The following is a 41,230-nucleotide window of genomic DNA, read 5'->3' on the forward strand; positions in this document are numbered from 1 at the left end:
CGTTGCTGCTGCTACTGCCATAAATACGCAAGTAGCGACAATCGAACGCTTAGATAAACGCCCAATGCCACAAATACCATGTCCGCTGGTACACCCATTACCTAAACGGGTACCAACGCCAACTAATAGGCCCGCAATTGCGAGCATCGCACTACTTGTTTCGAACTGAACCGGAGCTTCACCACCCAGCATTAACGCTGCCAGAACACCACCTGAAATCATTCCCAGAGCAAACAATAGTCGCCATGCGAAGTCCTTCGTTTTTGGTGTCATCAAGCCCGTTAAAATACCGCTGATACCTGCTACTTTTCCGTTCATTAGCAACATCAATGTCGCTGAAATACCTAATAAAATGCCTCCGGCTAAAGAATCCCATGGAATGGAAAACGCCATAACTACCTCTATACATTAAAGTTTTAAATTAAAAATTATTATCCACAAAATGTCATTTGTAGACTTTGAATCAGTTGAGTTACACGGTTGTCTGCGAGCGAATAAAACACTTGTTGTGACTCTTTACGAGCCTTGATTAAACCATGTTTACGTAGCACGGTTAAGTGTTGGGAAAAAGCAGACTGACTCAATGATGAGCCTTGTTGTAATACACCCACGCCAACTTCACCTTTAGTCAGTTGACATAAAACCATTAGACGCTCAGGATGCGCCATTATTCTTAGAATTTCAGACACTTCCGCTGCATTTTGCTTCATTGTTTTAATGTTGACAGCTTCCATTGTCTTACCCTCATTTAAATCGATGAATTAGATTTTACTAATAAATTAATATTAGTCAACGCTTATTTAGCTTCTTTAAAATTAGCTGAATTAACATTAGACATTTCTAATTAAAGGTTCTATAGTGAGCTCATTAATCCAGCGGAGGGTAATATTATGACTATTGAAAACGGTGTAAGAGTATTAGCGGGCAGTATGATACTGATCTCAGTAATTTTAACTGCATTCGTTCACCCTAACTTTGTTTGGTTGACGGTATTTGTTGGTGCCAACCTGATTCAAAGTGCCTTCACAGGGATATGTCCAGCAGTTTATTTTCTGAAAAAATTAGGCTTACGTTAGTTGCTCGTCACAAGGCTGACAAATTGCTTTGTTAGCCTTTCGAGCCAGAACAAAAACTTGGAGTAAATTATGACTAAGATCGTGATCATTGGTGGTGTTGCAGGTGGCGCTTCTGCCGCGGCTCGTGCTCGTCGCTTAAGCGAAGATGCACAAATTATAATGTTTGAACGTGGGCCGTTCGTTTCTTTCGCCAACTGCGGATTGCCATATCACATCGGTGGAGACATCAAAGAACGCGGTAATCTTCTGCTTCAAACCCCGGAGAGTTTCCTAGCGCGTTTCAACGTAGATGTGCGAGTAATGAATGAAGTGCTCCGCATCAACCGCGACGAGAAAACCATTACGGTTCGTAATCTGTTAGACCAAAGCGAATACACTGAAAGCTACGATTTCCTACTTCTAAGCCCAGGTGCAGGCCCAGTTGTTCCACCGATCCCAGGTTTAGATAACCCATTGACGCATTCACTGCGCAATATTCCAGATATGGATAAAATTATACAAACCATTAATACCAACCAAGTTGATCACGCAACAGTTGTGGGTGGTGGTTTTATCGGTTTGGAAATGATGGAAGCGTTCCACCAACTTGGTATTAAAACGACTTTGCTAGAAATGGCAGACCAAGTGATGACGCCAGTAGACCGTGAAATGGCTGGTTTTGCTCACGCAGAAATTCGTGCAAAAGGCATCGATTTACGCCTATCTACTGCACTGAAATCGGTAGAATTTAAGCCAACAACATCATTAGCAAGCATGGATTCTGGTCAAGCAGAGCACCAACATATCAATGGTGAACTTGAGTTGACGCTAAGCGATGGCGATACACTCACCACTGATATTCTGATCATGGCGATTGGTGTACGTCCTGAAACCAAATTAGCTTCAGAAGCGGGTCTGCAAATTGGTGAGCTTGGTGGTATTTATACTAACGAATACATGCAAACCAGCGATCCATCTATTTACGCGGTCGGTGATGCAATCGAAGAGAAAGACTTCGTCACTGGTCAACAAACCATGGTTCCTCTAGCAGGACCTGCAAACCGTCAAGGCCGTATGGCAGCAGATAACATGCTTGGTCGCAGCGAAACTTACCAAGGTACTCAAGGTACTGCGATTTGTAAGATCTTTGACCTAGCGGTGGCTTCAACCGGTAAAAACGAGAAGCAACTAAAACGTGACGGCGTTGAGTACGAAAAAGTGTACGTACACACTGCAAGCCATGCGAGCTACTACCCTGGTGCTGAAGTGGTTTCGTTCAAAATGTTGTTCGATCCAAAATCAGGTAAAATCTTCGGTGCGCAAGCAGTGGGTAAAGATGGTATCGACAAACGTATCGACGTGATGGCTGTTGCTCAACGTGCTGGTATGACAGTAGAACAGCTACAACACTTAGAGTTGACTTACGCGCCACCATACGGCAGTGCGAAAGACGTGATTAACCAAGCGGCATTCGTAGCGAACAACCTAATCAAAGGCGATTCAACCGCAATTCACTTTGATGAGATTGATAACCTAACCGAAGACCAACTGTTATTAGACGTTCGTAACCCAGGTGAACTACAAAACGGTTACCTACCAGGTGCTGTTAACATTCCTGTTGACCAACTTCGTCAACGTATGGATGAGCTACCAAAAGACAAAGAGATTGTGATCTACTGTCAGGTAGGTCTGCGCGGAAACGTGGCATACCGTCAGCTAGTGAATAACGGCTATAAAGCACGTAACCTACTTGGTGGTTACCGTACTTACCTGTTTGCTAAAGCGTAATAGAACATTAGCTTCTATAAACTAGATATAGGCCAGCACTTCGGTGCTGGCCTTTTTGTATAAAAAGCAAGAGTCAGCGTCGAACACAGGCTCGTTTATGGACAATTCAGTGTTACATGCACTGCTAAATTAGCATTTAACGGAATAATTGACCTATCGCTAATAGAATGCGAAAACGCTCTATAAGTGTTTGCTGTAAACGATGGTTTAACGGCTATGCTACAGACGAAGTAAATGAATTTGTTGTTTTTACAGCCAAATAGTTAACTTCGCCTATTGACAGTAAGAAGGCTCACATGTGTTATGCATTTAAGCTCAGTTCTATTTGACCTGAAGCGATTTCATTTACAGCTCTTCTAATACCCAAGAACTGACCTTTTATTTCGACAGGATTATTAGGCCATTGAAATATAATCATACCTTTTTGGAAAATTGCTGGATTCGTATTTTCATAGTTAAGGTAGAAATAATCATCTCGAAAGAAGCCTCCTTTAAACTTCAATTCAGTATCAGAATACTTTCCTGAACCTAATATATTCCTGCCACTAACGTTAAGATCCATTGTTATTTTTACATCTTCAACACTACCATCAGGCTGAGGCATTAGAAATGAGCCAGTCCATGTTCTGGTTAGGGCGCGCTTCCTAGAGTTAGAAATTGGTAGTAGAGATTTAGCTTTCATTATCACATCATAAAATATACGCCCAGCGGCACCTGTAACCGCCCCTAACGCAACACCCAAAAACACATCAACCGTTAATATATCCATAATAATTCAATTTCCTTTTGATAATTAATAAACGCATAACGCTGCGTTAAGGGCTGAACAACGCCACCACCTAACCTAAATCTTTGTACCGTAAACACTAAAACTCAATCAAACCGAAAATGCCAAGCGTTGAGAATCCCTCTTAAACGCCTTGTTATACGAAACTTGCTACATGTTTAAATATTTCTCTAATTTACTACTTAGAGATTTGACTGCTTCAACTGACCAGTTAACTACCTCTAGAGACTCTTGTGCCGCTTTGCCGAATATTTCAGGGTTGGACTCGATCTCTTCACGATGCCCTTTGAACGCTTTTACCTTAAATGACTTTTCGTGCAGTTCATTGAGCAATTCGTAAATTGATGCGTCTTCTGAAAACAAGAACTTGGCAGCTTCCTTTTTCTCGATGAAGTCCTTGTGAGTTTCAGAGGTAACACCATCGCCTATTAATTCTTGGTAAAACTTTAACGTAGTCGTATATACCTCGAATCTCTTATTGTAGAGATCAAGTTTGAGTTTCTGACGGTTAGTTACCAACTGTTGATAAGCAATGTAAGCTAAAAACAGCGCCATTAAGACTGCAAATATGTAGTCCTTAAAAATTCCTAAGATATCCAATTGTTAACTCTTAACTAAGTAAATGATGATTTCGTATAACAGTGTCTTTTCAGCACACATTGTCTTTATAATAATTCATAAAATACAGACGCCATAGCAGCAACATACTGTTCTATAAGTCTTATTCTTCCCTGCACTCACAAATTGCAGAACATGTCTGTCTAGTCGAGAGTGCTCAACTAGACTCATAATCTGCCATTAAGAAAAGTAGGTCAAGAACTGGCTTAAGAAAGTGGTCAGGAATTATTTACGAAATGATAATGGGGCAGAAGCAAGTCAGCGAGCCACCCTTTAATTTAAGAATGTTCCACTCACCTCATTTTCTAATTGGGTTAAATACATCCGCATGAACGCTGTTCGTCTTTTCGCTTCTTCTCGAGCAGATAGAGTCTTCATCGAATCTTCTAGCTTGAGTAGCTTCTTATAGAAATGATCAATGGTGAATCGTTCATCATCTGGCATTCGATTTGAGCAAAAAGAGTCTTCACTAGAATATAAGGGGCGATTTAATTTAGAGCTCACTTGCAAGCACCGTGATACACCAATCGCACCGAGTGCATCCAATCTATCAGCGTCTTGAACTATTTTAGCTTCAAGAGTTCTTGCTTCAATTTTCGCACTGTAGCTGTGAGCTTCAATAGCATGAGCAATATCATCAATGTACATCGAAGGATACGAAATACTTTTCAGAAAGCTTACAGCTTTTTCCGCCGCTATCACTGAACTTTGGCTCCGTTCAGGATGATTTTTCTCAAATGAAAAGCAATCATGTAAATACGCCGCAGGAATAACGACTTCCTCAATAGCTCGTTCTTTATAGCATAAGGATTTCGCTGTCTTTACTACACGCAATACATGATCAATATCATGAGCGAGATCTTGGTTCATTTCTAAACGAATAAAACTGAATAATCTTTCTTCCATTTGCTTATTCAACATTAATCATTTCGTCCTTGGATATGTTCAAAATTTGGCTTAGGGTATATAACGTTTTAACACAACATCCGTGTTTACCGGAACACAAAGCCAATAGCCACGAAAAGATTTTGAAATCAGCAGCTGATTTATTCTGCCGATACGGTTTCGATACCGTTAGTTTATCGGATGTGATGAAAGCAGCGAACATGAATAGATGAACATATTCTAAGAACAGCTTTCACTCTTTGCCTTTTTCATTAGTTCAAGTAAGGCAAGTTCGAACCGAGATTTAACATAGTTCATTTACTCTAAAGCGTTTCGGGGTATTTCTGTGTTGGACTGCAAATGCTATCCGTAATAATTCCATTCTGATGAAAACATACCTATACGACCTCTATACTGATAGTCAGCCCCACGTAAGCAAACGTTTGCTCAAGTGATACATGTAGCGTATTATCTCCATAATTAATAAGGAGATTTTTTATGTTTCGTATTTTTGCCCTTTTGCTAACACTCTTTTCTTTTAGCTGCTTTGCATCTGTAGAGCGTATTGCAATTGTTGGTGCAATGGATGTAGAAATTGAAGGTATTCTGCCCAAACTAACAAATGTTAAGCACGAAACCATTGGAAACCATATTTTTTATATTGGTGAACTGAATAAGAAACCAGTAATAGTTACAAAATCTGGTGTAGGAAAAGTAAATGCAGCTCTAACTACAACATTACTTGCGACTAAATTTAATATCACTTCAATTATATTTACTGGAATAGCAGGTGCTTGCTCTCCAGGTTTAGAACCTATGGATGTAGTCATTTCAACGGCATTGATTCAACATGATGTAGACTTAACTGCTTTCGGTAACCCTATAGGCTTACTCGATGGTTATAAAAATCGAGAATTTTTACCTTCTGAGTCACTTGTTAATCAAGCATTGGAAGCCGCTCATTCTGTTTTAGGTGAAGATAAAGTAACGACAGGAACGATTGTTTCTGGTGACCAATTTATAGCAGATAAGAAAAAAGTAGCATTTTTGTATCAAGAATTCCAAGCTAAAGCTGTTGAGATGGAAGGGGCTGCTCTGGCACAAGTCGCTGATAAGTTTAATATCCCTTACGTTGTTATTCGTACTATTTCAGATAAAGCTGATGGCTCTGCATCACTTACTTATGATGAGATGAAAAATACAACTGCTCATAACTCAGTATCAATTCTATTGGAAATGTTCAAATAAGCTTTAGATTAACGGGTTGAAACCGATGCCATCATAACAATTTGATGGCATCATCCAGAGTTAGCAGTACGCCACTCCCCTTCGATTGAGAACTTTTCATAATCTTTAATTAGATAGTTACGCCCATCGATCCTTTGTTACCCACAATTAGTAAAAATGCTGAAAATGCAATGACACATTCTGTCTCTGATTAATTACGTTAAACCACAACTGGACAGAACCTTCTTATAGTTTTTTGCTTAAACTAGCAAAGCGCGAATAACTTCAAGTATGGAAAGTATGAGTATTGTAATTGCATGCCAGATCAGGGCAAATAGCATAAACCATGTGATTAGCGAGGCCCAAAAAAACTTATTTAAACCCAATTGTTCATTCTTACTGACTCTTCTTACTGTGTTAGGGGGCTGAAGACCAATGGAACGAAAACGTACGCTAAGAACGATCTGGCAATTTTGCACGGTGAGTGTAGTGAGCTGGCATGGAAGTTTTCAAAATGTGAAACTCTAATTACTGAAACATTTATTTCCACATCAAGAGCCAGAATAAAATGCTCTCACTCCTTTGAGCCCAAGCACTAGAATTCCCAAAAATTAAAAAATTTGAATGTATTAACCACCACATTCACCCCTTCAACTTTCAGCGCCAGACAAAGTTGAAGCAGTTATCCTAACTCACCCTTTGACCAGCTTTTTTATCAAACCACAGCAAATACTCTTCAGGAAGGTCGATAAGAAAACACCCATAAGATTTGCCAAAAGGCATTTTCATTCTGGCAAGTTTAAGTAAGTTCTCGTTTTCTAACATGGGTGATTATGTTCAATTGTGAGTTTGTGCATTACCCACTTTTGGGGAGCACAATGAATAGATATGAAATTGTAGTAACTTAATACTGTTGTTGTTCCACCATCAGGACATCAGGAACTCCTTTTACGACTTCGTAACTGCTTATTCAGAGAGTCTTCCATTAAATTTTTATAGTCTTTATCCCATATGGGATATGACAAATCTTTTTTTTATCGAGAAGATAATTTAATTGGAATAGGAGTGCTAAAGGGAATTAAACCAGCTCCTTTTAAATTAGATAAAAAAGGGATTTATATGAATACTACTCTGACAAAGCAAGCAGACAAGACTAATAACCATATTTCACACAGTAGTGGCACAAACATCGTAAACCGATGTTTTTCCAATATTGGTCCTGAATCTGAAGTTTCTGTTGCGTTACAGAACCTCCGTTGGTCGATGTTGGATAAAAATGTTAACAGCTTAACGCTTCGTAGTATGGAGACACTATTCACAACTCGTCTGGTTGCTCGCAGCGGCGTTGTCTCTGAATTGCCAAAGTCACAAAGTCCCATGGTTGTTTCATACCAATTTAAGGGGGAGACCTATACAACGGAAGACTTTCTGGACAGAACATATACAAATGCTCTGCTCGTGATGAAAAATGGTGTGATTGTTTATGAGAACTACCTTAACAATATGACGCCTGATACCTGTCATATGGGCTGGTCAATGACAAAATCGATTGTCTCTACATTAATTGGTATGGCCTATGAAGAAGGTCGTATTCACTCTTTGGATGATCCAATTGTGAATTATATTCCCGAGTTGAAAAATGGTGCGTATAACGATGTAAGTATTCGCCATATTTTATCTATGACTTCTGGTGTTGCATATGAAGAGCGCTATGATTTTGATAATCCCGGTCTTGCTGCGACGAATCACATTAAAGCAATAATCAAAAATGTTAGCCGTTTTGCTGATGCAGCTGTAGATATTAAGAAAAAATATGAGCCCGGTAAAGTATCTGAATATAAAACCATCGATACTGCGGTACTTGGGTGGTTATTAGAGAAAGTCTTAGATGGTTCAAACGTATCCTCATATATGGCTCAAAAATTATGGGAGCCTCTGGGTGCAGAACAAAATGGCTTTTTTATCATGGATGGAACCCCTGAAGTTGGTCGAGAGTTTACTGGCGCTGGCTTTAATGCCATTCTTCGAGATTGGGCTAGGTTTGGACAAATGATACTAAATAAAGGGGAATTTAACGGCCATAAGTTCATAAGCAGCGACTATCTGGAAAAGGCAACTCAATCTTTTTTACCAGAGCATCCTGAAACCGGTGGATATGGTTATCAGTGGTGGACATTTAGCGGAACCAACAGTTTTGCTGCTGTGGGTATACTGGGACAATTCGTTTTCATCGATCCCGATACTAATACAGTTATTGTGAAACTTAGCTATTGTCCCACTGAAGAAATGGATGATATAGAAAAGGAAACGGAATTATTTCTTAAGGCTGTTTCTAAATGGACAGTCGATGAAGGTTCACTCTGATAGAGTCTGTAGGTACGAATAGGTGCCCCCTTTATTGTTATGTAAGGCAAACTTAGTTCCATTTTATCAATCAGATTGGTAATAGATTTGAGGGGATAGAGGACACAAGCTGGTTAGTTAATTCTGGTTGTCTGTTAATCCCCATTTTTTGAAATATGCTTTTCAGCTGTGTTCGTACAGTACCTACAGTGATGCCTTTATGATGAGCGTAGTCATTAAGAGATTGTCCTTTTGCTATAGCAATTGCCAAATGAGCCTCAGCCTGAGTTAAACCAAAGAGGGTTTGTATCTCAGCATATGATAACTCATGGCACGTCGGAGGGCTGAAAAATACAATGACACAATCTTCGTTTGCCCCAAATTGTCGAATTAAATGGTTATTTAATGTCATTCGCATCACACCTATTTGAATCGGTTTAATACCATACGAATTTAATATCCCTAGCTGACGACTTGCTGACGGTTTCATAGATAATGCATCATTGACACACCGATAGAATACCTGCTGATCAGTTCTGTTTTTAAACTCTAATTTGTCATTATTAAGTGAAATCAGATTCCTTGCTGATAGTTCGAGTTGTAACGTCGAATTCGCCCAGATTAAGCGTTGTTTGGTGCTAAGTATCAATACTCCCATACTCAATTGATTAGCAATGCCACGCAGTTGTTCATTTTTGTATGTCAGATGACAAATATTTTCGAAAAGTTTAATAGATTGAGTAAGATGTGGAGCGAGCATATAAAGAAAGTTTTCGGTATCCTTTGACAACAAATGATCGCTAAATCCTCTGGTGTGAATGATCAATGCTGAGGAGAGATCTTGCGCAAGTTTTACTTCCAGCGTAATGGCATAGCCTAAACCAGCGTGTTTTAGACGCTCTTTAAATTTCAGAAAATGTGGGGAGTCCGCTGAAAAAACCTCTTCATCACGATATACCTGTATGTCTGAGCGAGTATTGATGTCTAGCCGTGGATTATCTGAATTATTCACCCATTTGTCATGGATTGAAGCTCTTTGCTCCGAGAATGTATCTCTCCAACTCCACTTTAGTTCAGTTCTACCGTCTTCAGTATTTTTAAATACTTGTAGAGCAACGCTTTCCGCTTCAAGACGGGTACGAATTTCGTCCAATGATTTTACCCAACCCTGATATGATTCTGTAGAGCGATATAATCTGGAAAATAATTCATTGTCACGTTTGGCTTGCAAAATTTTAATCTCCGTAAAATTAAAAATAAATGGAGTTATGAAATGAAACTATTTTTCAATAGATTCTAATAGGTTTTAATAAAGTTTTGAAAAAATCAAGAGTTAATTATTTTTTATTTTAACATGCAGCTTTATTGCACTAATTTTGGTTGTCAATTTGGTGCGTTTGTTTTTATTTGGTGCATAATGGAATCTGTGACAATTAAAATAAAGTTTTTTGGTATTTTTGTTTGACTCTTGAGTCGCTCCATAGTTTAGAAATAAAACTGAAAATTAATATTGGAGTAGATTATGGATAATAACTCATCATTTAAAAGAGTCCTCTCTTTACGAGATTTGATTCTTTTTGGTCTTTCTTTTATGGCCCCGGCCACTGTCTTTGCCACATATGGAATTGCGGCGATCACGAGTGGAGGGATGGTGGCTGCAGGCTATGTTATTACTAGTATTCTAGTGTTTTTCTCAGCGTACTCGTATGCTCGAATGGCAAAGCAGTTCCCATCTTCTGGTTCAGCATTTATTTACGTTAAAGAAGTTCTGGGAAGTAAAGCTGGTTTTATCGTTGGTTGGTCAATTTTGCTTGATTATTTATTAAGTCCAATGATTAGCTCCTTAATATTTGGCCTCTTTATGAATGCATACTTTCCAGAGGTTTCGAATACTGTGTTTATTATTGGTTTTCTTCTGGTTGTTGCAACTATTAATATTCTGGGTGTAAAGATGGCTGCCAACTATGGAACAGTAATTGTTGCACTTCAAATCGCTTTTATTATTACGTTTGTTGCTTTTGCTACGGATACTATAAGCGCAGAGCAAGGTACACAAGCTCTCTTTTCAGCACTACCGTTCTATGACGAATCTGTATCTATCCCAAACTTAGTTCTTGGCGCGGTACCTATTTTGTTTTTCTCTTTCTTGGGGTTCGATGCGATTACAACGTTAGCAGAGGAAACCCGATCCCCTGAGCAGGCAATACCGAAAGCGATTTATAGCATTGTTAGTTTTGGTACTATGGTGTTCGCTGTATGCGCTTACTTTATGCAATTACTGATTCCCGACTCTACCGTTTTCCAAAACCCAGACACAGCCTCTATGGAAGTCATGGCACGAGCAGGTTCCTCTTTTCTAGTTTCTGCGTTTATGATTTTAACGGTTCTTGGTACAACAGCATCTGCAACGGCATCTTGTAGTAGTGCTGCCCGAATTCTCTACTCAATGGGCAAAGATGGTGTATTACCCCAAAAGGGATTCGGTTATCTGTCTAAGCGTTTTAGAACCCCAGTATTTAATATCGTTTTAATTTGCTTATTAGGTTTGTCTTCCATCTTTATGACGCTGACATTTGCGACTCATTTGATCAGTTTTGGCGTGGTGTTCAGCTTTCTATTTGTTAACTTTTCTGTCTTCGTATTTTTCTTTATTCAGAAAAAACAAGGAGGCTGGTTTAAAAATGTTGTTTTGCCTATTGCCGGCTGCCTGATTAATGCTTTCCTTTTGTTTGCTCTAGGTATGGATGCAACTTTATTAGGAATAGCCTGGTTAACAATAGGAGGAACTTATCTCCTTGTATCTCCGAAGAATAAATCTTTTGACATGGTCGATAATATTTAATTGTAGTAAGGAACGAGAATGTCTAATCACAATAAGATCTTTGTTGAAAGTGAATTTGCACCTTTGAAGCGAGTTATTTTGGCTCGTTCAGAATTTGGTTTCCCATCTCAGGCTTTATCTGCAGAAGAACTGGATTTTTTACCTGAAGATGCCCGTAACTTGTTTAAAAACGTAAAGGGTGGAGACCATAGTGAATTATTTCCAGAGCGTCACGAAAAATGGTTGGCTGAAAGAGAGAATTTTAAATCGCTTCTTATACGATACGGTGTTGAAGTTTTAGAACCGAGGGCACTAACCGCCACAGAGAAAAAAAGCACTGGTGATAAAGGCTATAGCAATTTTTTTGTTCGTGATCCCATCTTTACTGTCGGAGACTTTGTAATCGAAGGCTCTATGCGCTTTATGCATCGCCGTCAGGAAGTTTTGCCTGTTCGCCCGATTGTAAACCAACATGTTATGGCTGCGGATTGCCAGTATTTAGCTGTGCCACAACCGGAACTATTTGACAAGGACGACACGACTTTTGGCAACGGTCCTTATTTAGAAGGCGGTGATGTTATCGTTTTAGGCAAGCATGTTTTAGTAGGATCATCCGGCCTAGCTTCTAATAAAAACGGGATGCGTTGGCTGAAAAAGCTTCTTTCTCCTTACGGCTATACAGTTGAATATGTCCCACTGAAACCGGATATTCTTCACCTTGATTGCGCTCTTAGTCTTGCAAGACCTGGATTGATGATTGTGTGTGAATCGGCATTTTTAAATGGTCTTCCTGACATTTTGAAGGGATGGGATCGTATTTCTTTAGCACAATCTGAATGTGCGTATTTAGCTGCGAATGGCTTACCTATTAATGAAGATGTTTATGTGATCGATCCGGTATTTGAGACTATTGGCAATAGGCTATCTACTTATGGTGTGCATGTAGAAACTGTCGATTTTTCAATTACTCGCTGCTTTGGTGGTTCATTTCGATGTAGTACCCAACCTTTGCTACGCAGTAACAGTTACGAATAAATGAAGGGGATTTAGAAATGGATGTTTTTAAGTTAGAAGAAGCCAGCATTGAATACATAAATCAAGCTTTATCAGATGGAGTTATTACCAGTGTTGAACTGACAACGATGTATCTGAATCGAATCTACTTTTATGATCAAAATACCCTGTGTCTTAATTCGATACCCTTGCTATGTTCTGATGCATTGACAGAAGCGCAGCGTATGGATGATTTACGAGCTAAAGGCATAGTGCTGGGACCGCTGCATGGTATTCCGTTTACTGTTAAAGACAGTTATATGGTGAAAGGAATGACGGTTTCTAATGGCTCACCTGCATTTGCTCACTTAACAGCAGATAGAGACTCCTTTATGGTTGATGTTATTCGTCAATCTGGCGGGATTCTTTTGGGGAAAACGAATATGCCCCCAATGGCGGCTGGTGGGATGCAAAGAGGGCTTTATGGGAGAGCAGAAAGCCCTTACAACGCTGAATATCTTCCGGCCGCCTGGTTTTCTGGCTCCTCCAACGGTTCCGGTACATCTACAGCTGCAAATTTTGCGGTGTTTGGTATGGCAGAAGAAACGGTCTCTTCTGGTCGCTCTCCAGCATCTAATAATGGATTGGTAGCATATACACCTTCTCGAGGATTGTTGTCTATTCGAGGCAACTGGCCTCTATTCCCAACTCGTGATGTCGTGGTACCTCATACGCGCACTGTCAGTGACCTATTGACAGTGCTCGACGTCATTATGAAAGAAGATGAAGACACACAATGTGATTTCTGGCGAGATCAAAAAGTGGTGGAACTACCTAATCCATCAGACTTCAGAGCGGAAGATTTCAACGCTTTAAAAAGTACAGATTCTTTGCAGGGAAAGCGTATTGGAGTACCAAAAATCTATATTGGTCAGGATAAAAGAGAGCAAAGCAAAATTAACATTCGTCCTTCCATTCTGGCGTTATGGGAACGTACACGTCATGCGTTAACCAGTCTGGGAGCCGAGGTTGTGGACTTAGAGTTTCCTTTGATGGATCTTTATGAAACCGACCCTATTTTTCTGAAATCATTTGTTGGAATTGGCTGGTTGCCAGAAGGATGGATGGAACAAGAGTGGGATTACTTTAACCCCTATGCCCTAGAAGCCTTTTTGCAATACGTGAATGACCCGAATTATAAGAGTTGGGAATGCATAGACCCTGATACTGTTTTTCCAAATCCGCTTGGCTCTGTAGATGATAGACGTGGTAACAATAATGCACGTTACAGAGAAAATATTGATGTGATTAAACAAGGGTGCAAGGCTCTGGATTCGCTGCCAAATTATAACCAAGCATTACTAGGTCTGGAGGAAGCTCGTAAAGTTGGGTTTGAAAATTGGTTAAGTGGGCAAAATATCGACTTTTTAGCCTTTCCAGCCAATTGTGACATCGGCCAGTCTAATGCCGATATCAATGATGAAGCTTATGATACTGCTTGGAAAAATGGCAATTTCTTCTCCAATACGAACCATATGTTACGTCATTTGGGGATACCAAGTGTATCAGTATGTATGGGGATGATGGAAGATACTCAAATGCCAGTAAACACAACTTTTATCGGGCCAGCATATACCGATCTTTCGTTAATCTCTTATGCTTATGCTTATGAACAGGCAACTAATTACCGTATACCTGGAACCCGGACGCCGCCGCTTGAAGGTGAACAGGTTGTAAGAAAGGAAAGTTATTTGAAGCCAACAGAGCGTAAGGTCGAGAATATTGTTTTTGAAGCTTCAACGGAAATTCGGGGAGTGAACTTGGAAGTTGAAGTTGTCACAGAGCCAAACTGTGATATTCATGCAACGGTTAACGGTATAAAGATTAATACAGAGTATTTTGACAAATTAAAATGGCATGGACAAATACCATTGGCATGTGTATATCGACACTCTCCAGTAATACCTAGAACGTTAAAGGTTATTATTTTAGTAAAAAATAATGATGGTTCCACAAAAGTAAAACACATTGAAATAGATGTTTGATTAATATCTGCAATAGTTAACTAAAATATTTCAATTACAGACTCAATCCTAAACATTAATTTATAATTTATTCTTGGAGTATGTTTTACATCAAATATATTATATATAAGTAAATATAGAAATTTATTAATATCTACTGCTTCATTTCTTATATTAAGGTATCCCAGTTTATCAAGTGCTGGATATCTATTTGAAAAATATGAATTATCGGGTGAGATTAATCTTGGTATTGGGGCTTCTACTGTTACATCTAAAAATGTTTATTTTGGTTTAGGCATAGATGGCAAAGAAGATATAACGTGGCAGAGCTTTTTGTTAAGCCATCTCTCAACCTTCAATATACATTGACACCTGAAACACAACTTTTAATGGGAAGCTCATTTGGCGATGGTGACGCTGGTGGCTTCACTGGGGGAGATGCTGAGCATACTGATCTTGAGGGAGTTTAATGTTGGGGTAAAATACAACGATTGGACTCTTAAATTCGGTAATATGGACTATTTGATAAGCAGCGGCTTTATTGTTATGGATAGTAACAGTGATGTTGGTTCAGATGCTGAATTCTTCTTAGAACCTCGGACTGCCTTTCAGAAATCAGTAATATTCAGTTGGGAAAAACAAACAATGGCTACCCAGATTTTTTCTCTTAATACAGACGATGATTCAATGAATAATCGTCTTACCGGGGCAAACTATGATTATTACACTGAAAGTAATACCAATATTGGTTTGTCGGCATTTGAGGTGTTCGATATAGAAGGACTTACAGTTAATCAGCTACACGCAAAAGTATGCAGGTATAAAACGACCGTTTTTATAATGCATATTTTGACTTTTTACCAGCACTATCATTTAGCGGTGAATACGCGATTCAAACAGGAAGTGGCTATGGTGTAGAGTATGATGCAAATGCATGGTATACAGAGGGAAAGTATAAGTTTGACTTGCCCTTAAACCGAGTTTTATCATATCGCTACGGTCATTTTTCTGGTGATGATAGTGCTGATTCAACTCAGAGTTCGTGGGGATCACTTACTAAAAGACTTATAAACTGGGGAGTTTGGCTAATTGGTGATGTAACGGGTAACTATTTGATGAACAATAGTAACGAAAATATACATCATATTTCAGCCAAAGTATCCCTGACTCCAAACGTGACTCTTGGCTCACTTTACTACCGTTTTTATCCTGATAAAGCCAATAATCAAGGGCACTCGTTGCAGAGTAAATCATTTGGTGATGAGTTGGATTGGACTCCGAGACCCCAGTGGTACGTTTCACTGTCATACAATCAGTTGAATCCAGATAGCGCAGCAAAAGAGCCTTTGCTAACGAAGACAGCTCTTTTAGCAGCGTTGAACTATATATGCTTTACAAATACTAATATTTAATTACAAGGCATGACCTCCTTAGTTAGAGGAAAACCGGTTAAGGAGGTCGTCATTGATAAAGTACTAGAGTGTACATATGAAAGATAATCAACTTCTGACGATAAGCCAACTATCTAAATTGCGTCATATTTCGATCGATACATTAAGGTATTATGATAAAATTGACTTATTTAAACCCACTTGTGTCAATGATAAAACGGGATATCGATACTACTCCATTACTCAATATGAAGTGTTAGGTACTATCATTGAACTAAGAGATATCGGGCTTTCTGTTGAGAATATTAAAGCGTATATGGATGACAGAAATGCTAAGAAATCGATATCACTGTTAAAAGAACATTCTTTGAAACTGGAAGAAGAAATCGCGAGCTTAAAGAAAAAGCATGACATATTAAATGAGAGAATTTTAAATATTGAACAGTTTCACACTCAGTACAGAGAAAATCATGTTGTTATAAAGTCATTTGATAAGCGGTTGTATTTCCAATCAGAAAAACCTATTAATATGGGTAACGAAGTCGAACTCTCTTACAGTATTCTGTCGTTGGAGCAGCAAGTGAACGAGAAAATCCCTTTAATTGCTAATCAACGAATCGGTCATATGACAACATTTTGCCATGGTGGCAAATTGAATCGTGATGATGTTTTACCGACTGACTTGGCAACAGTATTTCTTCTGGCGGACGAAGCATCAGATGAAACCTGTCAAGAGATACCACAAGGGACTTATGTGTGTACAACTTATGCGGGGCTGAATAGATATGCAAGCTTGAATGCACTGAATAGTCTACTGTCTTTTTGTAAAATCAATAGGTTAGAAACTATTGATAATAGATCTTGGAACATTATTCAAATAGACACTTCCATCACCAATTTGGCAGATGAAGCTATATATGAAATTCAAGTTCAAATTCAAGATTAAAAGATTCCTTTTTTTCTTTTGTCAGACGATTAATTACCTATCAACCTCATACGAGCTAAAATCTGAATTGAACTTGTGCCATCTTTTGATGGCACAGTGGAATGGGGATCAATTTTTATAAAGAAGCGAGTGATGATGGCTTCGCTTTTTGCCTCTTACTTTGCTGCTTTTGAATTTCTGCGGCCAGGCTCTTTAATGCCTTGATATCAATCGGCTTTGGTTAAGATGAGTAAAGTGACTGATTCAGTTAACTCACCGTAAGGTTGATTTGCGCTTATTCTCATCGTTCATTGTTACAGTGGGTAGCCAAGACTTTGAATAACCATCAGTATAGTAGCCACTTCTAGTATGACCAAAAGTACGTCAAATTACTGCTCATTAGAATAATAAACCAGCTATGCGTAACTTCGAATGGAGCAAAAATGTCTTAGAGGCTGTCAACTAACATGAAAGTTTCAGATTAGTTAAACCTCGTGAAAAGTCCCTACCAGAACGTTACCTATTGTTTGTCCGTAGCAGTCAGGGACTACAACCAACCAGCAAAGTGTATGCAATTAAACCGATTATCGCTCAGTTATTGGATACCTTTCTTTCCACGTTAAACCTTCAATCTAGTTAGCTCAATTATGCTAACCCGTCGATTATGACCGGTTTATCTGATGATTTTGAATTGTTTATCGGTTCGACACGAATTAATAATACATCGAACATCAGAGCCCAAATTTCTTTCCATAACTTTCAATACTTTAATGATCATTTCACCCAACTCATCTTTAGGGGTAAAAACCAAGTCAACTCCCTGTTCAGTAAGCGCTTTTTTATCTGATTCAGGAATAATACCGCCAAGTAACCAAAGTGTATTTTCAGGAATAAAATTCGCTAGTTCATCGACGAAAGAAAAGTGAGAGTTAGACAATATTGATAAACCGAAAACATCATATTGTCTTGTCATTAGCTTGTCTTTTATCTCCTCCGTCGTCGTGAACACAGGTAAGTAATCAACATCAAACCCGATATCAATAAACAGTGAAGCAACCAATTTGGCGCCACGGTCATGTCCATCCATACCCGCTTTACTTATCAAAATACGCGGCTGCCTTCCTAACTGATGCGTCAAACCAACGACTCGTTCACGAACTTGATCTGTATTGAAAGATGAAAGATATCCCGAACAGATTTCATCCTCTTTTCGATAACGAGGCTCACTATTCAGTATGGCGTCGGTGCATTCCTGAATTGTGGCTCTTGCTCTTACTGCCTCAAGCACGGGTTCCATCAGGTTTTGTTGATGTTGAACAGCAAATTTAATATTCATTAATGCCTGTTCCACACGCACAGAATTTCTTTTTAATTTAATCACTGACAATTTGCGTTGCTGGCTTCGCCACAATTCGTCGCCTGTAGGTGAAGGTTGAGTCAAAGTGGAAACAGAATTTTGCTGTTCGCTTGATACAAGACTCGGGTTGCGCCTGTTCACTTCACTTTGTACAGCATGCTGATGAATCAAATTAGAAATAGTGCCATTGGCACACAGTTCCGTCATCGTGCCTTGGGCTGATAACTCACTCATCAACTTCTGAACATACGTAATCATATCGGTTGTCGCAGTCTCCATCATGTAAGAACCTCCCCATGGGTCGACAACATCAGCGATTCCTGTTTCTTGTTGGAGAATTTTCTGTGTATTCAGTGCGACCTCTGCAGCGGCTTGAGACGGCAACGAAATTGCTTCATCAAAACTGTTAGTATGTAATGACTGTGTACCACCAAAGACACCAGCCATAGCTTCAATAGTTGTACGGACGATATTGTTTAACGGCGACTCTTCTGTGAGTGAAATCCCTGATGTCTGGCAATGAATTTTCATTTTACGAACCGAGCTGTCTTCAATTCCATGAGATAACAGCAGTTCATTCCACAAATATCTTGCCGCTCTTAACTTGGCGATTTCTTTGAAAAAGTCCATTCCAAGACAAAAGAAAAAACTTAACCGCTTGGCCACCAGCTCAACATTAATACCACGCTGGCTGAATTCGTTGAGATATTCTCTGGCGTTCATCAGAGTCAAAGCGAGCTCTAGTTCCGGTGACGCACCGGCTTCCTGAAAATGGTAACCAGATATCGACATACTATTATACTTCGGCATGTTTTGTTGGCAGTATTCAACAATATCCCCCACGATTCGCATTGATTTTTCTGGTGATTCTATGTAGGTATTTCTGACCGCAAATTCTTTAAGAATATCGTTTTGAATCGTGCCGTTTAACGCTTGTGGGCTAACCCCCATTTCCTCAGCAGTCACAATATAGCAGCAGAGAATAGGTAAAACAGCGCCATTCATCGTCATGGACACCGAGACTTCGGAAAGATCAATACCACTAAACAGAACTTTCATATCTTCCACTGTATCTATCGCTACACCGGTTTTTCCGACCTCTCCTTTTGCATTTAGTGATGAAGAGTCAAACCCTAAGTGAGTCGGTAGGTCAAAAGCAACAGACAGACCTGTCTGACCTTTCTGAAGCATATTTTTAAAGTGATGATTCGTTTCTTCGGCGCTGTTAAATCCGGAATACTGACGTATGGTCCACTTCTTTTTCTGATACATAGATTCATGAATACCCCTGACAAAAGGTGGCATACCGGAATTATCCAACCAGGAATACGATTCATCCGTGAGTTCTTGATAAAATCCTTTAAACTTTAGGTTGCTATCATCCATGACATCTATCCTTATAAGCGTATAAAGTTTCTTTCTGACGGGTGATTTACGCGCTGCTTTTCAACTTCCACAATGGCGATATTTTTCATATCTGACTGTCTTTGCATAACCAGTCGATAACGCGCAAACTTCCCGTCACGAACGTCACTCGCCATACTCGTTACCAAAATCCGATCACCCAGATTCACATTGCCAAAATAGGAAATTGTTCTGCTTGTGGTGCTCCACAATCCTTGCTCCAGAACATTTTTTTCACTTCGATCAGCAATTGCCTGAAACGTCGCGAAATACAAAAAGTCAGCCCCATTAAAATCTGTATAAGGGCAAGGTATGTACTTAAACACAAGAGGTTCAGCTGAAGTATTGCTGTAACTTCGAGCCATATGAAAAGCACTGAGAATATGATCGGATTCATTCGTTACAGAAATTTTCAAATCTTTGGCGAGATTGGCTCTGGCAACACTCTGGTTATTGCCCTCTTCTTGACGGCAAACAAACGAGGAAAGCAGTGAAACCTCGCCCATAATTGAATCAGCCATTGATATTCTGGTTCTGGAGTAGGTTCGGGTTTTTGATATTACAAACAGCTCGGTTTCTAGTGTAATAACATCATTTTCTTTGAGCTCATTCAGAGCAAGAGACTCACTCGATACACAAAGAAAAGCGGGGTAAATCTTTGTTCCTGACTCATCCTTAAATTCAGGAAAAGACAATCCCATGACTTCTGCTAATGCCATCCAATGATGATGACCGCATTGTTTAAGTAACCAATGTTCACTCAGCCCTACAAGGGAGAGCTGAGGCATGCTTAGTAAATAAGTGTTCGAATATCTCGCAGCAGCTCTCCCTTGCTTCATAGCTAAGCTACCTCTTTTTGCTTTTGGGCATCCAAAGCTGAAGCCGTATATTCTGATATTTTTTGACTCAGATATTTCGCATCTTGGTCAATACCTGAGAATCGACCCGAGCCCCATGTATAAAGCCAAGGTAAACCGACAAAATAAAGCCCATCAACAGCAGTAACACCACGGGTATGTATAGGGTTACCACGACCATTAAATACAGGTGCATCTAACCACGCAAAATCTGGCGTGAAACCAATACACCAGATAACAGAGGTGATACCTGAAGTTTCTAGCGAATAAATTTCGCGTTCTTCTTCAGGCGCCCATACTGGTTCATAAAGTCCACCAGCCGGAGCCTCAATATTATTTTGCTCAATATAAGCATCTATTCTCTGATTGATGTTGTTATAAACGTCATCAGCATGTTGGAGGTTACGAGCAAGATTAGGAGCAAACTTAAGCTCGCCTTTATCGTAATCGAGTAAATGACCAAACAGCTCCATACCTTCAGTGGCGAATTTACGCAAATCAATATCACGTCCTCCATCACGTCCGGTTACATAGTGGTTGGTGTTATCACGCACACCTTCACGCAGTGGATGTTTGTCGACGGACATTTTGTAGTAGTCCATTTCTTCCAGCCATTCCACAACATCTTTGCCACGATAAAAACGAGCACAACGAGGAGCATCACCTGTTGCAAGGAAGACCTTCTTACCTTCGAGGTGCAAATCTTCTGCAATTTGCGCTCCTGACTGACCACACCCCACAACGAGTACAGCTCCATCCGGCAATTGAGAGGCGTTTTTGTATTGTGCCGAATGAATTTGGACAATAGACTCGGGTAATCGCTCAGCCATACGCGGAATAATGGGTTGATGATAACCGCCAGAGGACACGACAACTTGATCACAAGTAAACTCTTTTTCTGATGTTGTTACGCAATATCCACCTTCAGCGCGACGTGTAATACGTTCGACTTTAATACCCTCAATGACAGGTGCATTTACTTTTGCGGCAAAACGATCAAGATAGTCAATGATCTCCGTGCGCTTCATAAAACCTTTCGGATCATCACCATCATAAGGATGATTAGGCAATAAACACTGCCAGTTTGGTGTAACTAATGTAAAAGAGTCCCAGCGCTCATTTTTCCAGCTGTGCATAACAGTGCGCTTTTCCAATACCAGATGATCGATATTTTCCTGTTGTAAATAGTGGCTGACTGACAACCCTGCCTGACCACCACCCACAATAATGGTGTTGTAATGTGACTTCGTCATTTCGATGTTCATATCTATTTCCTCGCTATCCTTGAGAATATTTATTCCTGTATAAAACGCGTTACGAGAACTTTACCGCTTTCGGTATTCTCTTTGCCTAATGTCTTACATCGTTGCTGAATTTGACTTAATTGATCCATCGCACTGGAACAATAAAATCCATATTTTTCTTTTACTCGTTCACTGGCGAGATTAAGTGCAGCTTCACACTGCTCACGAAACTTCTCTACTGTGTAGGGATGATTGATTTCCAGATATTCGGTAATGGACGTCGATGGTGAATAGCAAATTTCAGTTTCACCATTGGGCCATACCACTTCAAATCGTGTTGCTGGCATTGACTCACTCCTTGTGTGCTAAATTCCAGAATGGCTCTTCAGCTAAATCCCAGTAACAGTCAGACTCTCCGTCTCTGGTTAAGGTGATTTTTGAAGAAGCGTTTACTCGCCCAATCACATCAACGTTGATTTCACGAGCTTCAAATAATGCTTTGATCGACGGTATTGCGGCTTCCTGACAGGTAATTAGATAACCAAAACTAGGAAAACTCAGAACCCATTGCTCTATATCCACACCTTCAGGTAAGGTGACTGCGTTTAAATCAATTTCAACGCCTTTACCTGAGCAATCCATAAACATGGTTGTGGTACCCAATAACCCACCCTGACTAATATCTTTGCATCCGGTAACAAGAGGGATTTGGGCAACTTTTGGTAACAGAGCGATATCCTCTTTAAGTCGCCCATCACTAGCACTTGTTGCTGCATTCCAGTTTAGAAATGGCTTTCGGTATTCCCCACGTTGATCGATAACACATAGAAGATAGTCGCCTTCCTGAGCGTCAAAACTGGTCATCAAATTTTTCGCTTTACCTAATACTGCGACCGAAAGCTGGTTGTAAGGTGAGTTATGACATGTGTGCCCACCAACCACATCCACATCAAAAGCTTTTGCAGCGTCAATAATGCCTCGCTGAAGCTCGGTAAGTGCAAAATCATCCGTAGCCCAAACAGCATTAGTTACGGCAGTTGGTACTCCCCCCATAGATGCAATATCACTCAGATTAACCATGACTGAACACCAGCCAGCAAACCATGGATCATGTTCAACAAATTCCGGAATAAATCCTTCCATTGCAAACAAGTCATAACCATCACCATTGGGAATAACGGCGGTGTCATCCCCGTTAGAAAAACCCCATCGGTTCTGTCGTTCAAAACGATTCAGAACATCGCCAAGCCGTTTTTTAGCTTTGAGCCCTGATGCGCTGCGTACAAACTTAGTGAATGATTGAAGTGCTGAATCCATTTTCATCTCCAACCCAATAGTGGTTACACTGCTCAAACAGACGCATATCCAAGCGGAGTTGTCGTCCTTCTACCCAGAAACCATTTGGAGCATCATCCATAGCCAGGTAATGGTTTAGATCCGCCATCATAGATACGTGAGGTACACCATAAGCCATACAGTCATTGGTTTTATCCCAGTGCAACTTAGCAAAAAAGCGCTCATTCTTTTTCTGTACTGTGGCATGAAACGCATCACAACCCAGTGTTGCTGCGCTTCGTACTGCCAACTCGATCAATGCTGCGCCCAACACACCTTCGCGTCTGAATCTTTTATCTACCGCTAATCGCGAACCATACCAGTGGCGGTTAGATATCTCATGAATTCGCACCGTTCCAGCCACCCTTTCAGGCATCCCTGCTACGTGAGTGACAGCCACCAGCGTTTTTGCAACGCCGTCGATTTCATCGATATCGTGACCATTAAATATCTCCTGCTCTTCACAAAATACGGCATTGCGTATACGCCTTGCCTGCTCATGCTCCCAATCCGTTGTCGCCCATTTAATATGAAAGTGATGACTGATTTTATTGATCATTGGCGGCTTTCTCCTCGTATTTGGATAAAGAGGTACAGGCACCACATTTGACACAACCAGCCTTGGTTTTATCCGACGTCATTTCTGCAGCGACAAGCTTTGATGCCAGTGGTTTTAGCAAGCTATCCATAAAGTCCGAAGAAGGGCTTGGATGGTCTTCTAACGGCGTTCCTCTGATAGGAACAAAAGGAACAACGAACGGATACACCCCTATCTCAATAAGCTCATCACAGAAATCCAATAAAGCTTCTTTGGTATCTCCTAATCCTGCCAATAGATAGGTGCTTACCTGACCTCGACCAAAAACGGTCACCGCAGACTTAAAAGCACTCATGTACTCTTCAAGGCTAATTTCCGCTTTACCCGGAGTGATTTTTTTTCTCACGTCAGACGTTACGACTTCGAGATGCATGCCAAGACTATCTATTCCACTATCTTTCATTTTTTGAAACCAGGAATGATCTTGTGGCGGTTCGCACTGCCCCTGAATTGGGACATCAACAACCTGCTTAATCGCTTCTGCACTTTCACACATTACTCTTGCTCCGCGATCACTATTGTTTGGTGTTCCCGTTGTCATAACGATATGTTTAACGCCATCAAGTTCAACCGCCACTTTCGCGACTTCTGCTAACTGCTCGGGAGTTTTGCGATTAATCGTTCGACCCGCATTCAGCGATTGACCAATGGAGCAGAACTGACAGGCCTTACGTTTATTCTCATAACGAATACAAGTTTGAATGACCGTTGTCGCCAATACATCGTTACTATGCAGTGTCGCTATATGGCTATAAGGAACACCATCACTTGTGCTTCTGTCATAAAAGTTAGGTTTCGGTGTAAACCCCACTTGCGTAATAGGAATGATCTCACCCGTCTCAATATCATTTTTCAGCAAAGTATTGCCTTGCAGCGTGTACTGAGACTCCCATGCTGTTTGGGTATACGTTGGGATCATCAATGTTCGTCCATCGAACTGCATTGCCTGATGATCAGATGGACCTGCTCCACCTTTTCTGCTGACCACATCGTGGTCAGGGGTCATAATTTTCACACCATGAGTCTGTATATCGGTAAGTACATCGGCACTTATATCGTTATGATTAATCGTCATAGAACTCCTCCGGTATGTATGCAGAAGCCTCTTCGCTACCCGTATGCGGTCCCATTTCTCTCGAGTAGGTAGCAGGAGCATTATTGATTGCCAGACTCAGTAACTCAGGACGCGCATAATGACCAACAGAGTCCATCATACGTTTGCGCTTATCGATTAAGTCGAAATCCAAATCGGCAATAACAAGTCCCTCACCTTCTGTCAAAGGAGGAGCCAGATGTTTTCCTTCCGGAGAAATAATGGCGGTGTTGCATCCGTCCCTCAGGGCTTTTTGCATCTGTTCATCACTGGTAATAGATTGAATCTGCTCTTCAGTTAACCACCCTGTTGAGTTCACAACGAAACAACCAGATTCCAAAGCATGATGACGAATGGTGACATCCATCTGCTCACCAAAAATTGGCCCCACTAATGAACCGGGGAACTGTGCACAATGAATCTGTTCGTGCTGCGTCATCAGGCTATAGCGCGCAAGCGGATTGTAGTGTTCCCAACATGCTAAAGCGCCAATGCGACCTTTACCTGTTTCCACCACTTTTAATCCTGATGCATCTCCCTGCCCCCAGATCATACGTTCATGATAAGTTGGTGTAATTTTGCGTCGTTTTAGAACAAGTTCTCCCAACTCATTAAAAATAAGCTGAGTGTTATAAAGTGAGCCGTGGTCACGTTCATTAATACCAAGCACAACGACCATACCGTGTTCTTTGGCTTTGTTTCCTACTGCTACCGTAGTATCACTTGGTACTTCCACCGCATTTTTATACAGTTTTAAATGCGCTTTACCCTGCTTTACCGGTGGCTCAATAAATGAAAAATACGGGTAATAAGGTAAGAAAGTTTCCGGAAAAACGATTAATTCCACGCCTTGTTCAGCGGCTTCATCAATGGTTTTTAGTACTTTTTTCAGCGTACCGTTCAGACTCTCAAGATCAGGTGATATCTGAACGGCAGCAGCTCGTACAATCCGTTTGCTCATAGCTGCTGCTCCCTGTTCTTATAAAGTCCAAGTATCGACGATGACTGCGTTATCTCGCATATGAAGCAGTTTCAAATCCATAACATCCAATGGGTTAATTGGACGAATACCTTCAATTAATGACGGTTCACCGTGACCATATAGAGCCTGAAGAGCAAATCGGCATGCATAGACCTTCCCGCCTTCAGCCATGAATTTTTGTAACTGATTCGCATAGTTCATATGACCAGGGAAAGCTTCGTCACCAATCGTAGGAAAACCACGTTGAAGACCAAGAGTAACGCCCGGGCCATAAAGAAGAATGGATGTTTCAAACCCTTTGCGTTGAAGACGTGTTGCCTGCAACATATTGACTAATCCAATAGAGCCTTCAAATGCAACAGTGTGAAATGTAACTAGCGCTTTCTGACCGGCTTCTGCTTTTACGTCTTCAAATACCTTTTCTTCGTAATCAACAAAAAAATCACCAGCTTTATGCATTGGGGTTTCTACTTTAGGCATGACTTATTCTCCATTATATTTTTATCTAGTTAAGAAACTGATTCCGTCAGCTTCGAATTAGCTATTGCAGAGGAGATGCCAATGATTGCATCATAAAAAGCAATCAATTTGCGATAAAGTAACTACTCGCTCTCTTTAGATTGCATAAAATAATTTTTTGAACGCATTTAGGTTTAAGAAGTGCAGGCTGAAACTAAGAGTGATTCACATTATCGGTGCAAGTTTCACCAATATAGTTCACAAGGAAAGTGCAATGTATAAAGACCGGATTGAATCATGGAAGCAAAAAATTGAGCAGAAAGGCAAATATCCAGTTTATAAACTGATTGCTGATTTAATCGATCAGGATATTGAATCGGGGAAATTGCAACCAAATGATCAGATCCCCCCTATGCGTGATATGGCAAGCCAATTAGGTATTAACTACTCCACGGCTTCCCGTGCATATACAGAAGCCAAAAAACGGGGGTTGATAGAAACGGTTACAGGTGCAGGAACCTTCATCCGCGGTAAAGTCCCCGCCATAAAACAGTCGATGGCTCCTTATGAATTAATGATGAATATGGTAATTGAGCCTGCGACTCCTACATTAATAGACGAAATTAAGGATGTCGCTTTATCCACCCTCGCGATGACAGACTTGTATTCAATCATGCGATATCAAAATTACGGGGGAACTGAAGAATCTAATCGTGCATTATTATCGCTTATTCAACGTCGACTTCCTGAAGCTCAGTTTGAACGCGTTATTACTACACAGGGCGTTCACTCTGCCATAACCGCTTTGCTCACATTATTGTGTGATGATAACCAGGTTCTATGTGTTGATAGCCTGACTTATCCTGGTATCAAACCAATAGCTGCACAATTAGGAAAAACGCTACACGCACTGGAACGTGATAGTAACGGCCCTACTGCGACTTCATTTGAGAACGCATGTAAAACTCACAAAGTTTCAGCACTCTATTTAAACCCTACAATGCAAAACCCAACTTGCACAACAATTAATAAGAATCGCAGGGAAGCTCTGTGTGATGTCGCCATGCGTTATAACGTCGCAATAATCGAAGACGACAGTTATGGCTTACTCTCCGAGATCAATATCCCTCCTCTCGCTCATTTCGCACCAGAGCTAACTTTTTACCTAGGCGGATTTTCTAAATGTCTTGGACCGGGAATTCGTGCCGGCTTTATGCTGTGTCCTAATAAACGTAAAACAGAGCAAGTTATTGGTGCTCTGCGTTCACTTAACGTTATGGGGGTCCCTCTCATTAATAGAATTCTCTCAAATTGGATTAATCAGGGAACGCTCGACCATATGATCATTTCAGTCCGAAGGGAAGCCAACGCTCGACGTCTAATTGTTCTCGATATTCTTGAAAAATATCAGGTCAATATGGAGCCCAATGCGTTTCATTTTTGGCTAACTTTGCCAAAAAACTTCATAAAGGAAAGTTTTCATTTTGCCGAAGAGTTACGTAAAGAAGGCGTAAGTGCCGTAGCCAGTACGGCGTTTTCTACTGACAATAACCCTCCTCAAGCGATTCGGGTATGTGTTGGCGGACCAATAAGTAGAATTGATACGAAAGAGAACCTTCAACTGATTAGAAGCAAACTGCTTCAATATGAAGACCAGCAGAACGTTTTATCGCTATAACACTTGATCTGGGGAATAATCATACAATACAAAATAGCACCGAATAACGGAACTTTAATTAAGGCTTAACAAAGCGTTAAACGCCTAGTTCATCTTAGATCACAGGCGTAAACGTATTCAGTAGCTAGTTAATATATGACAAAGTCGCTTGGTAATTAAGGGACGACAGAATCGTTCGGTGACCACACAAAAACTTCAACCACTTGTAAAAAGCTTTTGGATAATAGTGAGTTGGGAGTCTCTCTCAATCAAACCTTCGGATAACTTCAGATATCCCAGAACAGACCGACCACCACTTTTATCCGATGGTCGAGTCACACAGTAATGGATCACTTAAGTTACATGCTATATAGAGCCTGAATCATCAAAAAACATGTCTACAAAAAATTTGAGTTCGGTTTTGAATGGATGAAGGCGTCAATATTCATTAATGTGGTTACCGCAATATTATTTAGTGCATCGGTGGTTAGAAAAGCTTGATGCCCGGTGAAAATAACATTGTGGCAGGCTGACAACCTACGGAATACATCATCCACGATTACATCATTCGATTTATCTTGGAAGAATAGATCTTTTTCAGCTTCATAGACATCAAGACCAAGTGCCCCGATATGTCCTTCTTTAAGCGATTCAATTGCCGCAGAGGAATCTAATAGCTCTCCACGACTGGTATTGATGATCATCACGCCACGCTTCATGTTAGCAAAGGCTGCTTTATCTAGAAGGTGGTAATTATCTGGTGTCATTGGGCAGTGAAGTGAAATGACATCAGACTGTTTAATTAAATCATTCAAGCTGCAATAACTGGCACCAAGTTCTATAGCAACCTCACTTGGGAAAGGGTCGTAGCACACCACATTCATTCCAAGGCCTTTTAAGATTCTTATCGTGGCTAAGCCAATTTTCCCAGTACCAATGATGCCCGCTGTCCTACCATGAAAATTAAAACCGACGAGACCTTCTAGCGAAAAATTTGCTTCTCTTGTACGTTGATAGGCCTTATGAAAGCGTCGGTTTAAGGTCATCATTAACCCAACAGCATGTTCAGCGATCGCCTCCGGTGAATAGGCTGGTACGCGTGCAACCGCAATATTGAACTCTTTAGCGGCTTCTATATCGACGTTGTTAAAACCCGCACAACGCATGGCAATCATTTTCACGCCATAACTCGCCAATTGCTCGAGAACCTCGCGGGATAAATCGTCATTAACGAAAGCACACACCACTTCACAACCCTGTGCAATTTGTGCGGTTTTTCGGGTGAGTAAAAAATCATGAAAATGATAGGATATATCTTCACTGTTTTTTACTTGCTCAAAACTCACTTGGTCGTAAGATTTCGTACTAAAAAAAGCAATATTAATCATAAGGTTTCCTTCCAGCTCATTCTCATAAGCCATAATGGTGAATGAGGTTAAAGTTTCTGATTTAACGTTTCAGTTAAGCCTAGTCTATACGCATCAATATCATAGCTAAGCCATTAAACGAAACCACTTTTACTCTACTCTGTCCCTTAAAATCGTCAAACATGATTGCCCATCATAGGTTTTTGCCACAATACCATGTCGAGATAGCTCGATTTACCATAAGGAGTTTTTGTCAGTAGGCAACTAAGACCGAAACTCTGGTCAACATTAATATAGAGAAAAAACCTAGGCCGGATGCCTTTCCTCTAAAGTACATTTCATTGGAGAAACGATTTTTCTTTATTTTTTCTCTTTTTTTCTTGTTCCAATATATAGATAGCTTCTTTAAATGAGACTGGTTTGCTAAATAAGTATCCCTGATAAAAATCTATACCACTTTGTCCAATTAATGCTAATTGATCATCAGTCTCTATACCCTCTGCAACAACATTTGTTCCAATTGTGTGAGCCATTTTAGTAACAGCAGAAACAATGCTTTTGTCTTTGTCACAAGAACAAATGTTATCAATATAGGACTTATCAATTTTAATATAATCAATCTTCAGATTTCTAAGTACAGCAATGGATGAAAAGCCCGTACCAAAGTCATCGACAGAAATCATTACTCCAGCTTCTTTGGCCTGAATAATACGGTTAGTGAGCTTGGTTATATTTGAAATCATTGCAGTTTCAGTTATTTCCAAATGAACGTTCGCTGGATTAACCGAGTATTTATTCATAATGAACTGCAAGTAGCTAATAAAATCATCATCTTCCAACTGAATTACAGACACATTAATCGAGATAGAAATCGACGGATGTGTTTTATTCATATCCGCTAATGCCTCAATAGACATTTTCAAGATTAACTGTCCTAGTTCAACAATCAATCCATGTTCTTCTGCTACTGATATAAACTCGGCGGGCGAGATATTTTTGTTCTCTAGCTCCCAACGGACGAGAGCTTCAAACGAATGAACTTCTTGATTGCTACAACGTACTATAGGTTGGAAGTTCATGAAAAAGTTTTCAGCGCCAATGGCTGCTTTTAAGTGATAACGCAAGTATTGATTTCGTTGCTGATCTTCTTGAATTTTTGTGTCGTAACAACAAACTCTTGTGTTGCTTTTCTTTCCCTGTGTAACGGCTAGATAAGCATTTCTCATGGCTTGATTGACCGAAATGCTGTCATTTCCAATGTAGTAACCAAAATAATAATCAGGTTTAACTCGGATGTTATCTAGTTGAAAGTAAACACTTAATTGTTTTCTTATTGTAGCAATGAATTTTAAAATCTCTTCTTCGGTGCTTACTTTTATGTGGACGGTAAACTCATCATTGCCGTATCGGGCTGAGCAAGTGTCATAAAATTTATCGATGTTTTTTAGAACCTCACCGACCTTGGTGATAATGTGGTCACCGTATTGGTGACCATAGTTCTGATTAACATTATGAAGTTTTTCTATATCTATATGTACAAATCCATTGAGCGAGCGGTGCTGGTTGTTTTTGGCTTTTATTAGGGTTATTGCAGATATGAAACTCTTTCGGTTAAGCAACCCCGTCAACATGTCACGCTGCTCAAGCATGGATATTTTTTGATCTTTGTTGTGAGAATCAATTTCTAAATCTGATGCGATTGCTTCTACTTTTGCCTGACTGTCTATAAGAGAGAATATAATCCGAGAGCTTTTTACGGCTGTTATACATAGAGCTACACCATAGAGTAGTCCCATAAGTCCAAGGCTTTCTAGGCTTGGGTCTCCGGACATAATTAGCACAACACTGTATGGGAAAATGGTCAGTGAAACATAAGCGATCGCAGAGCGAAGGTCACAGGACAACAAGGTAACGCTACCGCCAGACATGCCGCAAAATATAATTAATGACAACATAGTCTCTTTAGTCGACATACTCTGGTGAAATAGATATGGGTAAAAAGCCCAAGTAAGGCCAGCAATCACAACACCAACAAAATGCAAATCGAGTTTATGTTTATTGTCATTTGAAAAATAAGAATGAACAAAATATCTAAAAGCGGTAACTGAAATTAATAAGATTAACCAACTTAATTTCTCTTGTCCTATAACGGTTCCATACATATCAGTCATTACTAAAGTAAAAGCAATCACTATGTTTATTGCCAGTAAGACAGGAAGATTTGCAGATAAAATCAACAAACGTTGGTACTTGTACATCGAAGTTATTCTCTGAAGCATCGTTATAAGAATTCGTGAAACATCATCCATGAGGTTTGGGCTTCACAAGTAGAGCCTAATGTCGTTTATGTATGGATAAAAATACTCATACATAAACTGTATCTAATGTAACACTCTATTAAGTAATAACAATATCTTATGCGTTATATTTGTATTAGTTAAGTTGATAGCTAGAGATTATTTGACTGATATTTAACCGCAGTTGTGACTCAAGTACTTTTCGATCGCAGCGACGACTAATTCAGAATCTGTACCTTTTTTCTAGCCATAACTAATCCATACAAAGTCTATTTTTATCAGTTCCATGTTGCCGTTATTTCTCAATAGCTAAAAACTTAAATCAACATTTATTATTAGAGTATTGAGATCGAGCCGAATCCTGACGTGACAAAAACTCTTCTTGAATAACTTCTAGCAAGGAAAACTGACATTTACTTCGGAACAATGAATAGAAGAGCTGACAAACTTTGCGGCATTTCATGCCAGCTAAAATCAAGCTTATACATTGATGGGCAACTCCAAGTTAGAAATATGCCAACTGAAACCATTCTAGCCAACCATTAGTTAGTGGGAGTTTTAGATGATTCGCATCATTTTTTACAGATTAACTGGATATATGTCAGCACTAAATCTCATATTAATTACATAATAACGTGCTTGTCATCACACTATCAGTAAGTTAGTTTACTTGCATAATTCTAACCATCTCAATGAAATCATAATGAAATCAAACACACTCATCTCCGTCAGTTTAATGGCAAGCTTGGGTCTCGCAGCGCCGTCCTTTGCGAAAACCCCAAATAATACACTAGTTGTCGCTCAGTCTTTGGAAGACGTTACTAGCCTTGACCCCGCGCAAGGCTTTGAATTGACTTCTGTACAAAGCTTTAACAACCTTTACCAACGTCTGTTGCAATCTAATCCAAGTGATCCAACCAAGCTTGAACCTACGCTAGCGGAATCATGGACTGCTGAAAAACACAGCCTGACTTTCACTTTAAAAAAAGGTGCAGCTTTTGCCAGCGGTAATCCAGTCCGCCCAGAAGATGTCATCTTCAGTCTGGAACGTGTAGTGAAGTTGAACCTAGCACCTTCTTTTATTCTTACTCAGCTAGGTTGGAACAAAGATAATGTGACTAACCTGATCACTAAAGTTTCAGATAATCAGGTCAAAATTGCATGGGATATGGATGTAGGCCCGCAATTTGTTCTTAGCCTGCTTACTGCTCCTGTGGCATCTATTGTTGATGAGAAGACCGTTTCAGCCCATGAAGAAAATGGCGATTTGGGCCACGCATGGCTGAATATGAATTCGGCAGGTAGTGGCCCATTTAAAATCAAGAAATACCTTCCGCATCAGATATTGATGATGGAAGCGAACACCAGTTCTCCTGCAGGTGCGCCAGGCATGAAATATGTCCTGCTGAAAAACGTACCAGATGCCGCAACACGCCAGCTTCTTCTAGAGCAAGGTGATGCAGATATGGTACGTAACCTAGGCACAGACCAATACTTCTCCCTACAGAGAAAACCGGGCATTAAAACGCTTAATCTGCCGTATGCTTCACTATATTACCTGATGTTCAATGCAGAAAATGCTGACAACCCGGCGATTGGAAAGCCTGAGTTTTGGCAGGCCGCTCGTTATGCTTTTGATTACAAAGGTATCGCGGAAGATCTTATGCATGGGCAATTCGCTGTACAACAAAACTTCCTGCCTGTTGGCTTTAATGGAGCACTGACGGATCAACCTTATTCCTACGATCCTCAGAAAGCGGCTCAAATTCTGAAAGATGCTGGTATTAAAAACCCTCATTTTAAGTTAGCTGTTTCTAATCAGCCACCATATCTGGACATTGCTCAGGCACTGCAGGCAAGCTTTGCCAAAGCGGGAATTGAGGTTGAACTCATCCCTGGTGTAAGCAGCCAAATTGCAACCGATGTGAAAGCTCATAAATATGAGTCAACTCTAACCGCATGGGGCCCGGATTACTTCGACCCTCATACCAATGCGTCTGCTTTTGCATACAATCCGGAAAATGGCAGCAAAACGTTAGCATGGCGTGCAAACTGGCATATTCCAGCGCTGAACAAACAAACATTACAAGCTCGTTCAGAAACAGATGCTGTTAAACGCACTGAGACTTATCAGGCTCTGCAACGCCAAGTCCGTGAATCCTCACCTTTTGTCATTGGTCTTCAGAACAAAAAGCTTGTTGCACTACGTGATGACGTTCAAGGCTACGTGCAAGGTATCACCCCTGAAATGGTCTTCTACAAAAACGTAACTAAATCAGAATAATGACACAATCTATTCCATCATCCGGCGCTCTGCGCCGATTTTGGACAAGCCGCCTTCAACCTTTGATGAGCGGCTTTTTGTCCTTTTTACTTACCCTTTTCGGACTGCTGGTTTTTACCTTCATCCTGTCTCGTGCCGCGCCGATAGATCCGGCATTACAGCTTGTGGGTGATCATGCCAGTGAAGCAACCTATCAACAGGCTCGCCACCAACTCGGACTCGATCAACCATTAGCGATGCAATTTCTAAATTACGTCAGCCAAATGCTGCACGGAGATTTAGGCGTATCCCAAATTACACAGCAACCAGTTGTAAGCGATTTAGCACAAGCATTCCCCGCGACAGTGGAGCTGGCAACTGTTGCTATGATACTGGGTGCATTTTTCGGGATTATTCTTGCTTCATTAGCCGTGTATAAACCTGGCAGCCTTCTCGACCATGTTGCCCGAATGATTTCTTTACTCGGTTATTCTGTTCCGGTGTTCTGGCTCGGCTTACTCGGGTTGCTACTATTCTATGCCACACTGCATTGGTCTGCTGGTCCCGGACGTTTGGATGATATCTACACCTATACGATGGAATACAACAGTGGATTCGTGCTATTTGACGCGATGCGTACTGGTGACCCGGAAATAATGCTCAATGCTATCGGTCACCTGTGGTTACCTGTCTCTGTACTCGCTTTACTCTCTATGGCATCCATTACGCGATTACTACGTGCAGTGATGCTGGAAGAGAGCAACAAAGAATACGTTGTACTTGCACAGGCAAAAGGCGCAACCCGCTTACACATTCTGTTCTCACATATATTTCCAAATGTACTCGGCACCTTAATTACCATTTTGGCACTGTCATATACCAGCTTGCTCGAAGGTGCTGTACTAACAGAAACCGTGTTTGCCTGGCCCGGTCTAGGGCGTTACCTGACCAGTGCCCTATTTGCTTCAGATACTGCAGCAGTATTAGGGGCAACCTTACTGATCGGCACCTGTTTCGTCACACTCAATTCTCTTGCAGATGCACTTACCCGTTGGGTCGATCCGAGGACACGCTAATGACAACAATAAACAAAAAAGTGTGGCCTAAATGGCTTAACACTTTCAACTTAGGCTTCTTTCTCGTTGCTGTATTGGTATTAGTGGCACTTTTTGCCCCGCTACTTACCCATTACGACCCGAACATACAAAATATCGCCCAACGCCTTGCCCCACCAAGTACGGAACATTTGCTTGGTACCGATCGTTTCGGTCGCGACCTATTTGCACGGCTTCTATACGGTGCTCGCCCGACACTTTTACTTGTCTCTCTGGTCATCATCATTACCGTTCCAATTGGTCTGCTTATTGGTATTTGCGCAGGATATTTTGGTGGCTGGACAGAGCGAATACTCATGAGGTTAACCGATATCGTCATGTCGCTTCCTAGTTTGGTCATTGCATTAGCTTTAGTTTCAATTCTTGGTCCAAGCCTGTTGAATGGCGCGTTTGCTCTGGCATTCACCAGTTGGCCATCATTTGCTCGTCAGGCCAGAACTGAAACTTTGGCACTTCGCCGCAGTGACTATCTTGCAGCAGCGAAAATGCAGGGGATTGGTGGCTGGCGTTTAATCATCGGTCATATTTTACCTTTGTGTCTGCCTAGTGCCATTGTTCGTGCCGCTCTAAACCTAGGAGGAATTATCCTTTCAGCCGCCGGTCTTGGCTTTCTGGGAATGGGGATTCAACCACCAGCCGCAGAATGGGGTTCTATGGTTGCCAGCGGAAGCCGAGTGATCTTTGATCAGTGGTGGGTAGCTGCAGTTCCCGGCTTTGCAATCCTGTTCGCGAGCCTGGCATTTAACCTGCTGGGCGATGGTTTACGAGACAAAATGGATCCGCGTCATGCAAAATAATCAAACCTTAATTGACATTGAGAATCTGAATATCTCTCTCGATAACGGTCAGCGTCTGGTGAAAGATCTCAGCTTTCGTATGGGACGTGAACGTGTAGCACTGGTGGGTGAATCCGGTTCGGGGAAATCACTGACAGCACGCACTCTGATGGGGCTGCTGCCCAATGCCTGCATAGCTTCGGCAGATAAGCTTGAGCTGTTAGAGACTCCGATTCTTTCCCTCTCGCAGAGGCAATGGTGCCAATTGCGTGGACAGAAAGTATCCATGGTTCTTCAGGATCCGAAATACGCGCTTAATCCAGCCCGTACCATTGGCATGCAAATAGAAGAGCCTCTCAAACTTCACCAGAAAATGAGTCGTAAAGCTCGTATCGAAAAAGTGGAATACATGCTAAACGCCGTAGGTTTGCCGAACCCGGCAACACTGCGCCAATGGTATCCACACCAATTATCCGGTGGTATGGGACAACGTGTCATGCTGGCAATGGCTTTGATCAACGACCCGGAATTGCTGATTGCTGATGAACCAACGTCCGCGCTGGATCATGCTATGCGTGATCAAGTTCTTGAACTTATTTTTTCACTGGTAGAAGAACGCAATTTGGGGCTTTTACTGATCAGTCACGATTTACAACAGGTTGCTCAGTACAGTGAACGGGTATTAGTTATGTATCAGGGAAAAGTCCTGGATGAACTAAAAGCCAGTGAGCTTTCAAACGCTACCCATCCCTACACTAAAACCTTATGGTCGTGCCAGCCTCACCTTGACAAACGCGGGGTACCTCTTCCTGTTCTTAACCGAGATGCATTGGAGAAACGTTATGACAGCGCTTGAACTCAATAATGTTAGTGTCACACATGTTCAGGGGCATCAGCGTAACACCGTTGTTCATGATGTTAATCTGAAGGTCAATCAGGGTGAATGTTTTGGTTTAGTAGGTCCTTCTGGTTGTGGTAAATCTTCCCTGCTATGGGTACTTGCCGGGCTTAATCCTCACTGGCAAGGTAACATTCATATGCTTAACAGAGATCTCAAACCGGGACAAACCTTTAAAGGTGATTTGCGCCGTGAAGTCCAAATGGTATTTCAGGACCCATACGCTTCATTGCACCCAAAACATCGCCTGCGCCGTACTCTGGCCGAGCCGTTGAAAAGGCTAGGAATCAGGGATATTGATGATCGTATCGAGCAGGGTTTTAAGCAAGTTGGCTTAACCTCCGCCATGATTGATCGTTTCCCTCATCAGCTTTCCGGAGGTCAACGTCAACGAGTTGCCATTGTCCGCGCTTTGTTGCTAGAACCTAAATTGCTGCTGCTGGACGAACCAACATCCGCTCTGGATATGTCAGTTCAGGCAGAAATTCTCAACCTACTGAATGAATTAAAACAACAGCATAAACTGACGATGATTTTGGTGAGTCACGATCCCAACACCATTGATTACATGTGTGATTCTGCTGTTCTGATGAATGCCGGACGTATTGATGAATATCGTCACTATTCATCTGACAGTAACTCGTAAGGACTCAAAATAGAAAATGGCGGATAATTATTACTTACCGCCATTTTTATTAATCTCCAAATAAAATAAATATAGCTTTTCTAAACTTTTCTCCGACATTTTTTCAATTTTGATTACTTTTATAACCAGATATAAAATCACTTTTTTAGACTAGTATTTTCTGGCTTTTTTAACCGGGAAATGAGCACTGAATTTCAATGTAAACTACACCATATTACCAAATCAGTTTGGGGCATTTTCTTGCTAGCCAAGAGCGCGTTGAAACTTTGATGGACAAAACCTTGCTAGAGTTATTACTTAAACTAGCAAATCACAAATTACTACAGGTAATGGAAAAGGCTAACGAGTGTCTACTGACTCGCTAGCTATTCAATCTACTAAGTCCTCAATAACCTTTCCTCTGTTGATAGTTTCGGATAACTTGATTTAGGAAAATGCGCAATAGAATGCTTTTAATAAACTGTTATTCTAAATAGGGATGGGGATGAACGAGCCAGCCCAGAATTGACTGACTCTAAGATGTGCAAAAACCTGCAAGTGATTTTTCAAATTTACATGTATCGAATGACTTGTAGTATGTTAAACCACCTAGTTATGGTCAACATCTCTGATACTGTTCAATTTATACCAAATTATGAGCATGCTTTAGCTTTCAGTTTTGGTTTTCAGAAAGCTTCATGACTGTGTTGGAAACATTTTCAGCACCTTTGTGAATTTCATCCATCACAGTTGAAACTTCAGTTATCTTATTATTACCATATTCAGATATAGTTGAAACTTCAGACATCATGCTCGTTACCTCTGATATTAATCCAAGATTCTCATTTACAATTTTCACTATCTCATCCGCAGATAATGAAGTTCTAGAAGCGAGTTGACGAACTTCGTCTGCTACCACTGCAAAACCTCTTCCGTGCTCACCAGCTCTAGCGGCTTCAATTGCGGCATTTAATGCAAGTAGATTAGTCTGATCAGCAATCCCCTGAATTGTGGTTACCATTTTCTGGATGTTCTGTGAACTGTTGTTGAGTAGGTCAACCTTTTTTACGGTTTGATTGGATTTATCAGATATTTGTCTAGAAACCTCGACTGATTCAGCTAATAATTTAGAGCCTTCTTGAGCTATTTGGGCCGTCTCTACTGATGTCGAATAAGCAACTTCTGAAGCTTCAGCGATTGCTCTGTTACGGTTAACCCTATCTGTGATATCACTTGCGAATTTCACAACTTTTACCACATTGCCAGACTCATCAAATACAGGATTATATGTAGCTTCTAGCCATACACTTGAACCTGTTGAGCTACATCGTTGAAACAGGCCAGATTTTATTTCACCATTCCGTAATTCATTCCAAAAATGTGGATTTTCAGTATAGAAATCATTAAAGCACAGCATATTGTGATGTTGGCTAATGATTTGCTGTTCACTGTAACCCATAACATCTAAGAAATTTCTGTTCGCATGTTGAATGTTGCCTTGAGGATCAAACTCTATGATGGCCAATGACCTATCTAATGCACTGAATAAAGATTCATTTTTTTGGTTTTTGTAGTAAAGGTCTGTTATGTCCGAAGCAATTTTAGTAACCGTATTATACTTGCCTGTGTGATCTTTAACTGGAAAATATGTTGCTTCCAAAATTACCGTTTGGCCTTGCTTAGTAATTCTTTGAAATGTTCCTTCTTTTTTTATACCTTTAGAAAGATCTACCCAAAATGATTTGTATCCGTTTGTTTTGATGTAAGAATCTGGGCATAGCATTCGATGATGTTTTCCTTTGATATCATCAATTGAGTATCCCACTACACTCAAGAAAATCTCATTTGCATCTAAAATAATCCCGTCAATATTGAACTCTATCCACGCCATATTTTTCTTGATCGCATTGAAAACATCATCTGAGTGGTTCAATATCGGTTCTTGAATCTTTTTCTTTCTAAAAAACAACATATACTTCCCCTTAAAACATGCTGAATGCATTCCACATAACAACAATAAAAATAAACATATTATTATACAGCTTGCACATAGTAGAATGCCAAAGTATTTATTTTTGATATAAGTAAAAGTGTAGGCAAGAGGTTCTAACATGGTGTTAATACTTCGAAAAACTGGAGATTAAAAAGCAGAACAGTTCGCTTAAGCCATATGGTATCGTGACAAATCCTTGTATCGCATGCACTATTTGTAGGTCTATTGACTATTCTCAGGCATGTTTCCTTCAGCGAGCTAGGAGGCTTTTCTAATCTGAGACATTAATAAACTCAGTCCTGCTGCGACGATTTCGTGAGTAGTGGTGCCTACTGTTAAATGTGACTTTCTCCAGACTCTACGCTCCACGTCAGTACCTTGTTTCTCGACTTTCCTCTCACCTTCGCCATAAAGTAACATAAATGGATAGGAGCTATGGTGCACCTCTGGATTCAGTCTCAATAGACACCTCAACTTGCTTAGTCCTTCGACTGATACAAGTGTAGTGTGGGCAGATGACAAGCGAAACCGAGAGTCTATAACCCCTCATAATGCTCTAATCAGCATGAGAATTCTTTTTCCTTCAGTTCAGTAGAGATGGCTAACTCGCTGAATCAACGAAATTTAGCCCGCTTGTTCTGCTTACTTTCACTTACTTATGGCTTCTTAATCCATCTACGATATAAGAGAACCACACTTGTTCTGGGCTTTCAGACTATTGACAATTAATTGTTTTTTATGAATTTTTGACATGGAACTACTAGCATTTACTGTAGCCAATTAGACCGATTTTTTTGTTCCAATGAATTACGTAACAAAGGCACGATATTTATAATATGTACCCCTAATTGAACCTTGAATAAGATTACTAGCGATTTCATTTAGATATATGTGCTCTCAAATACCATTAAGATTTTTTAAATTCATATTACAATCTGTTGGTTAAATATAATCACTACGATTCTATAGTATAAAATTCAATTATATAAACTATTCTTTAAAACTATTGCAATACAACCAAATATTTTTTAATCTGTAACTTCACTAATCATTTTTGCAATATATAGTCACTGGCCTTCCTATATTACCATGGCAGTTTTTAGCATACAAAAAGCCATTCGCAGAACAATATTCAAGGTAGCGTCTAGACGTTGTCTTGCTAATCCCTAGGTAAGAGCTTAATGTATCAGCCGTATAACTTACCTTATTGCTTTCATTAAAAACTCTTTTTATTTTTTCTAAAGTTATCTCATTAATACCCTTTGGCAACATTTTATACGACTTATATCTAGAAAATACATTAAAAATTCTATCTATATTGAACTGACTAATATTATCATAAGCATTTATAATACTGTTATATTTTAAATATCGATATAAGGTATCTGTTAACCTTTCAAAAGAGACTGGTTTCAACAGATAATCAAAACAACCAAAATTTATCGCAGTTGTAACCATATCTATTTGACAAGACGAAGTAGTAAAAATAATACTCGGTTTCAATTCACTGTTATCCAGCATTATACCTCGAAGTAAATCCATTCCACTCCCATCAGAAAAATTAAAATCTAAAATTATAAGCTTCGGCTTATATATCCGGATCATCGACCTAGCAATGTTTAAATTAGAAGCAATACCAACTGGTTTGAACCTAGGTGTTTGTCTTAAAAATTGCGCATGAATTTCTGCTGTGCACACATCATTATCTATAATTAGGACATCTATTAACTTCATAATTTATCACCTCTGCAGATTAAATAGTTGAGACATATTTACTTCACCAGAGCTAAGCACTTCTATTTTTTAACCCAATATTGTCATAATTAAAAACATTTAATAGCTATATAACATAACAACCAAATATAATTTTTCATAAATGAATTCGTTGATAAATGTAACGAATAATCTATTCTAAAACGTTTGAAAAGCACACTAACTCGCGGTACGAGTTAACATACAATCCTAATAGCCAGCAACTGGGTTACTGGCTATTAGTTTTATATTAATCAACCAGTCCAGCGGAGCGAAGGGCTGCCGCTATTTCTTCGTGAGC

The 41,230-nt window shown here is 40.3% G+C and carries 35 protein-coding genes and 2 pseudogenes (1 of these 37 running past the window's edge); 16 read left to right on the plus strand and 21 right to left on the minus strand.

The window, feature by feature from the left end; translation table 11 throughout:
- Together HUO09_RS18405 and HUO09_RS18410 are read right to left on the minus strand one after the other, a co-directional pair.
- Window positions 1-393, minus strand: partial view of a YeeE/YedE family protein gene (locus HUO09_RS18405; protein WP_167411468.1) — the 5' portion only. Its footprint begins 27 nt before the window's first position; 393 of the gene's 420 nt are visible here — the first part of the coding sequence; its start codon is at window positions 391-393; its stop codon lies beyond the left edge, outside the window.
- Window positions 394-431: 38 nt separating this feature from the next.
- Entirely contained in the window at window positions 432-734 is a 303-nt protein-coding gene (locus tag HUO09_RS18410) for a helix-turn-helix transcriptional regulator (protein ID WP_167411469.1), read from the minus strand.
- Between the two features lie 156 nt (window positions 735-890).
- On the opposite strand from HUO09_RS18410, the gene HUO09_RS18415 reads away from it, so the two are divergent.
- Both HUO09_RS18415 and HUO09_RS18420 read left to right on the plus strand, forming a co-directional pair.
- Window positions 891-1,076, plus strand: a complete 186-nt coding sequence (locus HUO09_RS18415) for a DUF2892 domain-containing protein (protein ID WP_102942180.1) — start codon at window positions 891-893, stop codon at window positions 1,074-1,076.
- A 69-nt stretch (window positions 1,077-1,145) separates the two neighbouring features.
- Window positions 1,146-2,843, plus strand: a complete 1,698-nt coding sequence (locus HUO09_RS18420; protein ID WP_167411470.1) for an FAD-dependent oxidoreductase — start codon at window positions 1,146-1,148, stop codon at window positions 2,841-2,843.
- Window positions 2,844-3,144: 301 nt separating this feature from the next.
- Here the strand turns inward: HUO09_RS18420 and HUO09_RS18425 are convergent, their stop codons facing one another.
- From HUO09_RS18425 to HUO09_RS18435, 3 genes are all read right to left on the minus strand, one after another.
- Window positions 3,145-3,612: a hypothetical protein gene (locus HUO09_RS18425; protein ID WP_188234945.1), complete on the minus strand. Its 468-nt coding sequence runs from the start codon at window positions 3,610-3,612 to the stop codon at window positions 3,145-3,147.
- 168 nt (window positions 3,613-3,780) lie between these two features.
- Window positions 3,781-4,230 (minus strand): hypothetical protein, encoded by a 450-nt coding sequence (locus HUO09_RS18430; RefSeq protein ID WP_188234946.1) that lies wholly within the window; start codon window positions 4,228-4,230, stop codon window positions 3,781-3,783.
- 291 nt (window positions 4,231-4,521) lie between these two features.
- Window positions 4,522-5,169 (minus strand): HD domain-containing protein, encoded by a 648-nt coding sequence (locus HUO09_RS18435; protein WP_188234947.1) that lies wholly within the window; start codon window positions 5,167-5,169, stop codon window positions 4,522-4,524.
- Window positions 5,170-5,631: 462 nt separating this feature from the next.
- Between HUO09_RS18435 and HUO09_RS18445 the strand changes: the two genes are divergently transcribed.
- Window positions 5,632-6,381, plus strand: a complete 750-nt coding sequence (locus HUO09_RS18445) for a 5'-methylthioadenosine/adenosylhomocysteine nucleosidase (protein ID WP_188234948.1) — start codon at window positions 5,632-5,634, stop codon at window positions 6,379-6,381.
- A gap of 574 nt (window positions 6,382-6,955) precedes the next feature.
- Here the strand turns inward: HUO09_RS18445 and HUO09_RS22620 are convergent.
- A pseudogene (locus tag HUO09_RS22620) lies at window positions 6,956-7,185 on the minus strand (DUF3820 family protein).
- A 186-nt stretch (window positions 7,186-7,371) separates the two neighbouring features.
- Here HUO09_RS22620 and HUO09_RS18455 point away from each other — a divergent pair.
- Window positions 7,372-8,724, plus strand: a complete 1,353-nt coding sequence (locus tag HUO09_RS18455; RefSeq protein WP_188234949.1) for a serine hydrolase — start codon at window positions 7,372-7,374, stop codon at window positions 8,722-8,724.
- A 70-nt stretch (window positions 8,725-8,794) separates the two neighbouring features.
- Here HUO09_RS18455 and HUO09_RS18460 read toward each other — a convergent pair whose 3' ends face one another.
- Window positions 8,795-9,934, minus strand: coding sequence for a hypothetical protein (locus HUO09_RS18460; protein ID WP_188234950.1), 1,140 nt, complete (start codon window positions 9,932-9,934; stop codon window positions 8,795-8,797).
- A 291-nt stretch (window positions 9,935-10,225) separates the two neighbouring features.
- On the opposite strand from HUO09_RS18460, the gene HUO09_RS18465 reads away from it, so the two are divergent.
- The 6 genes from HUO09_RS18465 (at window position 10,226) to HUO09_RS18490 (ending at window position 16,878) form a co-directional block, all read left to right on the plus strand.
- Window positions 10,226-11,545: an APC family permease gene (locus HUO09_RS18465; RefSeq protein WP_188234951.1), complete on the plus strand. Its 1,320-nt coding sequence runs from the start codon at window positions 10,226-10,228 to the stop codon at window positions 11,543-11,545.
- A gap of 18 nt (window positions 11,546-11,563) precedes the next feature.
- Complete coding sequence (locus tag HUO09_RS18470) at window positions 11,564-12,559, plus strand: dimethylarginine dimethylaminohydrolase family protein (protein WP_188234952.1); 996 nt, start codon at window positions 11,564-11,566, stop codon at window positions 12,557-12,559.
- Between the two features lie 17 nt (window positions 12,560-12,576).
- Complete coding sequence (locus HUO09_RS18475; protein WP_188234953.1) at window positions 12,577-14,562, plus strand: amidase; 1,986 nt, start codon at window positions 12,577-12,579, stop codon at window positions 14,560-14,562.
- A gap of 381 nt (window positions 14,563-14,943) precedes the next feature.
- On the plus strand, window positions 14,944-15,459 hold the full coding sequence (locus HUO09_RS18480; RefSeq protein WP_188234954.1) for a hypothetical protein: 516 nt from the start codon (window positions 14,944-14,946) through the stop codon (window positions 15,457-15,459).
- Between the two features lie 197 nt (window positions 15,460-15,656).
- Window positions 15,657-15,953: a hypothetical protein gene (locus tag HUO09_RS18485; RefSeq protein WP_188234955.1), complete on the plus strand. Its 297-nt coding sequence runs from the start codon at window positions 15,657-15,659 to the stop codon at window positions 15,951-15,953.
- 76 nt (window positions 15,954-16,029) lie between these two features.
- Window positions 16,030-16,878 carry a MerR family transcriptional regulator gene (locus tag HUO09_RS18490; protein WP_188234956.1) on the plus strand — a complete coding sequence of 283 codons (849 nt, stop codon included), beginning with the start codon at window positions 16,030-16,032 and terminating at the stop codon, window positions 16,876-16,878.
- A 652-nt stretch (window positions 16,879-17,530) separates the two neighbouring features.
- On the opposite strand, the gene HUO09_RS18495 is transcribed toward HUO09_RS18490, so the two are convergent.
- Genes HUO09_RS18495 through HUO09_RS18535 form a run of 9 tightly spaced genes read right to left on the minus strand, consistent with a single transcriptional unit; the run spans window position 17,531 to window position 26,207 of the window.
- Complete coding sequence (locus HUO09_RS18495) at window positions 17,531-19,600, minus strand: methylmalonyl-CoA mutase family protein (protein ID WP_188234957.1); 2,070 nt, start codon at window positions 19,598-19,600, stop codon at window positions 17,531-17,533.
- Between the two features lie 11 nt (window positions 19,601-19,611).
- The gene (locus tag HUO09_RS18500; protein ID WP_188234958.1) at window positions 19,612-20,457 is read right to left on the minus strand and encodes a Pnap_2097 family protein; all 846 of its coding nucleotides are present in this window, start codon (window positions 20,455-20,457) and stop codon (window positions 19,612-19,614) included.
- A 2-nt stretch (window positions 20,458-20,459) separates the two neighbouring features.
- Window positions 20,460-21,740 (minus strand): MSMEG_0569 family flavin-dependent oxidoreductase, encoded by a 1,281-nt coding sequence (locus HUO09_RS18505; protein WP_188234959.1) that lies wholly within the window; start codon window positions 21,738-21,740, stop codon window positions 20,460-20,462.
- A 29-nt stretch (window positions 21,741-21,769) separates the two neighbouring features.
- Window positions 21,770-22,066 carry an MSMEG_0570 family nitrogen starvation response protein gene (locus HUO09_RS18510; protein WP_188234960.1) on the minus strand — a complete coding sequence of 99 codons (297 nt, stop codon included), beginning with the start codon at window positions 22,064-22,066 and terminating at the stop codon, window positions 21,770-21,772.
- Window positions 22,067-22,070: 4 nt separating this feature from the next.
- Complete coding sequence (locus HUO09_RS18515; protein WP_188234961.1) at window positions 22,071-23,036, minus strand: sll0787 family AIR synthase-like protein; 966 nt, start codon at window positions 23,034-23,036, stop codon at window positions 22,071-22,073.
- Window positions 23,008-23,613, minus strand: coding sequence for an MSMEG_0567/Sll0786 family nitrogen starvation N-acetyltransferase (locus HUO09_RS18520; RefSeq protein WP_188234962.1), 606 nt, complete (start codon window positions 23,611-23,613; stop codon window positions 23,008-23,010). Before HUO09_RS18520 ends, HUO09_RS18515 begins: the two co-directional genes overlap by 29 nt.
- Window positions 23,603-24,727: an MSMEG_0568 family radical SAM protein gene (locus HUO09_RS18525; RefSeq protein WP_188234963.1), complete on the minus strand. Its 1,125-nt coding sequence runs from the start codon at window positions 24,725-24,727 to the stop codon at window positions 23,603-23,605. Before HUO09_RS18525 ends, HUO09_RS18520 begins: the two co-directional genes overlap by 11 nt.
- The gene (locus HUO09_RS18530; protein ID WP_188234964.1) at window positions 24,717-25,706 is read right to left on the minus strand and encodes a Nit6803 family nitrilase; all 990 of its coding nucleotides are present in this window, start codon (window positions 25,704-25,706) and stop codon (window positions 24,717-24,719) included. Before HUO09_RS18530 ends, HUO09_RS18525 begins: the two co-directional genes overlap by 11 nt.
- Before the next feature lie 18 nt (window positions 25,707-25,724).
- Window positions 25,725-26,207, minus strand: coding sequence for an MSMEG_0572/Sll0783 family nitrogen starvation response protein (locus HUO09_RS18535; RefSeq protein WP_167411492.1), 483 nt, complete (start codon window positions 26,205-26,207; stop codon window positions 25,725-25,727).
- A 253-nt stretch (window positions 26,208-26,460) separates the two neighbouring features.
- Here HUO09_RS18535 and HUO09_RS18540 point away from each other — a divergent pair, with 253 nt between their 5' ends.
- Window positions 26,461-27,864, plus strand: a complete 1,404-nt coding sequence (locus HUO09_RS18540; RefSeq protein WP_188234965.1) for a PLP-dependent aminotransferase family protein — start codon at window positions 26,461-26,463, stop codon at window positions 27,862-27,864.
- Window positions 27,865-28,241: 377 nt separating this feature from the next.
- Here the strand turns inward: HUO09_RS18540 and HUO09_RS18545 are convergent, their stop codons facing one another.
- Both HUO09_RS18545 and HUO09_RS18550 read right to left on the minus strand, forming a co-directional pair.
- The gene (locus HUO09_RS18545) at window positions 28,242-29,231 is read right to left on the minus strand and encodes a 2-hydroxyacid dehydrogenase (RefSeq protein ID WP_167411494.1); all 990 of its coding nucleotides are present in this window, start codon (window positions 29,229-29,231) and stop codon (window positions 28,242-28,244) included.
- A 317-nt stretch (window positions 29,232-29,548) separates the two neighbouring features.
- Complete coding sequence (locus HUO09_RS18550; RefSeq protein WP_188234966.1) at window positions 29,549-31,468, minus strand: bifunctional diguanylate cyclase/phosphodiesterase; 1,920 nt, start codon at window positions 31,466-31,468, stop codon at window positions 29,549-29,551.
- A 742-nt stretch (window positions 31,469-32,210) separates the two neighbouring features.
- Between HUO09_RS18550 and HUO09_RS18555 the strand changes: the two genes are divergently transcribed.
- From HUO09_RS18555 to HUO09_RS18575, 5 genes are read left to right on the plus strand one after another with little or no spacing between them, the layout of a single operon-like run.
- Window positions 32,211-33,791 (plus strand): ABC transporter substrate-binding protein, encoded by a 1,581-nt coding sequence (locus HUO09_RS18555; RefSeq protein WP_188234967.1) that lies wholly within the window; start codon window positions 32,211-32,213, stop codon window positions 33,789-33,791.
- On the plus strand, window positions 33,791-34,846 hold the full coding sequence (locus HUO09_RS18560; protein WP_188234968.1) for an ABC transporter permease: 1,056 nt from the start codon (window positions 33,791-33,793) through the stop codon (window positions 34,844-34,846). Before HUO09_RS18555 ends, HUO09_RS18560 begins: the two co-directional genes overlap by 1 nt.
- On the plus strand, window positions 34,846-35,682 hold the full coding sequence (locus tag HUO09_RS18565) for an ABC transporter permease (protein WP_188234969.1): 837 nt from the start codon (window positions 34,846-34,848) through the stop codon (window positions 35,680-35,682). Before HUO09_RS18560 ends, HUO09_RS18565 begins: the two co-directional genes overlap by 1 nt.
- A complete protein-coding gene (locus HUO09_RS18570) occupies window positions 35,672-36,517 on the plus strand; it encodes an ABC transporter ATP-binding protein (protein ID WP_188234970.1) in 846 nt (281 codons plus the stop codon). The genes HUO09_RS18565 and HUO09_RS18570 overlap by 11 nt, the downstream gene beginning before the upstream one ends.
- Window positions 36,504-37,205 carry an ABC transporter ATP-binding protein gene (locus HUO09_RS18575; RefSeq protein ID WP_167413610.1) on the plus strand — a complete coding sequence of 234 codons (702 nt, stop codon included), beginning with the start codon at window positions 36,504-36,506 and terminating at the stop codon, window positions 37,203-37,205. The genes HUO09_RS18570 and HUO09_RS18575 overlap by 14 nt, the downstream gene beginning before the upstream one ends.
- 652 nt (window positions 37,206-37,857) lie before the next feature.
- Here the strand turns inward: HUO09_RS18575 and HUO09_RS22625 are convergent.
- The 3 genes and pseudogenes from HUO09_RS22625 to HUO09_RS18585 all read right to left on the minus strand — a co-directional run bounded on the left by HUO09_RS22625 (window position 37,858) and on the right by HUO09_RS18585 (window position 40,911).
- The gene (locus tag HUO09_RS22625; protein WP_373563709.1) at window positions 37,858-38,412 is read right to left on the minus strand and encodes a methyl-accepting chemotaxis protein; all 555 of its coding nucleotides are present in this window, start codon (window positions 38,410-38,412) and stop codon (window positions 37,858-37,860) included.
- Window positions 38,395-39,297, minus strand: a pseudogene (locus HUO09_RS22630) (PAS domain-containing protein); the annotation flags it as partial. The gene HUO09_RS22625 and the pseudogene HUO09_RS22630, both read right to left, overlap by 18 nt.
- A 924-nt stretch (window positions 39,298-40,221) precedes the next feature.
- Window positions 40,222-40,911 carry a response regulator gene (locus HUO09_RS18585; protein WP_188234971.1) on the minus strand — a complete coding sequence of 230 codons (690 nt, stop codon included), beginning with the start codon at window positions 40,909-40,911 and terminating at the stop codon, window positions 40,222-40,224.
- Window positions 40,912-41,230: the final 319 nt, after the last annotated feature.

This window comes from Vibrio sp. Y2-5 (assembly GCF_014596725.1).
Taxonomy (GTDB): domain Bacteria; phylum Pseudomonadota; class Gammaproteobacteria; order Enterobacterales; family Vibrionaceae; genus Vibrio.

Coding starts and splice junctions, on each gene's coding strand:
- HUO09_RS18485 (WP_188234955.1), top strand. CDS start 15,657: ATGAACAATAGTAACGAAAATATACATCATATTTCAGCCAAAGTATCC.
- HUO09_RS18575 (WP_167413610.1), top strand. CDS start 36,504: ATGACAGCGCTTGAACTCAATAATGTTAGTGTCACACATGTTCAGGGG.
- HUO09_RS18550 (WP_188234966.1), bottom strand. CDS start 31,468: ATGTACAAGTACCAACGTTTGTTGATTTTATCTGCAAATCTTCCTGTC.
- HUO09_RS18455 (WP_188234949.1), top strand. CDS start 7,372: ATGGGATATGACAAATCTTTTTTTTATCGAGAAGATAATTTAATTGGA.
- HUO09_RS18570 (WP_188234970.1), top strand. CDS start 35,672: ATGCAAAATAATCAAACCTTAATTGACATTGAGAATCTGAATATCTCT.
- HUO09_RS18560 (WP_188234968.1), top strand. CDS start 33,791: ATGACACAATCTATTCCATCATCCGGCGCTCTGCGCCGATTTTGGACA.
- HUO09_RS18530 (WP_188234964.1), bottom strand. CDS start 25,706: ATGAGCAAACGGATTGTACGAGCTGCTGCCGTTCAGATATCACCTGAT.
- HUO09_RS18435 (WP_188234947.1), bottom strand. CDS start 5,169: ATGTTGAATAAGCAAATGGAAGAAAGATTATTCAGTTTTATTCGTTTA.
- HUO09_RS18555 (WP_188234967.1), top strand. CDS start 32,211: ATGAAATCAAACACACTCATCTCCGTCAGTTTAATGGCAAGCTTGGGT.
- HUO09_RS18510 (WP_188234960.1), bottom strand. CDS start 22,066: ATGCCAGCAACACGATTTGAAGTGGTATGGCCCAATGGTGAAACTGAA.
- HUO09_RS18490 (WP_188234956.1), top strand. CDS start 16,030: ATGAAAGATAATCAACTTCTGACGATAAGCCAACTATCTAAATTGCGT.
- HUO09_RS18500 (WP_188234958.1), bottom strand. CDS start 20,457: ATGAAGCAAGGGAGAGCTGCTGCGAGATATTCGAACACTTATTTACTA.
- HUO09_RS18545 (WP_167411494.1), bottom strand. CDS start 29,231: ATGATTAATATTGCTTTTTTTAGTACGAAATCTTACGACCAAGTGAGT.
- HUO09_RS18420 (WP_167411470.1), top strand. CDS start 1,146: ATGACTAAGATCGTGATCATTGGTGGTGTTGCAGGTGGCGCTTCTGCC.
- HUO09_RS18505 (WP_188234959.1), bottom strand. CDS start 21,740: ATGAACATCGAAATGACGAAGTCACATTACAACACCATTATTGTGGGT.
- HUO09_RS18520 (WP_188234962.1), bottom strand. CDS start 23,613: ATGATCAATAAAATCAGTCATCACTTTCATATTAAATGGGCGACAACG.
- HUO09_RS18415 (WP_102942180.1), top strand. CDS start 891: ATGACTATTGAAAACGGTGTAAGAGTATTAGCGGGCAGTATGATACTG.
- HUO09_RS18495 (WP_188234957.1), bottom strand. CDS start 19,600: ATGGATGATAGCAACCTAAAGTTTAAAGGATTTTATCAAGAACTCACG.
- HUO09_RS18425 (WP_188234945.1), bottom strand. CDS start 3,612: ATGGATATATTAACGGTTGATGTGTTTTTGGGTGTTGCGTTAGGGGCG.
- HUO09_RS18585 (WP_188234971.1), bottom strand. CDS start 40,911: ATGAAGTTAATAGATGTCCTAATTATAGATAATGATGTGTGCACAGCA.
- HUO09_RS18475 (WP_188234953.1), top strand. CDS start 12,577: ATGGATGTTTTTAAGTTAGAAGAAGCCAGCATTGAATACATAAATCAA.
- HUO09_RS18470 (WP_188234952.1), top strand. CDS start 11,564: ATGTCTAATCACAATAAGATCTTTGTTGAAAGTGAATTTGCACCTTTG.
- HUO09_RS18465 (WP_188234951.1), top strand. CDS start 10,226: ATGGATAATAACTCATCATTTAAAAGAGTCCTCTCTTTACGAGATTTG.
- HUO09_RS18410 (WP_167411469.1), bottom strand. CDS start 734: ATGGAAGCTGTCAACATTAAAACAATGAAGCAAAATGCAGCGGAAGTG.
- HUO09_RS18565 (WP_188234969.1), top strand. CDS start 34,846: ATGACAACAATAAACAAAAAAGTGTGGCCTAAATGGCTTAACACTTTC.
- HUO09_RS18540 (WP_188234965.1), top strand. CDS start 26,461: ATGTATAAAGACCGGATTGAATCATGGAAGCAAAAAATTGAGCAGAAA.
- HUO09_RS18525 (WP_188234963.1), bottom strand. CDS start 24,727: ATGACGATTAATCATAACGATATAAGTGCCGATGTACTTACCGATATA.
- HUO09_RS18535 (WP_167411492.1), bottom strand. CDS start 26,207: ATGCCTAAAGTAGAAACCCCAATGCATAAAGCTGGTGATTTTTTTGTT.
- HUO09_RS18445 (WP_188234948.1), top strand. CDS start 5,632: ATGTTTCGTATTTTTGCCCTTTTGCTAACACTCTTTTCTTTTAGCTGC.
- HUO09_RS18515 (WP_188234961.1), bottom strand. CDS start 23,036: ATGGATTCAGCACTTCAATCATTCACTAAGTTTGTACGCAGCGCATCA.